Origin of the sequence: Bacteroides sp. AM23-12 (assembly GCF_003434395.1) — a bacterium.
Classification (GTDB): Bacteria; Bacteroidota; Bacteroidia; order Bacteroidales; family Bacteroidaceae; genus Bacteroides; species Bacteroides thetaiotaomicron.
Genome location: NZ_QTLF01000037.1, coordinates 2,693 through 44,980, shown reverse-complemented (window position 1 = coordinate 44,980; position 42,288 = coordinate 2,693). Strand labels below are relative to the sequence as shown.

The window sequence follows — 42,288 nt, the reverse complement described above, 5'->3', positions numbered from 1 at the left end:
TCGCAGGCGCTTGCCTGCCGCGAGGGAACTCCCGAGGATTTAATCAAAGCAATGCGATTATACAGGGCCATCAAGAGAATTTGCGAAGAAGAGAAGCTGGAAGCGCTGACATTAAGCTGCTTCAAACTGATCGATCAAATTGATACGACCGGCTGTCTGGCATTGTCATTGCTGAATGATGACGGTATCATGGCAGGCTGTGAGGGAGATCTCCAGTCTATCTTCACTCTTCTGGCAGTTAAGGCGCTGACAGGAAAAGAAGGATTCATGGCAAATCCATCCACCATCAATACGCGAACCAATGAATTAATACTGGCACATTGCACTATAGGACTCAAACAGACGGAAAGATATATTATCCGCAATCATTTTGAGACAGAGAAAGGTATCGCCATTCAAGGACTGCTCCCGACAGGTGACGTGACTATCGTAAAATGCGGAGGCGAATGTCTGGATGAGTATTACCTGTCTACCGGAACTCTAACCGAGAATACGAATTATATCAATATGTGCCGCACGCAGGTGCGTATCCGCATGAATACTCCGGCGGATTATTTCCTGAAAAACCCGCTAGGCAATCATCATATTATGATTCATGGGAATTATGAAGAAGCTTTGAATGAGTTCCTGTTATCGAATGCCTGCAAAAGGACGGAATAGGGGATCGAAACAGAGGCTCTGTTATAGATAAATGCAGGCTCTGTCAGCAGTTGACGGAGCCTGCATTTATTATAAACAGAAGCTCTGTTTTATTGTAACAGAGGCATATCTTTCCACTGTCCGCCGTGCCACTCCACTACTGTGTCAAAGCCGACTTTCTTCAAGGCTGCCAATGCTTCGGCACGACTGTTATTAATCCGTTCCGGATAATGGGCATCACTATTCACCTGTACCCGAATACCCAATTCTTTCAATAAAGGGAAATAGCGTTCGTTCGGATAGAAAGTTCCCAAATCATGATAAGACTTGGTATTAATTTCAACGATATATCCATGACGGGCTATTTCTGCAAAATAATCGCGAACCAACGCATCATACCACGGTTCGTCCAATAATCCCGGACGATAGCAAGAGGCATTATAGTGCATCTTATCTGCATGACCAAGGATATCAAAACCTCCCAGCTCGACCATACGGAGCAGATTCTTATAATAAAGGTGGACAACGTAATCGAGATCACCTTCAAAATGCGCATCTATCAATTGACGGAATATATCGGCAGGGGTATCGATATCCACGACTTTGCCCTGCGGAGAATAGAGCATATGCACAGAACCAATCCGATAATCGAGCGGCAATTCCTGAAAACGAGGGATAGCGGGATGGCTCTCTTCATTCAGATAGTCTATTTCGAGTCCGATGGCAAGCTCTATTTTATCGGCATATTTCTCCTTCAGACGAGAAAATTCGGAAAGGTAATCATCCATCCGGTCCCACTCCATCGTCCATGCTGTAGAAAATGGCAGAGGAGCGTGAGAAGAAATGCCATAAGAAGAAAAGCCTTCACTAATGGCAAAACGGATAAAATCTTCCATATTAGCTCGTCCGTCACAATATAAGCAGTGACTATGGTAATTGGTCAGGTTTGTCATATCGGTCTATGTTATTTCGGTTATTATCAGGTTGTTTCAGTTATTACAGTTTCTTTCCGTTCAGATTCATGTCAGCCTTCTATCTCGCTCAGTTCCAGCCAGCGCATGGTCTTTTCGTCAATCAGATCATTCACTTCGGGCAGACGTTTCGACTTTTCAGTCAGTTCGTCTACAGAAAGCGTTCCGCTGCAAAGCAGTTCTTCAATCTGTGCCTTCTCCGCTTCCAGTTCCGCTATTTCTTTTTCCAGTTGTTCGAACTCACGCTTTTCCTTGAAGCTCATTTTCCGCTTATCGTTCAGACGGACACGGGCGGTCTTCTCTTCCTGCGGCTTTTCCGCTTCCTTTTCTTTCTGTGCCTTGGCTTCTTTCCAGTCACGGTAATCGCTATAGTTTCCGGGGAAGTCACGAATATCTCCCTGTCCGTTGAATACCATCAGATGGTCTACTACCTTATCCATAAAGTAGCGGTCGTGGGAAACGACTATGACACAGCCCTTGAAGTTCTGCAGATACTCTTCGAGCACATTCAGAGTGATGATGTCCAGGTCGTTGGTAGGCTCATCGAGCACGAGGAAGTTGGGATTACGCATCAGCACCGTGCACAGGTAAAGGCGGCGGCGCTCTCCCCCACTCAGTTTATAGACATAGCTATGCTGCGTTTCGGGAGTAAACAGGAAATGCTGCAGGAATTGCGAAGCCGTCAGCTTCTTTCCATTCCCCAGTTCGATCACTTCGGCTATATCCTGCACGACATCAATCACCTTCATTTGTTCGTCGAACTGGAGACCGTCCTGCGAGTAATAGCCGAAACGGACAGTTTCGCCCACATCCACCGTTCCGCTGTCGGGTTTGACCTGTCCCATCAATATTTTGATAAAAGTAGATTTACCCGTTCCGTTATTTCCTACAATTCCCATCTTCTCGTAACGGGCAAAGATATAGGAAAAATCATCCAGAATCTTCAGGTCGCCGTAGCTCTTGAACAGATGATCGGCTTCGAATATCTTGCTTCCGATATAAGAGGCCTTTACTTCCAGTTTTACGTTGTCATTGTTGAAACGTTGCTTGGCAACCTTCTCCAGTTCATAGAAGGCATCTTCACGGTATCGGGCTTTGTGTCCGCGTGCCTGCGGCATCCGGCGCATCCAGTCGAGTTCCGTACGATAGAGGTTGTTGGCACGTTCTATTTCCACGCTTTTAGCTTCGATGCGTTCCTGACGTTTCTCCAGATAATAGCTGTAGTTACCTTTATATTGATAAATCTGCTGATTGTCAATTTCGATAATCTCCGAGCAGACACGGTCGAGGAAATAACGGTCGTGCGTCACCATCAGCAGGCTCAGGTTGGTGCGACGCAGGTAGTCTTCCAACCATTCGGTCATGTCCAGGTCCAGATGGTTGGTAGGCTCATCGAGAATCAGCAAATCCGGTTCGGTGATCAGGGCGTTGGCTAAGGCTACACGTTTCAGCTGTCCGCCGGAAAGCTGCTTCACCTGCTGGTCAAAGTTACGGATTTTCAGTTGGGACAGAATTTGCTTGGCTTTCTGCTCATATTCCCATGCTTTCTCCTGGTCCATGCGTGCCAAGAGGTCTTCCAGTCCCGGATGCCCTTCGGTTTCCATACATCGTTCGTACTCTTTAATCAGTTCGACGGTGCTGTTGCCGTGATGGAAACAGGCTTCGAGAACGGTCAGTTCTTCGGGATACTGCGGGTCTTGTTCCAGATAATCCACACGAAGGTCACGGCGGAAGACGATGTTTCCGCTGTCATACCCTTCTTTTCCGGCGATGATATTCAGTAAGGTTGTTTTTCCGCTGCCGTTCTTGGCGATTAATCCGACGCGTTGCCCCTCGGCAATGCCAAAAGATATATTTTCAAAAAGAACCAAGTCGCCGAAGGACTTGGTCAGGTTGTCTACTTGTAAATAAGGTACTGCCACGTAATTTAGTGATTAGCTGGTTCGTGATTTAGTGATGATCGATTGCCGATTGATATGCTTCGGCAATGTTGCAGGGTTGGCCGGCCTTAACTTTGCTCCATGCGATTTTCATCGGGTCGATGGTCCGGCCTTGGTATTCGAGTACGGGGACTTCCCGATTGCCGTCAATCAAGGTTTTCCACTCCATGCCTTCCACTTCGTTAGTCAGAATCGCGCATACCGTTATACCGATGGCGAGCCATTCATCTTTCTTCTTGGGGCTGATCTTACCGCTGTCTATCACTTGCTGAATCTTCTCCAAGTCCTCTTCCACTCCCTGAAAGTCTTTTTTGAGTTCCTGTTTGACGGTAGATACTACCCACTCGTAGCCTTCATTGATCTGATAGATTTCCGATAGGCGGACAGAAATCAGTTCTGCGGGATATTTCTCGCCTTCCTTGCGGGCTTCCAGTGTAGCGATGACCTCTTCCGCTTCCTTGGTGCTTCCGCCTTTGGGCACGGTGAAAGAACATTCAAAAGCGATATTGCCGGTTCCTGTTATCCACAGGTGAGAAGTATAATAAGTGCCCTCTTCCTGAAACATTTCTTTACTGTAGGCACAGTCCCATGTACCGATTTTCACCAATGAAGCCGAATCGTTTTCTTTCAGTTCCTGACGGATGGCGTCTTTACCGTATGAGGCGTTGCCTTTAAAAGCTGATATACGAAAGTTGCCCGTCCATACATCGGGGTTATAGAAAAGAAAAGAGCCTTCGCCATCTTCAAACTCGTTCCAGTCCGACGGATAGTTCATCGAAAACCACGCTCCGGGGGAGATAAATTTCTTGCCTTGCATCCTTTTTCATTAAATGATTAACCTTGCAAAAATACGAATTAAAAATGAATTTCACTTTCCTATCGGCTGTATTTTCCTCCGTACTTCTTTGGAAATCTCCAGAAACATATAGTTCAGCTTTCCGGAATGGATGCCTGCTTCATTGTCTTTGTACTTTTTGTTGGCGTACTGTTTGGATTTCTCGAAAGTGAGCAGTGACATTTCGTTCTGCGATTTGCCGACCATGGTAGAGTCCAGTTGTTCATCCGGGAAGAAGTCGTCGAGGTCTACATCACCGATCATCGTCGTTTCGAGGAAGTTCATGTCCTTATGAGAGTTGTCGGTGTAGTATCCTACGAACATATGCCCCGGTGTACGTACCAGTATCGGTTCGATATTGATAGCCCGAAGGAGCGAAGCGAACAGTACGCTGCCGTCCACACAGTTGATCTGCGACGATTCCAGCGCATCGTCAAAGGTGCGGACGCGTTGCGAGAAAACGACATTGCTCGAAAGGCTCGTATTGGATACGGAACTGTAGCGGAACTTACGTTTCTGTAAGATGTTCCAAAGTGCGTACACCTGCTTGTCTACCGCACCTTTGGCCGTGCTCTGGTAGCCCAGGAAACGATTCACGATGCGGGTATTCAGCGCTTCACGAAGCAGCTGGTCGATCATCGGATTCTCTTCGTTGACGTATGCGGCAAAAAAGATACTGGTATCGTAAAACTTCGTCCCGTTCGCCACATAACCCAACAGGCATTCATTGACGCTACGCACCGAAAACGTACGTACCCGTTGTCCCAAGTCTTTCCCGTTCATCTCCACTTTTACGGCTACGCTCACCGGTTCCGCCTGTGCGTTATTCTTCAGTGCCTCGTAATTCCAGATGATATCGGGATAAATAGTATATTCCGTCCTCGGCTTGTTCAGCACAAATTCCGACACGGAACGGGAAAAGAAAGGGGTCTCGGCAACCTCTATCCGCACTCGGCTGTAAGCAGTCCTTGACTTCACCCGAACGGCGATGCACGATTTCGGATTTCCGAGACAGGTAGAATCCGAAGGAGTAATCACCTGCGCGTCCGTAGTGGCTACCGACAGGATGGCCGACGGAAAGATATTTCCTCCCAGATCGTCTACGATCTCAAAGCCGGAATTAAAAGAAGTATATTTAAAGACGGAGATTCCCCCGATGAGAAGAAGCAGTACAATCACCCCTCCTACCACTTCGCGTCTATATCGTTTCAAGTCTATTTTTATCATGATCTGCAAACTGTGTATTTATTATCCTATCGCTACACAAAGATAACAAATAACAGACGGTTTTTCCTCGCATATCCCATAAAAACTTTCAAATATCATCCCGATGCCCGCATTCAGCGGAATGTAATACGATTGTAATATTTGTTTCATCCGCCCGTAACAAAGTCTTCTCATCTTTGTCCCGAAATAAAAAAAAGCTTAACTTTGTCATATCACATTAATACATATATCATATGAACGATTACCGTATTTTAGTTGTCGACGATGAAGAAGACCTCTGTGAGATTCTGAAATTCAATCTTGAAAACGAAGGTTATGAAGTGGATACCACCAACTCCGCCGAAGAGGCTCTGAAGATGGATATCAGCAGTTACCACCTGATTCTTCTGGACGTGATGATGGGGGAAATCTCCGGTTTCAAGATGGCAAACATGCTGAAGAAAGACAAGAAAACAGCCAGAGTGCCCATCATCTTCATCACAGCCAAAGATACCGAAAACGATACCGTAACAGGCTTCAATCTGGGAGCGGACGATTATATCTCCAAGCCTTTCTCCCTGCGCGAAGTGATCGCCCGTGTGAAAGCCGTACTGAGGCGTACCGCCACGATGGAGACGGAAAAGGCGCCCGAACGCCTGACTTACCAGTCACTCGTGATCGACATCACCAAGAAGAAGGTAAGCATAGACGACGAAGAAGTGCAGCTGACGAAGAAAGAATTTGAGATACTGCTTCTGCTGGTGCAGAACAAAGGACGCGTCTTCTCCCGTGAAGACATTCTGGCACGCATCTGGAGCGACGAAGTATACGTACTCGATCGTACCATTGATGTGAATATCACCCGTTTACGGAAGAAAATTGGCGAATATGGCAAGTGCATCGTTACCCGCCTGGGATACGGATACTGCTTTGAAGCCGAATAATCAAGAAGTATGAATCTACCTGTCAAGCAAAAACATTTCCTCTCTTTCAGCCGGAAGTTATTCCTTTCGGTGATCTCGCTGTTTCTGGTATTTGCCTTTTGTTTCATCGCCTACCAGTATCAACGCGAAAGAGAATATAAAGTCGAGTTACTCAACACACAGCTCCAGAACTATAACAGCCGCTTGTACGAACGGCTGAACAGTAATCCCGCCATCGAAGAAACGACTGAAAAGTATATCCGCGACCACGCATTGGAGGACTTGCGCGTCACACTGATCGACTTGCAGGGAAATGTGATCTATGACAGTTATCAGACTACCGACCAGCAACTGGAGAACCATCTCAACCGCCCCGAAGTTCAGAAAGCCTTGAAAGACGGAACCGGTTTTGACGTACGCCGCACCTCGGAGACCACCGGGCTACCGTATTTCTATTCGGCAACCCGCTACGGAGATTATATCATCCGCTCGGCACTGCCATATAATGTAAGCCTCATCAATAATCTGCAGGCAGACCCGCATTACTTATGGTTTACGGTCATTGTGTCGCTGTTGCTCATGGTGATCTTCTACAAATTCACCAACAAACTGGGAACTTCTATCAGCCAGCTCCGCGAGTTTGCCATGCGTGCAGACCGTAACGAACCGATAGAGATGGCGATGCAGTCCGCTTTTCCGCATAATGAGCTGGGAGAGATTTCGCAGCACATCATCCAGATATACAAGCGTCTGCACGAAACGAAAGAGGCACTCTACATCGAACGCGAGAAACTGATTACCCATCTTCAGATTTCGCATGAAGGGCTGGGCATATTCACCAAAGACAAAAAAGAGATTCTGGTCAACAACCTCTTTACTCAATACAGTAACCTGATTTCGGACTCTAACCTGGAAACGACAGAGGAAGTATTCGCCATCAGCGAACTGAAAGACATCATTCATTTCATCAACAAGAACCAGCAGCAACGCTCGCGGGGAAAAGACGAAAAGCGTATGTCCGTCACAATCAACAAAAACGGACGCACCTTTATCGTGGAATGTATCATCTTTCAGGACGCCAGCTTCGAGATTTCGATCAATGACGTCACGCAGGAAGAAGAGCAGGTACGTCTGAAGCGCCAATTAACCCAGAACATTGCCCATGAACTGAAAACTCCCGTAAGCAGTATCCAAGGTTATCTGGAAACGATTGTCAATAACGAGAATATCTCACGTGACAAGATAAATACGTTCCTCGAACGGTGCTACGCACAAAGCAATCGCCTCAGCCGGCTGCTACGCGACATATCCGTACTGACCCGCATGGACGAAGCCGCCAACATGATAGACATGGAGCGGGTAGACATCAGCGTACTGGTAGGGAACATCATCAATGAAGTTTCTCTGGAACTGGAAGAAAAGCACATTAGCATCGTGGATTCACTAAAGAAGGGTATCCAGATCAAAGGCAATTACTCTCTGCTCTACTCCATCTTCCGTAACCTGATGGACAATGCCATCGCATACGCCGGAACCAATATTCAGATAAACATCAACTGTTTCCGTGAAGATGAGAATTACTATTATTTCAGCTTCGCAGATACGGGTATCGGTGTCTCTCCGGAACATCTGAACCGCCTTTTCGAACGTTTCTACCGGGTGGACAAAGGGCGTTCACGCAAACTCGGCGGAACCGGTTTAGGGCTTGCCATCGTAAAGAATGCTGTGATCATACACGGAGGAAACATTTCTGCCAAGAATAATCAAGGCGGCGGACTGGAATTTGTCTTCACGCTGGCGAAAGAGAAATAAACAGCTTGGTTTTTCTTTATTCACAGTGCAGTCAAACAATCAGCCAATCTCCCAGATTCCGTTTCCCGGCATCAAAGGACACACCGACTTTCACCAGTCGTCTGCCATCCACAGTGTAGGGCAAAAGGTAACCTTTTTCATCAATCTGCTTCAGAGCGTCTTCGGCGGTGCCGGTGAGTTTAAATTCGAACACATAGATGTAGTCCGCAGTCTTTACTACTGCGTCGGCACGACCGATAGCGGTACGGACTTCCGCTTGCGTGAATTGCCCCATGAGTTTGAAGACGAGATAGAATACAACTTGATAATGACGTTCCGTTTTCTCGTTCAGTTCGTAAGGAAAATCAGCGAAGAAACAGGACAGACGAGTGAGGAAAGCTTCCGTTTCGCCCGTTTCCAGTTCATGCACAAACTTCCCGATATAAAAGGTGGTATCGGTGGATGCGACAGGGGTATAGAAAGGGGCGACAAAATTGAGGAAACCATATTTCACCTCTTCGTTAGGAAACCCCAGCGTATATGTACGAAAACGTTGGTCGAACGACTTTATAGTCAGGTATCCGCTTTGATAAATCATCGGAACAGGATTGGAGATATTCGCCCTGTCGTCACTCAATGAAGCAGAAGAGACTTCAATACCGTCCAATTCGCGAAGGTCAAAATTTGTCTTCTTTAGGATCTCTACCAGAAAAGTAGGCGTTCCGCTGGCAAACCAATAGTCACCGAAACGCGACTTAGCAAGGGCATTGAGCACACTGAAAGGATTGAACATGGGAGTAAATCCTTTCTCAGGAGTGAAGCGGTAACCGTCATACTGGCGGGTGAGTTGCTCTACGGCTTCGCCATAATTGGTTTCAGTCTGGAGAGCCAGTTCTTGCAATTCAGGCACAAAAACGGTTTCGATTTCCGCACGTGTCATGCCGCAAAGGGTGTTGTACTCAAGGTCAAAGCTGATATCATTCAACTGGTTAAGCGTGCTGAAAATGCCCATCTGCGCAAACTTCGTTACTCCGGTGATAAAGACAAACTGAAGATAAGGGTCAGCATCTTTGAGTACAGTATAGAAAGCGGTCAGCGTTTTACGGAAGTCTTCTTGCAAATCAGGTTTATCGAATGTCTGAAGCATGGGTTTGTCATATTCGTCTACGAGTACGACCACACGGCGTCCGGTCTGTTCGTATGCACGTCGGATAATGGTAATGAAGCGTCCGGAGTAGGTCATTGTGCCTTTATCTACTCCATACATCTCTTCCCAACTTTCCAGTTGCAGTTCAAGCATTCTTTCCAATCGTTCCCTACTGTCATATTTCTCAGCATTCAAGCTTAGGTGCAACACCGGGTATTCGAACCAGTTCTGCTCCAATTTCTCGATAGCGAGTCCTTCGAAAAGTTCTTTCTTCCCCTTGAAATAAGCTTCAAGCGTGGAAAGCAACAGGCTCTTCCCGAAACGCCGGGGACGACTGAGGAAATAAGGCTTCCCTTTCGTTACGAGACGATAGACCAGTTCTGTTTTATCGACATAAAGATATCCTTCCGAGCGAAGAAATTCGAAACTTTGTATCCCTATCGGGAGCTTACGGAGCGTTTTAACAGGTGCGTTCATATCAGCTTTTATTAAAAAATAACCAATGCTACGGGCAAAGATAACAAATTCGATGCAGATTCCACCCGAAGGGAAGAGATTATTTAGCCCTATTCACACAAAGTCGGCTGTATCGATAAAAAATACGAAGCCGCATATCCAGTTTTCAAAACTTACCGGAATATCGGTATGTTTTTTCACATAGTTTTCATACCTTTGCTTCCGAAAGTAAGTTTAAACCAACCAATTGTCATGAAAACAAACATAAGCCTTATACTCATTCTGTGCCTTCTTCTTGGCGCCTGTAAAAACGGGAATGCTTCAAGTCAAAGCAAAAGCGAAACACCGCAAGATACCATTAAGGCTATTAAGATGCCCGCCATCCCGCAAATGATGACAGCACCGGAACAACGGGCCGACTTTCTGGCCAAGCATTATTGGGACAATGTAAACTTTGCCGACACCAACTATATCCACCATCCGGAAGTAACGGAACAAGCGTGGGCAGATTATTGCGACTTGCTGAACCACGTACCGCTTGAAACAGCCCAACAAGCCATGCGCAATGTAATCGACCGGACCAATGTGGACAAGAAGGTGTTTACATATATCACCGACCTGGCGGACAAGTATCTGTATGATCCCAACTCCCCCATGCGTAACGAAGAATTTTATATACCGGTATTGGAAGCAATGATAGCCTCTCCTGTATTGAACGAAACAGAGAAGATACGTCCCCAGGCCCGTCTTAAGCTGGCTCAGAAAAACCGTATCGGAACCAAAGCGCTCAACTTTACTTATACCCTGGCCTCCGGAGCACAAGGTTCATTATATCAGTTGAAAGCGGAATATCTTCTGTTATTTATCAATAACCCCGGCTGTCAGGCATGCACAGAAACCATAGAAGGTCTGAAAAACGCTCCCATCATCAACCAGCTTTTACAGGAAAAGAAGTTGGTACTTCTCTCCATCTACCCCGATGAGGAACTGGACGAGTGGAAAAAGCATCTGAGCGAATTTCCCAATGAATGGATTAACGGATATGACAAGAAGTTCACTATCAAAGAAGAACAGGTCTATGACTTAAAGGCTATCCCGACTCTATATCTGTTGGATAAAGACAAGACTGTATTGCTTAAAGATGCCACCGCACCAGCCATTGAAGCATATCTAATGCAGCATCAATAGTTAACATGTAGTTCCAATATCAGTTCCAACCGTTGAAACAAAATGTTTCTGCCGCTCGGAACTAAAGTTTCATCCGCTTGAAACCAAAGTTTCTTCAGTTTGAAACTAAAGTTTCCTCTGCTTGAAACTAGAGTTTCATCCGCTTGAAACCGTTGGTTTCAACGCTTTGGAACTTTCTAAAGCAACTATCAATTAGAGTAACTTGACTGCATGACCGGAGTAACCCAACCGCATTAGTTGCTCCAATTCACCCGTTCTTTCAAGAAGCATTAACTCATTTATTGGCTACTAATAGATGAGTTATCAGCCTTTAATACCTGATTTCTCAATTATTAATAGTTGATATGCCAATCTTTAATAGTTGACGTATCAGACGTTAACATCCTACAAATCAACCTATAACACTACAAAACGTCACGTCATCCGATGCACCGGAGTGAGAGCAACCATTTGCTCTCATACCTGCCACCACACTTGCTACCACGCTTGAAACAGCGATGAATAAAGGGATACGCAGGAATTGTTAGAGCATGAGAGCAAAACTGCTGTTATTTTCTTTTTGGTAGAAACAAATAAACTATATATCTTTGTCCCCGCATTGGTTTGCGACTCTCATCACGAGGGAAGCGATTAAAAGGGAATCAGGTGTAAATCCTGAACAGTCCCGCTGCTGTAAGTTCCATAGATATGTTGCGAGCAATCTACTCAAAGCCACTGGAAAGAAAATTCCGGGAAGGCGCCCGCAACAGGAATAAGTCAGAAGACCTGCCATGTAAAATCCGTTTCACTGCTTTCGAGGAAAAAGCGTTGAATCTAATGACCCGGACATCCGTCTATCATTTCATTCATCACTCTGATTCAGAGAAAGTATGTACAAACTAATAGACTCTGCCAAGTTTATTATGTGTGTCCGGTCGAAGCGATTTCGCCCGGACACTTTGATGGACATATTTTATTTACTTAATATACAAAACATGAATTGTAAAAAGCTATTCAAAACGTTATTATTTATAATAACAACGCTTGTTATTGTGTCTTGCTCGAAAGACGATTGTGACCTGGACCACATTGACAAACTACAAGGATTACCAGCTCTGAAAGCCGGCACTTTCCCCGAAGAGGATTTGACACTCAATGTCGGAGAACAATATGTATATGCCCCTAAGGCAAGTAGTCCGCTGGATATATACTATCAATGGTATCAGAATGGAGAAGATATGTCGACCGCCCCTTCATTCACATTCAACGCCGAACATCCCGGCCGTTCCAAAGTTATTTTAGAACTCAGCAATGACTTGGGAAAAGTGACATTAGAAAATAAAGTGATGGTTCCGGGAGCGGATTACTCCAAAGGATGTCTGATTATCAATGAGGGATGGTTCGGACACGGATCCGGAAGTATTTCATTCTATAATTATGAGAAGAACAGCATTGAACACTGGTGCTATAAGAATCAGAATTTCGGAGATGTGCTGGGAGTTACCTCACAATCGGCTACTTTGTGGAATGGGAAGTTGTATGTCTGTTCAAAAGAAGATAATCAGTTGGTGGTGATGGATCCTAAAACTCTGTATGCTGAAAATAGCTGTGGCAAACTAGCTAATTATCAAGCTTATGAGTTTATCGGTTTGAATGACGATTATGGAATAATTACTCATGGAGGATATTTCAGCCGTATCAATTTAAAAACGTTTGAAACAATTACACTGGTATCGGTAGGAAATACGTATACCGGAACAGGTAGCGGAATCGCTTATAACGGAAAACTCATATTAAATGTGAACTCCTCCGGGTGGGGAAGTCCTAAAGTGTATACCATAGACATTGCAGAATTATGCTCACCCGATCTCAAGCCTACAGACAAAGTCGCATTCCAGGAATTAGATATTACAACCTATGGTGGTACTCGCTTTGTACAATGTAAAGATGGAAATATCTATACTGTAGAAACGACCAAAGACGGTAAAAACAATCTGGTAAGAATCAATGCTGATTTTTCTCTGGAAAAGGTTGCAATGCGTGACGATTATTCTCCCTCCTCGTTCGGTGCTTACAGAGAAGCCAGTTTCTGCGGCACTCCTGAAGGAATATTCTACTACATCGCAGGAGGAAAGATATACAAAGCCACTTTTGACGATCCCGCCCCTGAGGAGACACTGACCGAATACACCAAAGAAGGTTACGGATTCTATGGCGCAGGCATCCGCGTCAATCCAAAGACCAACGAATTACTGGCCATGTACCTGACCGGAGACTATCAGAAAAATCTTCTGGTAAGATTCAACGCCGCCACAGGAGAAAAGATATCAGAAATAGCATACGATGGCTATTATTTCCCGGCTACATTCATTTTTAACTAATAACAAGACTCTGAAACAAGATGAATAAACTATATACCACTTTATTAATAGCCTGCCTTGCAGCAGGTTTTACCGCCTGTAACGACGACGATTGCGAAGATTTGCACCTCGGCAATCTGGCACATTATCCGAACGTACTGAAAGGAACTTTCCCGACAGAAAGCCAAGTGTTGGAATTAGGAGAAACGTTGGAGATTACTCCGGAACTGCTTAATCCGGAAGGAGCCACCTATTCATGGCTGGTCAATGGAAAAGAGTATTCTACCGAACCGACCTTTAGTTACAAAATAGACAATCCATGTCGCGCGGACCTGTCATGTATCATCAAGAATAAATACGGAAAAGTAGAAATGAGCACAAGTTTCAGCTCTAACCACAACTTTTCCAAAGGATTCTTCTACGTAGCAGACGGAACATTCAATTTCTATGATACCGAAAAGAAAACTGCTTATCAAGATTGTTATGCTTCTTTAAATGCAGGAAAAACTTTGGGAATTGGTAACTACGACTCTGCAAATATCATTCACAGCAACGGAAAGTTCTATCTGCTTGTGGGCACCAGCACATCGAACCGAGATCATTTCTACATTGTCGACGCCAAGACTCTTTATTACGAAAACTCCGCTGTAGTAGGCGCAAACCTAAGCGGTCTGACCATTCTGAACGAACAATATGGATTAGTGACAGGAGATGGCATACGTCGTATTGACCTAAAATCACTTAACAATGTCAGGATCAAGAATGAGCGTCTGCTTTGTTTCTATAATAGCATAATCTACAATGGCAAAGTGCTGAGCAATGACACTTATAAAGATGAGTCCAAAGTGAAGTATTACGATGTAAACGAGCTAATCGCAGCTAAAGAAGGAGAAGCTCCTGCCGTTACAGAGCTAGATATCATTCAAAAACAGAAAATCAATTTTGTACTGGCTAAAGACGGTAATGTTTATACTCTTGAATCGGCTGATAACGGATGTAATATCGTAAAAATAAAGAATGACTTTACTTTAGAAAAAGTCTTTGCAAACTTCCAGCCGGCCAAGGGACCGTATCATTCAAGTCCGACCATAGGCATGGTAGCATCCGAAACAGAGAATATTATTTATCTGGTATCGACCGACGGAGCTATATATAAATATATTTTAGGCGATTCAGACTCTCTCAAAGCACCTTTCATTGCCGCAGAATCAGGAGTTTCAATTACTGCTCCATTGCAGCTGAACCAACAAAGCGGAGAACTCTATGTAACTTATACCGAAGAACGGAAAGATGAATCTAAAATCGTCGTTTACAGCAAAGACGGAAAAGTTCTCCACACAGTAGACTGTGGTGAGAGCGTTCCTTCACAAATATTATTCAATAACTAAACTAACATAGAAAAATGAAAAGATATTGGTATCTGATGGCTATAGCAGCCACTCTTTTGGCTTCCTGCAACAAAGATGAGGAAGAAACGGAAATTCAAGGATTCAAAGTGCTGGAATATCGTCCGGCACCAGGGCAGTTTATCAATGAAGGCTTCGACTGCCAGACAATGGAAGAAGCAAACGCTTATGCAGAAGAGCGCTTCAACAAGAAACTCTACGTCTCACTGGGATCTTTCGGCGGATACATCACCATTAAAATGCCGAAAGAAATAAAGAACCGCAAAGGATACGACTTCGGTATTATCGGCAATCCCTTCTCCGGAAGTTCCGAACCGGGCATCGTATGGGTATCCGAAGACGCTAATGGCAACGGAAAAGCAGACGACGTATGGTACGAGCTGAAAGGAAGTGACGAACCGGAACGCGACTATTCCGTCACTTACCACAGACCGGATGCAGCCGGAGATATCCCTTGGGAAGACAGTAAAGGAGAAAGCGGAGTCATCAAGTATCTCCCTCAATATCACGATCAGATGTATTATCCGAACTGGATTAAAGAGGACTCCTATACATTGAAAGGAAGTATGCTCGAAGCACGGACAGAGCAAGAAGGCGGAATATGGAAAAACAAGGATTTCGGAAAAGGATATGCCGACAACTGGGGAAGCGACATGGCAAAGGATGACAACGGCAACTACCGGTATAATCAGTTTGACCTGGATGACGCCGTTGACCAGAATGGCAATCCTGTAACGCTGGAACGTATTCATTTTGTGAAAGTACAGAGTGCCATTTTGAAGAATGTCGAGTCGATAGGTGAAGTGTCAACCGAGGTGGTTGGATTCAAAGCTTTTTAAAAAGCTGTTCAAAGTCATGGATTTACCTTCGCTCCTCTCTTGCAAAAGACAAATAAACTATCTATCTTTGTCGCGCATTGGTTTGCAACTCTCATGCACGAGGGAAGCAATTAAAAGGGAATCAGGTGAAAGTCCTGAACAGTCCCGCTGCTGTAAGTTCATTTTTTGGTTGCGAGCAATCGACTTTATAGCCACTGGAAGGGTATTCCGGGAAGGCGTTCGCAACAGGAACAAGTCAGAAGACCTACCATGCAAACTCGTTTCACTGCTTTCGAGGAAAAAGCGATGAGTCTAATGAACCGGACAATCCGTCCATCATTTCATTCACCATTCTGATTCAGAGAAAGTGTGTACTAATTAATAAACTCTGCCAAGTTTATTATGATGTCCGGTCGAAGTGAGTTCGCCCGGACATCTTTTTACATTATGAACAGACTGAAAGAAAACAATGAGAAGGAATACTTTTATTAAAAAGATGAGCGTACTACTCTGCTGTCAGGCTTTGTCCTTATCCCTTTTTGCCCAACAACAAAAAGTGGATACAGCACATATCTACTCCATCCCCGAAATCATGGTATCCGACCCTTATCAGACGCGTGAAGTCCGTTCAGCCTCTCCTCTGCAGGTTTTCAATAAGGACGAATTAAAGAATCTGCAGGCCCTGCAGGTATCGGATGCGGTAAAACATTTCGCAGGAGTTACCGTGAAGGACTATGGAGGTATCGGAGGATTAAAAACCGTCTCCATCCGAAGTCTCGGAGCACAGCACACCGCTGTTTCCTATGATGGCATCACCGTCAGCGACTGCCAGACCGGACAAGTAGACATCGGACGTTTCTCCCTAAACAACGTTGACCGCCTTTCGCTCAACAACGGACAAAGCGACAACATCTTCCAGCCTGCCCGTTTTTTTGCTTCTGCCGGCATACTGAACATACAGACACTGACTCCGCACTTCAAAGAAGACAAGCCGACTAATATAGCCGCCGAATTTAAGACCGGTTCATGGGGATTAGTAAATCCTTCCCTTTTTCTGGAACAACAACTCAACAAGAAATGGAGCATGACCGCCAACGGCGAATGGATGTCTTCGGACGGACATTATCCATTTACCCTGCGTTACGGGAATGATGCCGATGTTCAGGTCAGTAAAGAGAAGCGCCGGAATACGGATGTAGAAAACCTTCGGGCTGAGATAAGCGCTTTCGCCAATCTCTCCGACAAAGAGCAATGGAGACTGAAAGCCTATTATTACCAGTCCTCACGGGGGCTGCCCAATGCCACTACCTTATATTATGACTTCTCCCGACAAAATCTGCAGGATAAGAACACCTTTATCCAAAGCCAGTACAAGAAAGAGTTTAGCAGAAAATGGGTATTCCAGACCTCTGCCAAGTGGAACTGGAGTTATCAGAACTATCAGGACCCGGATGCTCTTACCTCCGTCGGAGGAACTGACAACAGCTATTACCAGCAAGAATATTACCTGTCCGCTTCCGCTCTATACCGGATATGGAACAATCTTTCTTTCTCCTTGTCCACCGACGGAAGCATCAATACGATGAATGCCAATTTGCAGAACTTCGTCTCCCCCACCCGCTATTCATGGCTGACAGCCTTTGCCGGGAAATACGTCAATGAATGGGTGACGCTGTCCGCTTCTGCTCTGGCAACTGTCATCAACGAGAAAGCTAAAAACGGAGGTAGTGCCGGCAACCACCGGAAGCTGTCTCCCAATGTCAGCATCTCGCTAAAGCCGTTTCATAATGAAGAACTGCGGTTCCGTTTCTTCTACAAAGATATCTTCCGTCTGCCCAGCTTCAATGATTTATATTACGACAAGGCCGGAAACATCAATCTGAAGCCGGAAAGTGCTACTCAATATAATATAGGTATTACTTATAGTAAAGCCATCAACAACTTTATACCTTATCTTTCGGCCACCGTAGACGCCTACCATAATAAAGTGACCGACAAGATTGTAGCCACTCCTACCAAGAACTTATTCATCTGGAGTATGGTCAATCTGGGCAAAGTGGATATCAAGGGGATAGATGCAACTGCCAGCCTCAGCCTCCAGCCTCTGGATAAACTACGGATCAACCTTTCCGGAAACTATACTTACCAACGGGCACTGGACGTTACCAACTCCAATCCCAACTCACCGGAAGGTAAAGTGTACAAGCATCAGATAGCCTATACCCCGCGCGTCTCCGCTTCCGGACAAGCCGGAATAGAAACTCCATGGCTCAATCTTTCCTATTCATTCCTTTTCTCCGGAAAACGGTATATGTTAGGACAAAACATCAGCGACAACCGCCTGGACAGCTACAGTGATCACAGCATCTCTGCCTACAGAGATTTCAAAATACAGAAAGTTACAGCATCACTCAACCTGGAAGTGCTGAATCTGATGAACAGGAATTATGAGATCGTTAAGAATTTCCCCATGCCGGGAAGATCGGTAAGAGTGACGATAGGAGTCAGGTATTAGGTAATAGGTATTAAGTAATAAGTATTAGGTATGCAGAAAGGTCTTTTATATAATATGTTGCTACGGTTGGGGAAGTGTTTTTTTCTTTTCCCACTCTTCTTTATCGCTTGCGATGATCTGGAAGATAAGCCAAGTATTGTACCCGAAAGCAATGGGGATGTATTCGAAACCGGAACAGCGGAGATGTACATATTAAGCGAAGGACTGTTCAATCAGAATAATAGTTCGCTCGCTCGTTATTCTTTCAATCGGCAAAGATGTACGAACAACTACTTTAGTGCAAACAATCAGCGGAGACTGGGAGATACAGCCAATGACATAGCGATCTATGGAAATAAGATTTATGTAGTAGTCAATGTGTCGAGCACCGTAGAGGTGATTGACTTCCCTACGGGCAAATCCATCCGGCAGATCAGTATGTTGCGCGACAATGGCAGTTCACGTCAGCCCCGCGCGATAGCGTTTGATAAGGATAAGGCATATGTATGTTCCTATGACGGAACAGTCGCAAGGATTGACACCACTTCTCTGGAAATCGAAGAGATTGTCACAGTCGGAAGAAATGCGGAAGATATCTGCGTACAAAACGGGAAATTGTATGTATCCAATTCCGGCGGACTGGATTATTCGGGACCGGGCGTAGACACTACAGTATCAGTGATTGACATAACGACTTTCAAGGAGACCAAGAAAATAGAAGTCGGACCGAATCCGGGAAAAATACTTCCGGGGCTGGAAGAAGCCGTGTATGTAGTCACACGGGGAACTGACATTGAAGCCGGAGACTATCATCTGGTCAAAATCGACAGCCGGACGGATGCGGTCGCCACTACGTATGATGAAAAAGTACTGAGCTTTGCCATCGACGGCCCCATCGCTTATCTATATACTTACGACTATCAGACTAAAGATTCCGCCATCAAAGTATTTGACCTGAATGCAGGAACTGTCATACGGGATAACTTTATCACAGACGGAACGGCTATCCAAACGCCTTTCAGCATTCAACTGAATCCATTCAGCGGGAATGTGTATATCACGGAGGCTTACAATTATACAGTCAAAGGAGATGTCCTTTGCTTCAACCAACAAGGGCAACTTCAATATCGGCTGAATGATATCGGCTTAAATCCTAATACAGTAGTCTTCAGCGACAAGGCTTCACAAAACGAGGCAGGAGATACACCGGAAAATCCGAATGCACCTTCCGCCTTTGCCAACAAAGTATTCGAATACATCCCTGCCCCCGGACAGTTCATTAATACAACAACCTCCGCCTACGAAGACGGCTTCTCTGCCGGACAGGTTCTGGAACGTGCAACAGAGAAATTAAAGAAGAAGTCTGTTATTTCTTTAGGTGGATTCGGGGGAACGATTACAGTCGGATTCCATCAGTCAATCCGTAATAGTAAAGGCGAATATGACTTCAGAATTTTAGGCAATGCCTCATACAATCAGAATACCGGTACGGGAGCTTTGGGAGGAAGTGCCGAACCGGGCATTGTCTTAGTCTCAAAAGATGAAAATGGCAATGGATTGCCGGACGATGAATGGTATGAACTGGCAGGAAGCGAATATGGGAAAGATACGGAAACCCGTAATTACGAAATAACCTATTATCGTCCTCAACCTGCCAATGGTGATGTCCGCTGGACCGACAATCAAGGAGGAGAAGGGTTCGTCTATCGCAACAGTTACCATCAACAGGATTCCTACTATCCCAATTGGATAGAAGAAGATGAAATTACTTTTCGCGGAACACGCTTGAAAGACAATGCAATAAATGAAGGAGGTACTTGGGTAGGGTACTGTTATCCTTGGGGATATGCGGATAATCATCCCAACAGATCGGAGTTCAGCCAATTCAAAATAGACTGGGCTGTTGATCAAAACGGGAATCACGTAGAATTAGACAAAATTGATTTTGTGAAAATATATACAGCTGTCAATCAAAACGTAGGTTGGATGGGAGAAATTTCCACGGAAGTAATGACAGTAGAGGATTTACATTTCGAGAACTAATCAATAAAACAATTAATAATTTAAATGAAAGCAAAAATGAAAAAGTTATCTTTATTCTTACTGGTATCAGTATTCGCTTTTTGTGGATGTAGTGATGAGAATGATGAAGTAAAAGGTGGTGATGATAATAAAGGAGGAGAAAATGAGAAAAAAGAAGTGGTTGTCAGCTTCGAAAACCAATTAACGGAATCGGAGAGTGAATTTACTTCAACTAGTACCGAAGTTTCAGGATACTATTTTAAAGACACATTCACTGATCCTGAAAGTTATGTAACCTTCGATCATTATTACTCGGACTGGGGACAAGGGTATAGCTTCGCAGGCTTCACTTACACCAACAAAACTAGCCACTTCCAAAATTGTCAACCCAACTGTGGAAATATAAAAACCGGGGAAGTATATTTAGGTGTCTACAGTGATGAAAATACCACAGCCTCTATGACAATTATAGACTCTCAATATTCCATTAAAGGTCTATGGATAACCACTAGTAAAAATGCCTACATCGGTATGACGGAAGGTGACAGTTACGCAAGACCTTTCAAAAAAGGAGATTGGTATGAGGTTACTGCGACAGGATACGACAATAAAGGGAAAAAAATTGCTGAAACAAAAATTAAACTTGCCGATTACAAAACTGATACTGATAAACCAGTAAATACATGGATATGGTTTGATTTAACCCCTCTTAAAGATGCTTCTAAAATCACACTTATTCCTAGTTCTTCAGACTCGGGCGAGTTTGGAATGAATACTGGTAAATATTTCTGCATTGATGACCTTACTCTCATCGAAAAATAAAAATCAGGTATTTATTGTTTGACTCAAACAGAGGCTCTAATTACCACAAACAGACCCTCCGTTTGAGCCAAACAGACCGTTCAATTGCACCAAACAGACCGTTGGTTTATCCTCAATCAACCTCTCGATTACAAACGATCGACCGCATAAGTCCACTCAATCAACCGCATGACTTGAAAGAAGGTGCATAGAAACTCTAATAAGCATATCACTCCACTTTGGATAACAGTACTAAATGATAGCAAACTTGACTTTTAAACCTCATCTCTTAGATTCTACACATTCCCTTCTAGATTTTCTCTCCGTCCCATCTACTCTTTCCATGTCCCTTTAAAAACAATTACGCATCCCTATCCTTACAAAAAGTCATCAAAAACTTGTCCATCTCATACATATTCAGTATTTTAGTCGGATAAAAATATAAAATCAAGGACAATGAAATTACCTTTTGCTGAATCATGGAAAATCAAGACGGTAGAACCCATCAGAAAAAGTACCCGCGAAGAACGCGAGCAATGGATTAAAGAAGCACATTATAACGTCTTTCAACTCAAATCAGAGCAAGTTTATATTGATCTTATCACCGACTCCGGAACGGGAGCCATGAGCGACCGCCAATGGGCAGGCATGATGCTGGGTGATGAAAGTTATGCCGGTGCCACCTCCTTCTTCAAACTAAAAGATACCATTACAAGAATAACAGGATTCGAATACATCATTCCTACCCATCAAGGACGGGCAGCAGAAAATGTTCTTTTCTCTTATCTGGTACATGAAGGCAATATAGTGCCCGGCAACTCGCATTTCGATACCACCAAAGGACATATCGAAGGACGGCACGCCATCGCACTGGACTGTACGATTGACGAAGCAAAGAATACTCAACTGGAAATTCCCTTCAAAGGAAATGTAGACCCTGCCAAATTAGAGAAAGCACTAAGCGAATATGCCGACCGCATTCCTTTTATCATTGTTACCATTACCAACAATACCGCAGGAGGTCAACCTGTATCCATGCAAAACCTGCGTGAAGTACGTGCTATCGCCGATAAATACAACAAACCTGTACTTTTCGACTCCGCCCGCTTTGCTGAGAATGCCTACTTCATCAAGATGCGTGAAAAAGGTTATCAAGACAAATCAATCAAAGAAATCACCCGTGAAATGTTCGATCTTGCCGACGGTATGACAATGAGTGCCAAGAAAGACGGCATAGTCAACATGGGCGGTTTCATTGCCACCCGACGCAAAGAATGGTATGAAGGTGCCAAAGGTTTCTGCGTGCAATACGAAGGGTACTTAACCTACGGCGGCATGAACGGACGGGACATGAACGCCCTCGCTATCGGTCTTGACGAAAATACAGAATTTGATAATCTGGAAACACGTATCAAACAGGTAGAATACCTCGCCCAGAAACTGGACGAATACGAAATCCCCTATCAACGTCCTGCCGGCGGCCATGCTATTTTCGTCGATGCTTCCAAAGTGCTGACACATGTCCCGAAAGAAGAATTTCCCGCACAGACATTAACCGTCGAACTTTATCTGGAGGCAGGCATACGCGGCTGCGAGATTGGTTACATCCTTGCCGACCGTGACCCTATCACTCACGAAAATCGCTTTAACGGCCTTGATTTACTTCGCCTTGCCATCCCTCGCAGGGTATATACGGACAATCACATGAACGTAATAGCTGCCGCCCTCAGAAACGTATTCGAACGGAGAGAAACGATCACCCGTGGTGTGCGCATCGCTTGGGAAGCCCCCTTGATGCGGCATTTTACCGTTCAGTTAGAACGATTGTCTGTATAGCAGGTAGACAAGACAAATGGCAATGACCTTGTAAGCAAGCAGAAAATTCTTTATAAACAAAATCAATCCTCAAGTGTTTATATTATAATCAAACTTAATACGTAAAGTTATGGCAGAAGATTATAAATTAATCGATAATGAGGAGAAACATCGGTATGAATTTCAGATCGATGACAAGATAGCCAAGATAGACTATATCAAATCAAATAATGGAGAAATCTATCTTGTACATACCGAAGTCCCCGCTTCCCTTGGAGGAAGAGGAGTCGGTTCACAGCTTGCAGAAAAGACATTGGCGGATATCGAACGACAAGGTTTACGCTTAGTTCCACTTTGTCCGTTTGTAGCCGGATACATTCATAAACACCCGGAATGGAAGAGAATTGTTATGCGTGGCATTCATATTAAATAAGTATAGATATGGGAAAAAAAGTTGAATATACCAATGGCGAACTAACCATTGTATGGCAGCCGGAAATGTGCCAGCATGCAGGAATCTGTGTAAAAATGTTACCCAATGTTTACCACCCGAAAGAGAGGCCGTGGGTACAAATCGAGAATGCTACAACGGAAGAGCTAATTGCACAAATCAGTAAATGTCCGTCAGGAGCATTAAGTTACAGACTGAACAAGAAAGATAAGTAACCAAAGATAAGCGGTGAATAATTGGTGGACTATTCCACTCATTATTCACCGCTTATCAATATGCAAATATGCTTCAAATAGTGACAGTCCACGTCAAAACAAAGTCCGGACAAATACGATAACCGACGGTGAACAATTGCTGCCGTTCCGTTGCATACTCCCGCACCTGGAATACCCCTTCGCTCTGAGGAATAAAATGTGATAAACAAAGTTTCCGAAGATCAGCGTCAGCATTTTCCATTGATTTGAAGATTGTCTCCTTTGCCGACCAATGCAACAGCATACTCCAAGTCTCATCTCCCTGATAAGGTTCTACTCGCTCGTCGGAACGGATAAAACGATCGTACACTCTTTTCACACGCTGTCCATATTGCTCAATATCAATGCCTACAGGAGCTACGGAACTAAGTATCACAGCTACATACCCCTTTGTATGAGAGATACTGATAAAAGAAGAATTGTCTGTCAAATGCGGCTTTCCTTCCGATGAATATCCTATCTCTTTATCTTCCTGCAACATAGAATATAGCAGCACACGGACAGACAACCATTCCAGTTTCCTTCGGTCCGAAGTAAAACGCTGCATTTCCTGCTCACAAGAAACTCTTCGGGCATCGGGCAGAAGACTAAACAGTGTATCCAAAGATTCCTCCATCTTCCAGACAACCCACTGCATATCAACCGTTTTATGTTGCAGAAATAATCCCATCGTTTTTGGTTTATAATTTCTTCTCCGATTATAGTTTCTCCGCCCGAACAGGTCTTATCTACTCATCACTCCTTACTCTCCGACTCATCCATCTCCTTCGGAAGAATCGTGAACTTAACCTTCAGAATACGGCGGCTATCCATCTCCAGCACCTCAAACTCATAATTGTGATAAGTCACCTTCTCATGCAATGCCGGAAACTCACCTTTTATTTCGAGCAGCATGCCTGCCAGCGTATCAGCGTCACCTACTACCTTTTCAAATTCATCTTCATCGACTTTCGCAATCTTATAGAAGTCAGTCAACTGTGTCTTTGCTTCAAATATCCATGTATGATCGTTCAGCACAACATATGTGCGCTCTTCATCGTCATATTCATCATGAATCTCGCCTACGATTTCTTCGATAATATCCTCCATTGTCACCAGTCCGGAAGTACCTCCAAACTCATCCACCACAATGGCAATATGTATCTTATTCGCTTGAAAATCACGAAGCAGATCATCAATCATCTTCGTCTCCGGCACAAAATAAGCAGGGCGGATCAATGATTGCCAACGGAAATTATCTCCCTTATTGACATGTGGCAGAAGGTCCTTGATATATAGCACACCCTTGATATTATCCCGCGAACCGGAATAAATAGGGATACGTGAATAAGCATTTTCAATGATACACTGCATCACTTCTTTGAAAGGGGTACGGACATCCAGATCGACCATATCAAGACGAGATGTCATCACCTCTTTCACAGTCTCACCACCGAAGCGGATAATTCCTTCCAAAATATTATTTTCCTCAGAAATTTCAGCTTTGTCCGTCAATTCCAATGCATGAGAAAGTTCATCCACAGAAATATTATGATTCTTCTTGGCAAAGTGCTTATTCAGAAAAGTGGTAGAACGCACCAGCATAGAAGCAACCGGATGAAACAGTTTTTCCAGAAAATAGATGCCTGGAGCGGAGAAACGGCAAAATGCCAATGTCTTTTGTGCTGAATAAATCTTCGGCATGATCTCTCCAAACAACAATAACAGGAAAGTCAGGATTACAGTCAGTATAATGAACTCCGCCAAGGGAGAATGAAACACGAATACATTCATGAAGAAGAAGTTGCAGAGCATGATAATGGTCACATTCACAAAATTGTTAGTGATCAGTATCGTAGCCAGAAGCCGTTCGGAATCTCCAAGGAGTGCGCTGATCTTTTCGTCAGCAGGATGATTGTGTTCGTCAATATCATTCAAGTCCGAAGGAGAGAGTGAGAAAAAAGCTATTTCAGAAGCCGAAGCAAAGCCGGAAGCAAGCAGGAGCACACCTGCCAGTACTATGGCGATAATAGCAGAGATTGAAGGAGTGTTTACGGTAATACCGTTGAAAATTTCAGCCAATTGGCTTAAATAACCATCTGAGTCCAAAGAGTATGTATTTTAGTTAAACAAAAGATAATGTGCCAATCAGCCATCAGCCTATTGACACATTATCACAGTATCTAAAACGGCAAGTCATCTGCCGGATTATCTTGTATCGGCTGTGCCTGTGACGGCTGCGCCTGTTGTTGCGGCTGTTGCATCTGCTGCGGCTGCTGAGCCTGTGTTGCAGATGGTTGAGGAGCTCCCGCACCTGTATTAGCCCCTTTCGGAGACAACATTTCCATATTGTCCACAAAAATCTCAGTGATATAACGCATAGCGCCCGACTGATCACTATATGAACGGGTTCTTATTTTCCCCTCCAGATACAGTTTGTCACCTTTGTGCACATATTTGTCCACAATCTCAGCCAAACGGTTGGATGCAACAATATTATGCCATTCCGTTCTTTCGGGAATCTGGGTTCCATTGGCCAATGTATAGCCACGATCAGTAGTAGCCAAAGGGAAAGTTGCCACTGCCGAACCTGTATCGAAATATTTCACCCTAGGATCTTGTCCTACGTTTCCTATCAATATCACTTTATTTACTGACATACATGTATCAAGTTTATGATTCTATTATTTAAATCTGCTGCCAAAATTAAACAGAATAACAATAGTATGCAAGTATTTTAAGTAATAAGTAGGTAATAAGTAATAGGTAATAGGTATTAACCATTCGGTTTATAGCGCAGCTTATTACCTATTACTTATTACCTATTACTTATTACCTGAATTAAAGTCTGCACCAACTTGGAAATCGCATACTTGTCCAATTCCTCCAATCGTATTCTCTGAAAGTTAGCGAAGGACTTCGTGTCTTCGGGCAAAGCCACTTCATACAGGTTGGCATAGATGACCCGATGTGACAACACGTGCTTCACACCCCGGCAGACTAAGCGTATCACCGGATTCTCACCCGATGCTATTAATGACCTAAATTCCGGCAATGCAAGAAACTCCTCTTCGGACAAAGCAACCGGAGTTTCTATCAGTGGCAGTTCAAACAAGTTCTTCCATATATCGTTTGCCGTCCGCTTATTTATATAGGTATGCGCGCCCGCACGTACATAGATATAATTAAAGTAACGGTTCGTCGTCTTTGTCTTGTGTTGTTTCACCGGAAGCTGAGTCACCCTTCCTGTTGAAAGTGCCGAACAACTATCCGCCAACGGGCAAAACAAACAATCGGGTGACTGTGGAGTACACTGTATCGCTCCGAAGTCCATAATACCCTGATTATAAAGAGCCGGCTGTTTCTTATCCAGCATTTCATCCGCCAGAGCAGCAAACAGTTTCTTTCCTTCCGTCGAGTCAATCGGAGTATCAATGCCGAAATAACGGGAAAGTACCCGATACACATTTCCGTCTACCACCGCATAAGGCATACCGTAGGCAAAAGAACAGATAGCTGCCGCCGTATACTCCCCTACTCCTTTCAGCGCCAGCACTTCGGGGTATGTTTCCGGAAAAACTCCATTCATACTTTTGGCCGCAGCATGCAGGTTGCGGGCACGAGAATAATATCCCAGTCCCTGCCAGTATTTCATCACCTCATCCTCGTCAGCGTCTGCCAATGCCTTCACATCAGGAAAACGTTTGATAAACCGGAGAAAGTAATCATATCCCTGCGCCACCCGTGTCTGCTGGAGAATAATCTCCGATATCCAGATCCGATACGGGTCCGACGATTCTCTCCAAGGCAAATCACGCTTGTATTCTTTATACCATTCAACTATAGCCTCACTAAAAATATTCATTCCTGATTTCGATCTATCATCTAACATTTATCTCGTATATACTATCCAAAAGCAGTACAAAAGTAACTCTTTTGTCTCTAAGAAAACTTAATGCCTCCACTTTTTTAGAAAAATGTGCAGAATATATTTTTTTAGGAGACCAAAAAGCTATATATTTGCAGTCCAAAAAATTAGCAAGAACCTAGTAATAATATTTTTTTTAAGGAAAAATGACTAAAGCAGATATTGTAAACGAGATTACAAAGAAAACCGGTATTGATAAGACAACAGTTCTTACAACAGTTGAAGCATTTATGGAAGCTGTTAAAGACTCATTGTCTAACGATGAGAATGTATACCTTCGCGGGTTTGGTAGCTTCGTAGTTAAGAAAAGAGCTCAAAAGACAGCTCGTAATATTTCTAAGAATACTACTATCATCATTCCAGAGCACAACATTCCGGCCTTCAAACCGGCTAAGACATTTACAATTTCAGTAAAGAAATAATAAACAAGAGTATTAACCCATAAAATGTGAAGCTATGCCAAGCGGAAAAAAGAAAAAAAGACATAAAATGTCTACGCACAAGCGTAAAAAAAGACTAAGAAAGAACAGACATAAAAGCAAAAAATAATTTTTAAGTCTGATCAAACAGAATAAAGAACAAACTTGCGAAGCTAAATGTCTTTCAAGTTTGTTCTTTGTTTAAGTAGCTAACCCTAAATGAACATTTTGTCAAAAAAGTTGTTCATATAAATGAGATTCAATCAATAATAAGAAAGCAAAACAGTGACAAGTGAAATTGTAATAGACGTACAGCCCAAAGAGGTCTCCATCGCCCTTCTCGAAGACAAGAGTCTGGTGGAACTTCAAAGCGAAGGAAGAAACATTTCTTTCTCAGTGGGCAATATGTATTTGGGACGTATCAAGAAATTGATGCCCGGACTGAATGCATGCTTTGTAGACGTCGGTTACGAGAAAGACGCTTTTCTTCATTATCTTGACCTGGGTCCTCAATTTAACTCACTCGAAAAGTTTGTAAAGCAGACTTTAAGCGACAAAAAGAAGCTGAACTCCATCAGTAAAGCAACCCTACTTCCTGACCTGGACAAGGATGGCACAGTGGCCAATACATTAAAGGTCGGACAAGAAGTGGTGGTGCAAATCGTTAAGGAGCCTATCTCTACCAAGGGACCGCGACTGACGTCCGAAATTTCGTTTGCCGGACGCTATCTGGTACTGATCCCTTTTAATGATAAGGTTTCCGTTTCGCAAAAGATTAAATCGAGCGAAGAACGTGCCCGCCTGAAACAACTGTTGATGAGCATCAAACCGAAAAACTTCGGTGTGATTGTCCGCACAGTGGCCGAAGGCAAACGCGTGGCCGAACTCGACGGAGAGCTTAAAGTCCTGATCAAGCATTGGGAAGATGCAATGGCGAAAGTACAGAAAGCCACCAAGTATCCGACGTTGATTTATGAAGAGACCAGCCGCGCCGTAGGTTTGTTGCGCGACCTCTTCAACCCTTCTTTTGAGAATATTCACGTCAACGACGAGGCTGTGTACAATGAAATCAAAGACTACGTGACACTGATCGCACCCGACCGGGCAAACATCGTGAAACTGTACAAAGGCCAGCTTCCCATTTACGACAATTTCGGTATCACCAAGCAGATTAAATCATCGTTTGGTAAAACAGTCTCTTACAAGAGTGGTGCCTATCTGATTATTGAGCACACTGAGGCGCTTCACGTAGTAGACGTGAACAGCGGTAACCGCACCAAGAATGCCAACGGGCAGGAAGGTAACGCACTCGAAGTAAATCTGGGAGCCGCCGACGAACTGGCTCGCCAACTGCGATTAAGAGATATGGGTGGTATCATCGTCGTGGACTTCATCGATATGAATGAAGCCGAAAACCGTCAGAAGCTTTATGAACGAATGTGTGCCAACATGCAGAAAGACAGGGCACGGCATAATATTCTGCCGCTCAGCAAATTCGGGCTGATGCAGATTACACGCCAACGCGTGCGTCCGGCAATGGACGTCAACACGACCGAAATCTGCCCTACCTGCTTCGGAAAAGGTACTATCAAATCGTCCATTCTCTTTACGGACACTTTAGAGAGTAAAATTGATTATCTGGTCAACAAACTGAAGGTAAAGAAATTCTCGTTACACGTCCATCCGTATGTCGCCGCCTTCATCAATCAGGGACTCGTTTCCCTCAGACGGAAGTGGCAGATGAAATACGGATTCGGTATCAAGATCATTCCAAGTCAGAAACTCGCTTTCCTGCAATATGTGTTCTACGATACACATGGAGAGGAAATCGATATGAAGGAGGAAATCGAGATTAAATAACAGAAAAGGCGGCCCATTCAGTATGAGTCGCCTTTTTGTATAAAAGAGGATGTCCGTGGGAAAAAGGGAGACATCCTCCAACAGGAAATAGGTAAGAGAAAGGAGTACTTTCGCAAGCACCACCTTTCCAACTATTCCCCAATGTAATCTTCACATTTAAGTGAAGAAAGGGTTATTATTGCAGAAGTACGGACTTTCACAAGTACGGACCTCTTAAGATTCTCAGAGAGAACACCTTATATAAATGATATATATAAAGAAGTGGGGAAAACTCTCTCATGAGAAATAGGGAAATTTTAAATTCTTAATAGCCTTTGTGTGCCATATTTACTCAGCAATACAGATACTTACCCGATTTTCTTCAGGAGTATTATATGGCTGAACAGTATCACCTTTATAAGCAACTGTAATTCTATCGGCAGCAATACCTTTTGCTTTCAAAGCTTCCACTACATTATTCGCACGTTTTTCCGATAATTTGCTGTTGATTCTGGCATTACCAGTTCCTTTGTCTGCATATCCTGTCACGCTCACTTTAGCAGTAGCATTCTTCTCTAAATATTCTACCAGAGAAGCAATCTTGGCTTGCTGATCGTCCTGAATCTTTGCAGAGTTTATGGCAAAGAAAATATTCTGCTTCAACGGTTCAATCACCACTTCCTTTTTGGGTTGCGGTTGTTCTACTACAGGAGCCGGTTTGGGTTGTTCCGTCACTACCGGTTCCGGTTCGTAATAGACCGGAGCGGTTTTAGTGTAGCTTTTACCCAGTCTGATACTTACACCGACAAGGGCATTCAGTTGCCAGTCACAGTTACCGGCCTTCTTGGAGTTGAACTTATCAGACAAGGCGTTGGCATTCGCTTCGATGTTAATAGACAAGCGGTCATTCAAACGAAGGTCGCAACCAAGACCGAAACGTCCGGCAACGAGAAACTTACCTTCCTGCCAGAGATATTCCATCTCATAAGTACGAGTATCGAGCGCATTTGCTTCGTCATTGTCAAAACCACGGTTCAGCCCTGCTCCGGCAAAAAGATAGCCATTGAACACACGCTTCGGATTGAAACCACAGAACAAAGTACTGAGATCCGCCATGATGTCTACATTTCCTTGCAGATATTTATATTGGTAGGTCTGTTGCGGATTCACCCATCCCCCCTTTGCCTGCCAGCCACTTACACCAACACGTGCGCCGAATGCGGGAGCAAACTTATAACCGACATTAAGAGCTGCTGCCGGAGAAATAAGATCAGTGAATTTTGCTTCACCTACGGTATGGGCTGCTCCTATTTGTGCTTGAATGAACCAATGAGGTTTGAAAGAAATCTTTTCAGGTTCCTTGATACGCTGTTCCTGGGCGGAAATTGGCAATACACTGATAGCCATTATACCTATCAACAGTTTTCTTCTAATGCTCATAATTGATTAATTTACATTAAACATAAAGCGCCTCTCATTAGAGAGAAGCGCTTCATTATATTTAAGTTCAAAAAGAATTAGTTACCTAATGTCTTTTCAACCGGGATAATCACATAAGACTTAACTGTACCCCACTTGTAAGTGACAGTAACAGGTAATCTCAAGTTGAATGCACCGACAGCGTTACCATTGTTTGTATATGTAACGGTACCATAAGTATCCTTAGCAGGAGCTGCAGGAATAGGATTAACCGTAGTACCAGTTTGAGTAATTACCAGTTGTGAAGTAACCTCAGACAACTTCTTAGAATTGATATCGTTACCATTCAAGTCAGTAGTAATATTAGGTATATCAACTGTAATTAGCTCGATTCCATAATAACCGAAGTAGTTAGCTTTTACTGTTGTGCTGAATGCTTGGTTTCTCCAATCAGAGAAGCTCAACAGGTCGAGCATATTAACTGTAGAACCATTATCAACAGCATCTTGGAACTTACCTTCACCGGCAATTACATCAATCGGACGCAAGAAGTAAGCCATATATTCACCGTTAGTGATAGGCAACTCTAATGCACATTCACCGGTAGTTGCTTTAATGTTAATCCAAGCATAGAATCCGGCAGATGGAACTGAGTTGTGACTTGCAATATTCAACAGGTCTTTTGCAAAGTCTGTATTTTGATAAGTGACTACACCATCAGCATCAATCACTGCTACATTTTGAGTCGCAGCACCGGCAGTAGCTTTCAATGTCAAGCCATCATCACTAACTGATAATGTATATTCAGTACCGCTCAAACCTTTCTCTTTACGATTTACGTTCTTAGATGCAAAAATATACTTGTAAGCAGTAGCACCTGTGATAATAGGTTTGTTTCCTTCAAATGTGTTATCCAAATCAACTGCAAATGCACAGTCATCAGTCAGAGTACCCGGAACAACTACATTCAGACGAACGTAAGTCTTATTAGCATCCCAGTATTCAGCGATCTTATTAGAAGCAGGAATTGTAACAGCGGCAATTGCATTAACCTTAGTAGACAATGTGATAGTTACATCGCTGTAAGAATCTTCATAACCAGCTTTCGGTTTGTAAGTTACAACAGCCTTCAATGAGCCAACATCAGAAGTCTTCGCCAAAGCTAACTTCATATCGGCCTGAGAAATAGTCCACTTCAACAAGTCAGTTTGTGTAACTTCTCCAGCATCGGCAACCTCAGTAACCACACCATCGCCGGTATACAACGGATTGGCAGCTTCATAGATAGTCTTGAACATCTTATAGTCCATACCCAACTTGTTATAAACCTTCACGTTCATTTGTTCAACTGTCAATGCGAATACTTTATCATCACATTGGTTAGTGAATGGATCAAATGTGAACGGAGCGTCAATAGCAGGAGCCTTATCTTTAGTGATCATCACTTTAATCCAACCTGTGCTGACCACTTTATTATTAGCTTTCGTATCCAACAGCTGAACACGTACCAATGGCTGACGACCTACGGCAGCATACGGAGTAGCTGTTTCATTAAACAATTTCGGATACAAAACCGAACCTGTCAATCTAGCGAAATCACTTTGGTTAGTCTGATTAGTACCATCAATATAAGCACACAAATGGAAATCATACTTCAAGCCTAATTTTGCCAGTTCCGCAGCAGACATAGTCAAATCTGTTTTATTAGCAGCCACGTCATCATAACAAGTAATGACTTTGTCAGCAAGATCGATACCGGTAGTTGAGTTATAAGCAACTTCATAGTCTGCGTCAGCCTTGATAGCATCATCTGCCTTACCAGAAGTTGTTCCATACAAGTGATGTTGTGCAGCAGCTGCAGCTTTTTTAGCCTTGTCACCCAAAATCACGTTTTCATAATCTGTTGCGTAGATAGCTCTATACTCATCAGTAATTGTATTACCAGCTTCTGTTTCTACACGGATAGCCAAAACAGTAATCTTAGAACTTGAGATAGCTTCAATCAACTCAGTAGTAGCCTTGAAGTAAACAGTCAAAACACCGTCTTTTACTTCATAGCTTTCAACTTCCGGATTAGAAGCAGCTGCTCTAGTTTTATTAATATACTCTTTATCTGCAGAAAGTACAGTGATCTTCTTAATCTGTTCTTTAGTTGCACTTGACGGATTCAGATAATAAGTACCCGCAATAACCGGACGAACATAAGAATTTGTAGTAGCTTTTTCCCATACTTCACCAGTAGCAGTAGCCGGATTACAGCTAGTGGTTTCACCCCAAGCTTTGTAAACGACTTTCAAAGCCTTCATTGAAGGAACGCCTCCCAGATAAGCATCCGGTTCGAAGCCAAAGCTTGTAATAGGCAACACATCACAGATCATCAAATTAACAGGTTCTGCATTACCATATTTAATAGCCCAGCCATAAGTTACGCCATCTGTAGTCATTTCTGTGATAGTCAGCGTACCTTGCTTAGGTATTGTAACCCCGGTAGCAACACCGTCATATTTTACAACGCCATCTTCACCAACAGTCAATTTGGTAGCATCAAACTTGGTATCAGTGTCAGTATCTGTAAAAGTAATAGTCTTAGTCTGTTTATTACCTTTGTCATCGGTCAAAGTAATAGTAGCTTTATTACCATCCTGAGATACATCCAAAGTGTACGTAGTATTCGTATCGTTATCAGGGATCGTATAAGTAGTAGGAGTCCCCGATTGATCTGTTACTGTCAATACACCATTAGCAAAGGATACCGATTTCACATAAGCCAATGCTCCGAACTTGGTATTCAAGTCAGCTAATGTTTTTTCGACTGCATCCACACGTTCGCTCAGACCATTGATGTCGTCATCGTAGTCTTTACAAGATGTAAATGTGCCCGTCGAAGACGCTAATAACGCTCCAAACAGGACTGCATTTAAAAACTTTTTGTTCATAATAAAAAAACTTTTAATTTATAAATTAAATAATAAAAATATAATCTCTCGATGTCGATTCAATAATCCCATGTGTTGTCCCCATTCATTTTTAGTGTAACCTCCTTTTCTTTTTTTGTTTTACCTGTGTCCATGCTCCATAGAGGATGAACAAGAAACTTACTCCCAATACTTTTTGCCCGTTACTTCATAGGTAACGGGCAAACCTTTGTCCTGGCTCTCGTGAAGCCTTCTTTATGAAAAACTGTATGATTTAGTAATGAAACTTATTTACCCCTGCTTCAAAGAGGAGGCAGAGGGGAGGGAAATCTTTGAATATAATTAGAAGGTTATAAAGGTCTAATAAAAAGAAATCCGCCGTTTTATCGTGTTATTTCTCTTTTTTTAGTAGTTTATCAGAAAAAATATCTTTTTTGTTTGCATGTTTTCCAAAATATCTCCATCTTTGCAACGCTGTTTAGCTCCGTTACCTATGAAGTAACAGGCTTAAATTCAACACATTGCTATTGGAATTGAGCGCTTTATAAAATCCACCACCTTTTTATTGGCTTCATCTATTTTCTTATTCCGGAAAGGTTTGAGATACGTCTCGGTCACTGTGATCGAAGAGTGTCCCATAGCTTCAGAAATAACGCCCGGGTGAATTTCACAATAGTAAGCTGTCGTTGCCCATGTATGGCGGGCAGTATACGAACTAAGTTTATCCCCCAGTCCTAACATTTCACCTAGCAACATCAGTTGTCTATTGAAATTGCGGAGTGCCAACTGGTATTCATGATAAGCCTCCTTCGTCCCTTCCCGACTATTTAATAACGGAAATAAATAAGGAGATGACGTATCACGATTCATATACCTCTTTAATATAGCCATCGCTTCCGGAGTCAAAGTCACTGACAAAGGGCGCCCGGTCTTCCGCCTGCGGTAAGTAATCACATTGTCGTGCAAATCACTTTTACGCAAATAAGCAAGATCGACAAAAGGCAGACCACGAAGCAGAAACATCAAAACGAACAATTCCTGCGTACGACGCATGTCAGATGTCACAGCGGACGACTGCGGCAATTTGGTGAATACTTTCTGTATGTCTTCGGTATCCAATGCACGCTTACGGTCCGCACGGGTGCCGGTATATACAGAACGAAACAAATGCGGTACATAAACAGCCCCACGACAATCTACCGCACGATTATAGACCGCACGAAATGTGCGTAAATAGGTGGAAACAGTGTTCCAGCTACATCCCCGGCCACGAAGGTGAATCTCGAAGCCTTTTATCCACTCTGGGGTTACTTCATTGAACGTAAAATCCCCTTTCCCACGATAAGCAATGATGGCATTGAGACTGCTACGATAAACGTGCGCAGTACCAAAGTTTCCCCCCATCTGTAGTCCCTTGGCTACTTGCTTCATAAATGCTACTACTTTTAACATTTTAATCACTATTAAATAAATTACGCGATAAATATAAGAGTATTTTCGTAACCGAAGCCACCCAATACACATATATTCATTGATTTTAGAGCTGTATGGACAGTATGTTAATCAATGTTCGATCTGTATAATAACAAAAAGAAGGTGTGTCAAAAGTAACTAAATTCCCCTCCTTCAGGAAGGAGGGGTGGCTGAAAGCCGGGGTGGTAGGTGTACTTCACAGCTGAAGATCAATAGCTTATATATTCACCTTCCACCTCCCCCTACGGGTACTCCTCCTTCCTGAAGGAGGAGAATTTAGTTACTTTTAACTTTTGATACACGTACCTTCAGATACAAAAAAACAAAAGAGGATGCCTCCAGGGAAAAAAGGGCAGGCATCCTCCTTGGGGCAGAATAAGGTACACTTTCACAAGTATAATCTTATACTGTTACCCCCTGATACAATTTCTTCACATTCAAGTGAAGAAAGGGGTCTATTGTGGAAACACAGACTTTCACAAGCCCGCACTTCCTATTCATCTCATGTGAGGATTCTCGTACGAATACGAAAAATGTGGGAAAAAACACCTCACATGAGAATAGGGAATATCTTTTTTAAGAAAAGAGAGTTATAATCACAAATATTATTCCGCTATACAGATACATACACGGTTTTCTTCAGGTTTCTGATAAGGCTGCACCGTATCTCCCTTATAACCAATAACAATTCTATCAGCTGCCACTCCTTTAGCTTTCAACATCTCAATCACATTCTTTGCACGTTTTTCCGACAAAGTCATATTGATATTCGGGTTACCGGTTTCCTTATCAGCATATCCTGTCACACTTACCTTGGCGGCAGAATGTTTCTCCAGATATTCTACTAAAGAACTAATCTTGGCTTGCTGATCATCCTGAATCTTTGCAGAGTTTAAGGCAAAGAAGATATTCTGCTTCAACGGTTCAATCACCACTTCCTTTTTGGGTTGCGGTTGTTCTACTACAGGAGCCGGTTTGGGTTGTTCCGTCACTACCGGTTCCGGTTCGTAATAGACCGGAGCGGTTTTAGTGTAGCTTTTACCCAGTCTGATACTTACACCGACAAGGGCATTCAGTTGCCAGTCACAGTTACCGGCCTTCTTGGAGTTGAACTTATCAGACAAGGCGTTGGCATTCGCTTCGATATTGATAGACAGGCGGTCGTTTAGGCGAAGGTCGCAACCAAGGCCGAAACGTCCGGCAACGAGGAACTTACCTTCCTGCCAGAGATATTCCATCTCATAAGTACGGGTATCGAGCGCATTTGCTTCGTCATTGTCAAAACCACGGTTCAGTCCTACTCCACCAAAAAGATAGCCGTTGAACACACGCTTCGGATGGAAGCCACAGAACAAAGTACTGAGATCGGTCATGATGTCTACATTCCCTTGCAGGTATTTATACTGATAGTTCTGACGTGGATTGACCCATCCCCCCTTTGCCTGCCAGCCACTTACACCGACACGTGCGCCGAATGCGGGAGCAAACTTGTAACCGACATTAAGAGCAGCTGCCGGAGAAATAAGATCAGTAAATTCTCCTTCACCTACAGTATGTGCAGCTCCTATTTGTGCTTGAATAAACCAATGAGGTTTAAATATCGTTTTACTTTCTTCTTTGATACGTTGCTCCTGCGCAAATGCTATTGTAGTACTCAACGCAAATACAGCAACTAATATTTTTTTTATATTCATAATCAAAACCTGTTTAAAAGTCTAAAAACCAATGACAACAGTACTCGTCACCATTCATCTACTACTTATCAGTAGCTTCCTTGGTAGCCTCTTTAACGGCAAGATACCAAACTCCGTCTATTTTCACCGGATTAAACATAAATCCAATTGTATTTGGCGTATGATCATCCGAACTAGTGTGCTTGAAAAACTCTATCTGAAACTTCACATCGTTATTATCCGTACTTGAAAAAGAATAATAATCCAATTTATAATCTACAACAGGAAAATACTTGAATTTTTTCCTCAGTTGTTGTTCCTTCTCAGCGGGAAGAGGTATCGCTTTTCCATCGCGCAAGATAAAAAGCATCTTCAGCGCTTCATCTATATTTCCGGCTTTCAATGTATCCATGCAACTGCGTGATATGGTAAGTACTTGCACCGTATCTTCAGCTGTCAACCCCATTAAGAATTCTTCTTTGGGAGTGAGCTGCTTCTTTTTTTCTCCGCATGAGAACAAGAAACAAGAAACGGCAACCAACACACATATATATAACAGATCTTTCTTTTTCATTCCGCCTTCAATTCTTATTGTGAAGGAGGGTGCACCAATGATCGGCGCACCCTCCTTATCAGTGTTTAGTAATGAAACCTTTACTATTAGTTACCCATTGTACTCTTAACTGTACAATCTACTGTAGTCTTCACAGTACCCCAAGTATAGGTGAACTCAACCGGGATGCGCAGTTCAAATGTCTGAACGTTGTTACCGTTGTTTACATACTTGATCTTACCCATAGCTGCAACAATTGCATCATATGTAGCTTGAGTACCACTTGCTTCAGTATTATAAGAAGAAAGATTTAAAGTAGCAGAAGTAACTTTATTACCATTTTGATCTGTCTGAGTCAATACGATTTTCTCTGTTTTGCTTGACAATAAAGTCTCTCCTAACTTGCCACCACTTAATGTAGTTGTAGCATCTGCTATTTTCACTTCTACCTTATTCAATCCGTAGAATGCATACAACCAGCTGTTTGAATAGTCAGTTCCATCTACGAACTTAACATTACGCCAATCCTGGAAGTTGAACAACTTAGCGATATCCAGAGTAGAACCATTAGCATGAGCATCAACGAATTCTCCACCATCTGTACCTACTGCGTCGATAGGACGGAGGAAGTATGCATTGTATGTATTGTTCGTCAAAGACATTGCAATGTTGCAAGGACTGTATGCACAAATACCGATCTTAGCAAAATGCTTAGCAGCACTATGGCTATATGCATTCAACAACTTCTTAGAAGTATCATTGTTTTCATAAGTAATCTTACCGGTGTTCTGATCGATTGTTGCAATAACAGTTCCATTAGCATACAACTTCGTATTAGTGAATACACCTGCATCTACTTTCAAAGCATGATCGATCATGTTCTGAGCTGTAGCTTTATATGAACCGCCTGTAATACAAGCAGCTGTAGTATTATCTACTGACAATGTATACTTAGTTCCATCAACAGTCAATACATTCTGATCAGCGTCGAAGTAATACTTATAACCTCCGGCAGCGCCGTTTTGATTTGCAAATATTACATCAGTATAAGAAGCAAAGTTTGCAGGAGGAGTAAATGTAGGCATACCCTTTTCCCATACCTGGTTCAAGTCAACTACATAATTCAATGTATTGCCATTATCTTGCGGATAAGGAACATTCAGACGAGTATTCTGACCATCCTTAGCAACGTCACCGTCACTGTACCAGTAGTTAGTCAACTTAGTAACAACAGTTCCCTGAGGTTTAGCGACAGCTATCTGCAAAGGCATGTAGATAGGAGCATGAGATGTAGTATTCAGCTTGCTGACATATCTTACATAAATAGTAGCTGTATGACCTGCCATTTCATAAATACCAGACTGTTCTGCAGTAGTCAAAGTCCAGTGAAGAACTGTATTTGTTGTACCAGTTTCATCCACCTTTTCTTTCACTGTTCCAATAACCTGTGCAATCGCAGCCGGAACGAATGACTTACCATCGGCTGATTTAGCAAACTGTTTGGCTACACCACTATCATCTACATCGAATTCATATAAAGCATCGAATTCATCCTTAGACTGAACAGCTGCTTTTTCAAGCAATTGATAAGAAATCTCAGACCATGTCAAGATAGCATCAGCCTCATCACATCCAAAGTTGTGAGTGCCTTTGTCGAATACACTTGTAACGATATCATCAACCTGTTTTGCAATTTCAATCTTAATGAATCCAGCCAAGACAACGCGGCCATCCGCATCTGTCACACGTACTCTAACCAACGGGCGTTTTCCTACAGAAGATACACCTTGTTCGTTAAGAGTCTCACCGGCAGAGTTTACAATACGCGGAGTAAGTACACCTTCTTTAATAGTGTTTGCATCTGCATATTTACTGTCAGAAGTTACATTTTGACCTGATGTATATTGAATGAACGCGAAGTCATACTTCAAACCATACTTAGCTTCATCTCCATAAGCCCAAACTTTATGAGTACCATCATTTTTTGTTGCTTCAGGCTGACCTTCACGATTATAGTGAATTGTCAACAGATTCTTCAAATCAATAAAGCTATTATAAGCAACTGTCAAAGTAGGAGCATGTGTGATAGCACCTTCTACAGTCTTGAACAACTCGTCCGGATTAGCAGATTCCTGGCAATCTTCAGCAGCTAAAGTAGCATCATTAAATGCAATAGCCTGAGGAGTAACCTTAGAAGCATAAAGCAATGCGTAATCAGATGTTACAGTTGTATCTGCCTGAGCATCACTTTTTGCTTTAACAATTGCCTGCAAAGCCAAGATAGAACCTTCGCCTCCTTGTTTGATGTCTTTTCCTATTGCTCTGAGTCCTACCGGAAGGATACCTTCATCAGCAGGTTTCATGTCAGCAACTTCAGGAAGAGCCACTGAAGCACGAGAAGAAATCACTTCAACATCTCTGGATACAAAAGACAAATCTTCCTTACTTACTTTTGCACTAGACGGATTCAAGTGATAATTAATATATTCAATCGGATTATATTGAGCTCCGGTACCACCTGTATAGTTCCATTCTTTCGAATCAGTAATTACTTTACACAGAACTTTCTCTGCTTGCTCATCTTCCCATTGAGTAGTAGCTGCAGTGCTTCCTGCCTTATATGTATAATCCAAATAAGGATATTCGATAGCTTCGATACCGTCTACAAACAAATCAGATTTGAAAACAAGACCTTTCAGAGTCAATACGTCATTCAAAGCAAATGTAACAGCCTGATCTTTGTACTTAATCGTATAGCCGATAACAACGCCCTCAGCGTTTTTCTTATCTTCAATACTAAGAACTCCGTCACCAGGTATAGTTACACCAGTTTCCTTACCATCATACATTACTTTGCCTGTCGTAGGATCCACTGTCAATTTAGAAGGATCAAAAGCATCAGGAATGGTTGGAGTTGTAGGAGCATCCGGGAATGTAATAGTACCGGACGAAACAACTTCACCGTCTTTCAACAGCGAAATTTTACCTTCCTTATCCACACTAATTGAATAAGTCGGCAAATTCTGTCCGATAGTATAAGACACACTGTTGTTCTCTCCATCTACCACAGTCAATTTTCCCGTAGCCGGATCATAAGTAACAGACTTTACAAAAGACCCAACTTTGGCCTGTAAGTCTGAAAGACTTTTTGCGAGTTCATCGATTCTGCCGTTTACTGCATCGATGTCGTCGTCATAGTCTTTACAAGACGTAAATGTACCTGCAGAAGACGCCAACAGCGCCCCAAACACGACTACACTTAAAAACTTTTTGTTCATAATAAAAAAACTTTTAATTTATAAATTAAATAATAAAAATATAGTCTCGCATTGTTGATTTAAAACTCTCATGTGTTGTCCCCATTCATTTTCAGTATAACCTCCTTTTCTTTTTTGTTTTACTTGTGTTCATACTCCACAGGGGGATGAACAAGAAACTTACTCCCAATACTTTTTACCCGTTACTTTGTAGGTAACGGGAAAACCTTTGTACCTGCCCTGAGAGGGTAGATAATACTGAAAAATCATTTGTTGAATGCTGAAACATCTTTACCCCTGCTTCTAAGAGGCGGCAGAGGGGAGGGAAATCTATTATCTAAAATTAAAAGCTACAAAAGTTTAATGCTAAGAAATCCGCTGTTTTATCGTGTTATTTGTCTTTTTTTAGTTGTTTATCAGAAAAAATATCATTTTTGTTTGCATGTTTTCCAAAATATATCCATCTTTGCAACGCTATTCAGCTCCGTTACCTACAAAGTAACATCACTAATAATCAAGCTATTAATCCAGAAACTGTCCGTTTCACAAAATCCGTTACCAGTTGATTGGCTTCATCAATTTTCTTATTTCTAAAAGGTTTCAAATACGTCTCCGTTACCGTAATGGACGAATGCCCCATTGCTTCGGAAATAATACCCGGATGAATTTCGCAATAATAAGCTGTTGTTGCCCACGTATGGCGTGCCGTGTATGAGCTCAGCCTGTCGCCCAGCCCTAATAATTGCCCCAGCAACAACAGTTGCTGATTGAAGCTGCGCAATGCCAACTGGTATTCACGATACGCCTCCTTCGTCCCTTCACGGCTCTCCAAAAGAGAGAACAGATAAGGAGAAGAACTGTCACGGTTCATATACCTCTTTAATAAGACCATCGCTTCCCGAGTCAACGTTACTGACAGGGGACGACCGGTCTTCCGCCTGCGATAAGTGATCACATTGTCGTGCAAATCACTTTTACGCAAATAAGCAAGATCGACAAAAGGCAGACCACGGAGAAGAAACATCAGGACAAATAGTTCCTGCGTACGACGCATAGCAGGAGTCACGGCAGGAGACGAAGGTAATTTGGCAAAAACCTTCTGCATATCCTCATCACACAACGCCCGCTTACGGTCCGCACGCGTGCCGGTATATACAGAACGAAACAGATGCGGTACATAAACAGCCCCACGACAATCTACCGCACGATTATAGACCGCACGAAATGTGCGTAAATAAGTAGATACAGTATTCCAACTGCATCCACGGCCACGAAGGTGAATCTCGAAGCCTTTTAACCACTCAGGGGTTACCTCATGAAATGTAAAATCCCCTTTC

General features: G+C 43.1%; 30 protein-coding genes, 1 pseudogene and 2 riboswitches. Of the genes and pseudogenes, 15 read left to right on the top strand and 16 right to left on the bottom strand.

What is annotated here, in order from left to right:
• A pseudogene (locus DW640_RS20470) lies at window positions 1-660 on the top strand (fucose isomerase); the annotation flags it as partial.
• A gap of 89 nt (window positions 661-749) precedes the next feature.
• Here the strand turns inward: DW640_RS20470 and DW640_RS20465 are convergent.
• From DW640_RS20465 to DW640_RS20450, 4 genes are all read right to left on the bottom strand, one after another.
• The gene (locus tag DW640_RS20465) at window positions 750-1,592 is read right to left on the bottom strand and encodes a histidinol-phosphatase (protein WP_074856842.1); all 843 of its coding nucleotides are present in this window, start codon (window positions 1,590-1,592) and stop codon (window positions 750-752) included.
• Between the two features lie 71 nt (window positions 1,593-1,663).
• A complete protein-coding gene (locus DW640_RS20460; protein ID WP_022470075.1) occupies window positions 1,664-3,532 on the bottom strand; it encodes an ABC-F family ATP-binding cassette domain-containing protein in 1,869 nt (622 codons plus the stop codon).
• 28 nt (window positions 3,533-3,560) lie between these two features.
• Window positions 3,561-4,367, bottom strand: coding sequence for a DUF3805 domain-containing protein (locus tag DW640_RS20455; RefSeq protein WP_048696163.1), 807 nt, complete (start codon window positions 4,365-4,367; stop codon window positions 3,561-3,563).
• 51 nt (window positions 4,368-4,418) lie between these two features.
• Window positions 4,419-5,612: a hypothetical protein gene (locus tag DW640_RS20450; RefSeq protein WP_008762295.1), complete on the bottom strand. Its 1,194-nt coding sequence runs from the start codon at window positions 5,610-5,612 to the stop codon at window positions 4,419-4,421.
• A 233-nt stretch (window positions 5,613-5,845) separates the two neighbouring features.
• On the opposite strand from DW640_RS20450, the gene DW640_RS20445 reads away from it, so the two are divergent.
• Together DW640_RS20445 and DW640_RS20440 are read left to right on the top strand one after the other, a co-directional pair.
• Window positions 5,846-6,535: a response regulator transcription factor gene (locus DW640_RS20445; RefSeq protein WP_117578892.1), complete on the top strand. Its 690-nt coding sequence runs from the start codon at window positions 5,846-5,848 to the stop codon at window positions 6,533-6,535.
• A 9-nt stretch (window positions 6,536-6,544) separates the two neighbouring features.
• The gene (locus tag DW640_RS20440) at window positions 6,545-8,326 is read left to right on the top strand and encodes a cell wall metabolism sensor histidine kinase WalK (protein ID WP_008762293.1); all 1,782 of its coding nucleotides are present in this window, start codon (window positions 6,545-6,547) and stop codon (window positions 8,324-8,326) included.
• Window positions 8,327-8,357: 31 nt separating this feature from the next.
• On the opposite strand, the gene DW640_RS20435 is transcribed toward DW640_RS20440, so the two are convergent.
• Complete coding sequence (locus tag DW640_RS20435; RefSeq protein ID WP_048696165.1) at window positions 8,358-9,929, bottom strand: ATP-binding protein; 1,572 nt, start codon at window positions 9,927-9,929, stop codon at window positions 8,358-8,360.
• A 231-nt stretch (window positions 9,930-10,160) separates the two neighbouring features.
• On the opposite strand from DW640_RS20435, the gene DW640_RS20430 reads away from it, so the two are divergent.
• The 10 genes from DW640_RS20430 (at window position 10,161) to DW640_RS20385 (ending at window position 23,457) form a co-directional block, all read left to right on the top strand.
• The gene (locus tag DW640_RS20430; RefSeq protein ID WP_008762291.1) at window positions 10,161-11,096 is read left to right on the top strand and encodes a DUF5106 domain-containing protein; all 936 of its coding nucleotides are present in this window, start codon (window positions 10,161-10,163) and stop codon (window positions 11,094-11,096) included.
• Window positions 11,097-11,678: 582 nt separating this feature from the next.
• A riboswitch (cobalamin riboswitch) is annotated at window positions 11,679-11,884 on the top strand.
• 186 nt (window positions 11,885-12,070) lie between these two features.
• On the top strand, window positions 12,071-13,456 hold the full coding sequence (locus DW640_RS20425; protein WP_233525463.1) for a DUF5074 domain-containing protein: 1,386 nt from the start codon (window positions 12,071-12,073) through the stop codon (window positions 13,454-13,456).
• Window positions 13,457-13,476: 20 nt separating this feature from the next.
• Complete coding sequence (locus DW640_RS20420; protein ID WP_008764810.1) at window positions 13,477-14,823, top strand: DUF5074 domain-containing protein; 1,347 nt, start codon at window positions 13,477-13,479, stop codon at window positions 14,821-14,823.
• A gap of 14 nt (window positions 14,824-14,837) precedes the next feature.
• Window positions 14,838-15,680: a hypothetical protein gene (locus DW640_RS20415; RefSeq protein WP_008764809.1), complete on the top strand. Its 843-nt coding sequence runs from the start codon at window positions 14,838-14,840 to the stop codon at window positions 15,678-15,680.
• Between the two features lie 61 nt (window positions 15,681-15,741).
• Window positions 15,742-15,947: riboswitch (cobalamin riboswitch) on the top strand.
• Window positions 15,948-16,128: 181 nt separating this feature from the next.
• Window positions 16,129-18,174: a TonB-dependent siderophore receptor gene (locus tag DW640_RS20410; protein WP_117578890.1), complete on the top strand. Its 2,046-nt coding sequence runs from the start codon at window positions 16,129-16,131 to the stop codon at window positions 18,172-18,174.
• A gap of 30 nt (window positions 18,175-18,204) precedes the next feature.
• Complete coding sequence (locus tag DW640_RS20405) at window positions 18,205-20,196, top strand: YncE family protein (RefSeq protein ID WP_117578889.1); 1,992 nt, start codon at window positions 18,205-18,207, stop codon at window positions 20,194-20,196.
• Between the two features lie 24 nt (window positions 20,197-20,220).
• Window positions 20,221-20,997, top strand: a complete 777-nt coding sequence (locus DW640_RS20400) for a DUF4465 domain-containing protein (protein WP_074856824.1) — start codon at window positions 20,221-20,223, stop codon at window positions 20,995-20,997.
• Window positions 20,998-21,432: 435 nt separating this feature from the next.
• Window positions 21,433-22,812, top strand: a complete 1,380-nt coding sequence (locus DW640_RS20395; protein WP_117578888.1) for a tryptophanase — start codon at window positions 21,433-21,435, stop codon at window positions 22,810-22,812.
• Between the two features lie 109 nt (window positions 22,813-22,921).
• Entirely contained in the window at window positions 22,922-23,224 is a 303-nt protein-coding gene (locus DW640_RS20390; RefSeq protein ID WP_008764805.1) for a GNAT family N-acetyltransferase, read from the top strand.
• 8 nt (window positions 23,225-23,232) lie between these two features.
• On the top strand, window positions 23,233-23,457 hold the full coding sequence (locus DW640_RS20385) for a (4Fe-4S)-binding protein (protein ID WP_008764804.1): 225 nt from the start codon (window positions 23,233-23,235) through the stop codon (window positions 23,455-23,457).
• 73 nt (window positions 23,458-23,530) lie between these two features.
• On the opposite strand, the gene DW640_RS20380 is transcribed toward DW640_RS20385, so the two are convergent.
• The 4 genes from DW640_RS20380 to mutY form a co-directional block, all read right to left on the bottom strand.
• Complete coding sequence (locus DW640_RS20380) at window positions 23,531-24,166, bottom strand: 4'-phosphopantetheinyl transferase superfamily protein (RefSeq protein WP_061474040.1); 636 nt, start codon at window positions 24,164-24,166, stop codon at window positions 23,531-23,533.
• Window positions 24,167-24,231: 65 nt separating this feature from the next.
• Window positions 24,232-25,584 carry a gliding motility-associated protein GldE gene (locus DW640_RS20375; protein ID WP_008762280.1) on the bottom strand — a complete coding sequence of 451 codons (1,353 nt, stop codon included), beginning with the start codon at window positions 25,582-25,584 and terminating at the stop codon, window positions 24,232-24,234.
• Window positions 25,585-25,658: 74 nt separating this feature from the next.
• Window positions 25,659-26,135 (bottom strand): single-stranded DNA-binding protein, encoded by a 477-nt coding sequence (locus DW640_RS20370; protein ID WP_008762279.1) that lies wholly within the window; start codon window positions 26,133-26,135, stop codon window positions 25,659-25,661.
• 158 nt (window positions 26,136-26,293) lie between these two features.
• The gene (mutY, locus tag DW640_RS20365) at window positions 26,294-27,340 is read right to left on the bottom strand and encodes an A/G-specific adenine glycosylase (RefSeq protein ID WP_008764802.1); all 1,047 of its coding nucleotides are present in this window, start codon (window positions 27,338-27,340) and stop codon (window positions 26,294-26,296) included.
• Window positions 27,341-27,549: 209 nt separating this feature from the next.
• On the opposite strand from mutY, the gene DW640_RS20360 reads away from it, so the two are divergent.
• Both DW640_RS20360 and DW640_RS20355 read left to right on the top strand, forming a co-directional pair.
• Window positions 27,550-27,825, top strand: coding sequence for an HU family DNA-binding protein (locus DW640_RS20360; protein WP_008762277.1), 276 nt, complete (start codon window positions 27,550-27,552; stop codon window positions 27,823-27,825).
• Between the two features lie 282 nt (window positions 27,826-28,107).
• Window positions 28,108-29,682: an Rne/Rng family ribonuclease gene (locus tag DW640_RS20355; protein WP_008762276.1), complete on the top strand. Its 1,575-nt coding sequence runs from the start codon at window positions 28,108-28,110 to the stop codon at window positions 29,680-29,682.
• Between the two features lie 327 nt (window positions 29,683-30,009).
• Here the strand turns inward: DW640_RS20355 and DW640_RS20350 are convergent, their stop codons facing one another.
• The 7 genes from DW640_RS20350 to DW640_RS20305 all read right to left on the bottom strand — a co-directional run.
• Window positions 30,010-31,101 carry an OmpA family protein gene (locus DW640_RS20350; RefSeq protein WP_008764801.1) on the bottom strand — a complete coding sequence of 364 codons (1,092 nt, stop codon included), beginning with the start codon at window positions 31,099-31,101 and terminating at the stop codon, window positions 30,010-30,012.
• Window positions 31,102-31,178: 77 nt separating this feature from the next.
• Window positions 31,179-34,016 carry a hypothetical protein gene (locus DW640_RS20345; RefSeq protein WP_008762274.1) on the bottom strand — a complete coding sequence of 946 codons (2,838 nt, stop codon included), beginning with the start codon at window positions 34,014-34,016 and terminating at the stop codon, window positions 31,179-31,181.
• A 492-nt stretch (window positions 34,017-34,508) separates the two neighbouring features.
• A complete protein-coding gene (locus DW640_RS20335; RefSeq protein WP_050547408.1) occupies window positions 34,509-35,447 on the bottom strand; it encodes a site-specific integrase in 939 nt (312 codons plus the stop codon).
• A gap of 626 nt (window positions 35,448-36,073) precedes the next feature.
• Window positions 36,074-37,162 (bottom strand): OmpA family protein, encoded by a 1,089-nt coding sequence (locus tag DW640_RS20325; RefSeq protein ID WP_117578887.1) that lies wholly within the window; start codon window positions 37,160-37,162, stop codon window positions 36,074-36,076.
• 61 nt (window positions 37,163-37,223) lie between these two features.
• Window positions 37,224-37,715, bottom strand: coding sequence for a hypothetical protein (locus DW640_RS20320; RefSeq protein ID WP_008764799.1), 492 nt, complete (start codon window positions 37,713-37,715; stop codon window positions 37,224-37,226).
• Window positions 37,716-37,801: 86 nt separating this feature from the next.
• On the bottom strand, window positions 37,802-40,972 hold the full coding sequence (locus DW640_RS20315) for a hypothetical protein (RefSeq protein ID WP_117578886.1): 3,171 nt from the start codon (window positions 40,970-40,972) through the stop codon (window positions 37,802-37,804).
• 493 nt (window positions 40,973-41,465) lie between these two features.
• A partial coding sequence (locus DW640_RS20305; protein WP_117578893.1) for a site-specific integrase occupies window positions 41,466-42,288 on the bottom strand: 823 nt, incomplete at its 5' end.

Bases quoted from the DNA above. Each gene is read 5' to 3' on its own strand.
- DW640_RS20465 (WP_074856842.1), bottom strand. From the start codon at position 1,592: ATGACAAACCTGACCAATTACCATAGTCACTGCTTATATTGTGACGGA.
- DW640_RS20455 (WP_048696163.1), bottom strand. From the start codon at position 4,367: ATGCAAGGCAAGAAATTTATCTCCCCCGGAGCGTGGTTTTCGATGAAC.
- DW640_RS20450 (WP_008762295.1), bottom strand. From the start codon at position 5,612: ATGATAAAAATAGACTTGAAACGATATAGACGCGAAGTGGTAGGAGGG.
- DW640_RS20445 (WP_117578892.1), top strand. From the start codon at position 5,846: ATGAACGATTACCGTATTTTAGTTGTCGACGATGAAGAAGACCTCTGT.
- DW640_RS20440 (WP_008762293.1), top strand. From the start codon at position 6,545: ATGAATCTACCTGTCAAGCAAAAACATTTCCTCTCTTTCAGCCGGAAG.
- DW640_RS20435 (WP_048696165.1), bottom strand. From the start codon at position 9,929: ATGAACGCACCTGTTAAAACGCTCCGTAAGCTCCCGATAGGGATACAA.
- DW640_RS20430 (WP_008762291.1), top strand. From the start codon at position 10,161: ATGAAAACAAACATAAGCCTTATACTCATTCTGTGCCTTCTTCTTGGC.
- DW640_RS20425 (WP_233525463.1), top strand. From the start codon at position 12,071: ATGAATTGTAAAAAGCTATTCAAAACGTTATTATTTATAATAACAACG.
- DW640_RS20420 (WP_008764810.1), top strand. From the start codon at position 13,477: ATGAATAAACTATATACCACTTTATTAATAGCCTGCCTTGCAGCAGGT.
- DW640_RS20415 (WP_008764809.1), top strand. From the start codon at position 14,838: ATGAAAAGATATTGGTATCTGATGGCTATAGCAGCCACTCTTTTGGCT.
- DW640_RS20410 (WP_117578890.1), top strand. From the start codon at position 16,129: ATGAGAAGGAATACTTTTATTAAAAAGATGAGCGTACTACTCTGCTGT.
- DW640_RS20405 (WP_117578889.1), top strand. From the start codon at position 18,205: ATGCAGAAAGGTCTTTTATATAATATGTTGCTACGGTTGGGGAAGTGT.
- DW640_RS20400 (WP_074856824.1), top strand. From the start codon at position 20,221: ATGAAAGCAAAAATGAAAAAGTTATCTTTATTCTTACTGGTATCAGTA.
- DW640_RS20395 (WP_117578888.1), top strand. From the start codon at position 21,433: ATGAAATTACCTTTTGCTGAATCATGGAAAATCAAGACGGTAGAACCC.
- DW640_RS20390 (WP_008764805.1), top strand. From the start codon at position 22,922: ATGGCAGAAGATTATAAATTAATCGATAATGAGGAGAAACATCGGTAT.
- DW640_RS20385 (WP_008764804.1), top strand. From the start codon at position 23,233: ATGGGAAAAAAAGTTGAATATACCAATGGCGAACTAACCATTGTATGG.
- DW640_RS20380 (WP_061474040.1), bottom strand. From the start codon at position 24,166: ATGGGATTATTTCTGCAACATAAAACGGTTGATATGCAGTGGGTTGTC.
- DW640_RS20370 (WP_008762279.1), bottom strand. From the start codon at position 26,135: ATGTCAGTAAATAAAGTGATATTGATAGGAAACGTAGGACAAGATCCT.
- mutY (WP_008764802.1), bottom strand. From the start codon at position 27,340: ATGAATATTTTTAGTGAGGCTATAGTTGAATGGTATAAAGAATACAAG.
- DW640_RS20360 (WP_008762277.1), top strand. From the start codon at position 27,550: ATGACTAAAGCAGATATTGTAAACGAGATTACAAAGAAAACCGGTATT.
- DW640_RS20350 (WP_008764801.1), bottom strand. From the start codon at position 31,101: ATGAGCATTAGAAGAAAACTGTTGATAGGTATAATGGCTATCAGTGTA.
- DW640_RS20345 (WP_008762274.1), bottom strand. From the start codon at position 34,016: ATGAACAAAAAGTTTTTAAATGCAGTCCTGTTTGGAGCGTTATTAGCG.
- DW640_RS20335 (WP_050547408.1), bottom strand. From the start codon at position 35,447: ATGTTAAAAGTAGTAGCATTTATGAAGCAAGTAGCCAAGGGACTACAG.
- DW640_RS20325 (WP_117578887.1), bottom strand. From the start codon at position 37,162: ATGAATATAAAAAAAATATTAGTTGCTGTATTTGCGTTGAGTACTACA.
- DW640_RS20320 (WP_008764799.1), bottom strand. From the start codon at position 37,715: ATGAAAAAGAAAGATCTGTTATATATATGTGTGTTGGTTGCCGTTTCT.
- DW640_RS20315 (WP_117578886.1), bottom strand. From the start codon at position 40,972: ATGAACAAAAAGTTTTTAAGTGTAGTCGTGTTTGGGGCGCTGTTGGCG.